This is a genomic window from Nisaea sp. (assembly GCF_039990255.1).
Classification (GTDB): Bacteria; Pseudomonadota; Alphaproteobacteria; order Thalassobaculales; family Thalassobaculaceae; genus Nisaea.
In genome coordinates, this window is record NZ_JBDXGG010000022.1 from 1 (window position 1) to 57,671 (window position 57,671).

Consider the following 57,671-nt stretch of genomic DNA (forward strand, 5'->3'; position numbering starts at 1 on the left):
TGTGTCAGAGGGAAGCCAAGCATTTGGCCTCTGTCACGGCCGAGGAGCAAGCCGCCTATTTCAAATATCTTGAAGACAACAACGCGGGTAACAGCGAGTACGCGGCGCGGCGATATTTCTTCGAAAAGCCGACTGCGGACACGGCGATCTTTGACATCGAGGAATACACGGGCGGGTTTGTTCAGGACCTCTTCAGCGACAACGCCGAAAAGCAATTCAGCGACGTTGATCAATTCATGGAGTTGCAGCACAAAGCCTTTGACGAAAGGAAAGCGGCTTACGAGTCAGAGGGAATGACCATCATCGAGCCGGGTCACGATTGGTACATGATCGAACACAAATACCGGGCGGCGGACGAGGGCGAGGAGCCTACGACTGTCATGATGAAATTCCAGTCTGGCCGCGTGACGATCAAGGCGGGCTTGGTCAAGGTCTCGCGTGGTAGTGACTCAAGCACGGTTTCTGGGCCAAAGCCGCGATATACAGCAGCACAGCGTCAACACGCCGCCGAGTTACGGACCATCGCCGTTCAGCAGAATCTCATTTCCAATCGGCGGAAGGTGCTGGAAGTCGCGGTGCTGCAATGCATGACCGGGTTTCAGAACCAAGTCTCCCTTGCGCCGTCTCCCCGTCTCCAAGATCACTATGGCAGCGATATGCTGAACAGCATCGAGGAGATCGCCGCCGCGTTCCTGACCAAGTTCCGCGATGCCGGTTTGTCTGCCTTGCGCTCGTCCTACTATCCGGAAGAGGGAGAGATTACAGAACCTATCCCGGCGCTGTTCAAACTCTCAGGCGACAGGGCTACGGTCTTCAAGGTTATTCGGTCGCTCACAGACGAGGAGCTGGAAGGGCTTCACTCTCTGCTCGTTACAGTGACGTTCCACCAGTCCGGGGACGGGATCAAGACCGAGGAAGACGAGCAAAACCTTGTCGCCATCGATGTTAACGCGGACGTGCGCGACAGCTTCCTGCCCGATGAGACATTCCTGAAACGGTATAAGTCCGACCGATTGAAGGAAATCGCCGTCGAGTGTGGCGCTGCACTGAGCATCGAGTCAGTCGCCAAGTCCAAGAAGGGCGATCTGGTGAAACTGCTCACTGGATGGTTCCGGGCGGTGCCTTCAGACACACCAGCCGAGCGGGCCGACATGGCAACGAAATGGATGGACCCAATCATGGCTTTTCCAGCCATCGATCCGGACGCTGTTGAAGAATCGAGCGACGATGAAGAAGCCCAATTTCTGGAAGCCGCTGAATAGTAATTCCTATCCAAACCGGGTGCGTTGATCCGGCGCCATAACCGACAGACGGCGGCTCCCTTCGGGGGGCCGCTTTTGTTGTTACAGACGCTCTCCCGCAGCCCCGTCTTACGCGATTGAGGCTTTCATTTTTTGTCTTTCATGGACGGGGAGCGGATTACAGAAAGTGCTCAATCAGACCCGGATTCATGCACATCTGCATGTCCTGGAACACGGGCGGTTCTCGCTTCGCTCGTCGCGACCGTCCCCCTGGTCCGGACGCGTAATCCGCAATCGCAAGCGCTCGCGGACAAACTACCCTTGAGCGAGTTAGTGTTTGCGTCTCCCCCACGCACAAACTCCTGACATGACATATGCTGAACAGAAGGCCCGCGCGCCGCTTCAGCTCACTATGCGGTGCTGAAATCGAAGTCATCCACTCTGATTTTTGCCGTTCTGAGTGATCTCCAATAATTATTGAAGATCGACCGGAAAATTATTGGAGATTATCGAAGATTATTGGAAATTATTGAAGATTCTCGATGTTATGAGAAATTATCGGAGATTATGGGAAAGTTTTGATGGTTCCCTGTCATAATTATTCGAGATTATTGAAGATTATCGAAGTTGCCCGCAAATCTCCAATTATCTCTTGTCCCGTTGGCAGGATAGGTCAGGTGGGCCTACTCGAATAATCGAGTAGCACCTCCTGACGCCGCCGAGGGCGGTACCTGCCCTTATTCGCATGGCAAGCCATGCTCAACGGGGAATCATTTTACTGTTGGAATCGCGACGCTTGGCTACCGTTCAATTCGCGGTCGCTCCTAGCGCCAACCCACCCGTTTCGATTGATTTAGGTTTCCTCGCAGTGTTCACTGCTCATAAGTGGAGGGGCGGGACATGTCGGATGTCGGCCGTAAGATCATCGACCGCATTGAAGCGCGGCGGATAGCCGCAGCGGCGCGCGCTGCTGAATTAGCGGCCATGCCGAATAAGCATTCCCAATTGTCTCGGACGTTGGGGAGGGTCCATCAAGGGATCGTTCGGTTCGAGCCTTACGGCATCATTCTCGCCGCCGTTGGCCTCATCCTCACCTTCGGGACCATCGTCCTCGATCTTGAGGACCGACAGTCGGAACGGATTTTCAAGGGCTGGGAAATCCTCGCGCTCGATCACCCGACCGTCCAAAACAGCTCCGCGAAACGTCAGGCACTGGAGTTCTTGAACCGCAAGTTCGATGGGCGGTTCTGCAGCGATAGCCTCGTTCCGCCGATCATCAGGTTTCTTAATGGCAACGCGAGCCGGCGTTGTCTGATACCTGCCAAAGCAAAAGAAGCATTCCCGCGCCTGGTTGCTGAGGGAACCCAGTTGCATCTCCTGAACTTGCCTGGAGGGAATCTTCTATACGCTATACTAAAAGAGGCGGACCTGTGGCGTGCCAACCTGTCGGGTGCCAACCTGCGCTGGGTTATCGGCCTAACCCAAGCCCAATTGGGGTCAGCTTGTGGGGTGCCGTCTCGCTTACCGCAAGGGCTAACGCCGCCAGATCCTTGTCCAGAACCCGCTCCCCTGTGAAACTATTGGAGGCCGAGCGTACTTGGTCTTACTAGAGCATTTTCCGATCATTCCAGGTCATATCCGGCAGCAGCGAAGTAGTTGATGCATTCGGCGGGGGTGAACAGATCGATACCAGTGCCGATGGCGTCCCAGAGGTCTTCCTTGGTTCGTGCGGCGGTTTTCTTGAGGAAGCTCTTGAGCTTCGAGAAGGCCATTTCGATGGGGTTGAAGTCGGGGCTGTAGGGCGGCAGAAAGCGCAACCCGGCTCCCGCTGCCTCGATAGCCGCGCGCACGGCTGCCGGCTTGTGAGCGGGCAGGTTGTCCATGATGACGATGTCGCCCGGTGTGAGCGTCGGCACCAGGACCTGTTCGACATAGGCGAGGAAGGCAGGGCCGTTCATGGCTCCGTCCAAGACCATCGGTGCCGTCATGCCTTCCAGTCTGAGGGCGCCGACGAAGGTTGTGGTCTTCCAGTGGCCATGAGGTATGGGAGCCCGGCAACGCTGGCCGCGCGGCGCCCGACCTCGCAGCCGGGCCATCTTGGTGCTGGCTCCGTTCGCCTTCGATCTCGAACCGATGGCGCCTCGGAGGCTCACCATCGATGAACACCAGGCGCGCCGGATCGAGATCCGGTTGAAGCTCGAACCAGACCTGACGTCGCCGCAGCACGTCAGGCCGTTGCTGTTCGCTTGCGTGTGCGGTTTTTTTTGAATGTCCGGCCATGACGGTCCAGAAGACGCCACACCGTGCTCTGGGCAACCCGAAGCTCATGGACCTCTTCCAGGTGCTCGGCAATCTCCAAGAGAGTGATGTCCGGTGTCTCGTCGATCAGGGCCAAGACCTCATCGGCATGCGCTTCCATGCGATGCGAGCGATTGTCACCACCTTGGCGGCCAGGATCGACATGCCCTTGTTGGAACCATTGATCGACCCACCGGATCGCGGTCGAGGCAGAAACGCCAAAACGCTTGGCCGCCGAGCGACGTGTCATGCCGCCCTCCACGGCGGAAACCAAACGCTGGCGCAGATCTTTCGATAAGACTTGCGGCATAGAGGCTGGCCTCCTTCTCCAGCCTCTATGTTGAATCAGAATTCAAACCCTATGGGAATCCCATTACGATTCAAATCGATCAGAAAATGCTCTAACACTGTCAGTCCAGCCGTGTTCTCTTCTAGCTGGCATTTTACCACTCCAAGTCCCTTTCGGAGTGCAGAGACCGAGTGGGGTTCAACTCCGGACCTGTCTCCGGTCGCACCGACCAAGTGTTTTTCTCGAACGTCTCACCGTTGCGCCCAAGCACCTTCGTTGCACCGGTTCGCTCGATCCGCACCAACGCGCCAGGCGCGGGGTTTGCCTCGCCTATGGCACGTTCAAGATCCACGCCCCATATGGTGTGAGGTTGACCGCCTGGCTTCTCAAGAGTGACGTAGTAGCTTTTCGGTTTCGTCGGATCGTTCTTAAATGGTGCGTGCCCGTGCTCGATAAGTCGCACAAGCGCGGTTGCCGTTGGCACTTTCGCACTCTCGTCAACGCTCGCTCTGCGTGGCTTGTTCCGGCTTGGCGCTGATGGTGCTCGCTCGATCAGCTTGCCCTTTTCAACCTTGTGAACTTTCCAGCTATTTCGTTCGACCTCTTCCCCCGTGTCCGGAAGCGTTACCGTCTTGGTGCCTTGGTGCTCGATCTCGATCTTATCGCCAATCTCAGCGCCGGACGCCTCTAACGCTTGCTCAAAGTCTACGCCCCACACTTTGAACATCCGACCGGAAGCGCTCTCCATCTCTATGAAGAAGGATTCGCGCGGCTTTTTAGCAGTCCCTTTTTTCCCGTCCGCCTCGGTCTCCCCGGCCTGGTCGCTATAATGGGCTTTGCCATAGCTCCGCAAGACGCTCGCTCTTTTCCAATCCGCGTCCAGGTCTTCGACAACACGTATCTGATCGTCATCGGGTTTGAGCGTGAAAAAGGGAGAGTGACGATGTATGCTGTCATTCTTGAAGAAATTTGTGCCCAGTATTGTGCCCATATGTTCGATTTTTTAAAAAATATATCAATTAAATCAATTAATTGTTTGATTTTGCGTCAGGCTCATAACCTGAAGGTCGTAGGTTCAAATCCTACCCCCGCAACCAATATCAACGCCGCCAACTTATTGAGTTGGCGGCGTTTTGATTCACCCGTCTTCATTGTTGCGAAACGCTCGGGTACCACATGGGTATCATTAGGAATCAAACTCAAGCCAAGATCATAACTGAACCCACACCCGATTGCGGTGATTGGTGAGGCACGCAAAAGACCTCATTCCTTTTCAAATCCCTGACTATCGAACTTCGGCTTTCGACCGTTCTCCGTCACGGTTCGAACGACACTATCTGTCGCGCCATGGGGAATCTCCGCCTCTATTTCTAAGGTCACACGGACCGTTGCGCCCATGAGTCCGGAAATGTGGGAAATGACCTCGTCCGCGATGCGGCTAGCGTCCTGCCCCACGCGCGCTCCATCCAGCGTGGCTGAGCGATGGAAACGCTTTGGCGGTCCGCGGCACCGGCACGGGCAAACCTGCATCCGGGGTGGCGCCCGCGGGCGCTTAGTCAACAACGGCGGCCTCGTAAACAAGCTCGAGGCTGAGGCGCGCGCGGTCAGGCAGGGCAAGCTGGCCGACTACCTGTGCCGGCTTGACTTCGTCGTCCTCGACGAGCTCGGCTATCAGCCCTTGGCCCAGAGCCGGCGGCCAGTTCCTGTTCCACCTCGTCAGCCGGCTCTACGAGCAGACCTCGGTGATCGTGACCACCAACCTCGCCGTCGGCGAATGGCTGAGCGTGTTCGGCGACGCCAAGATGACGACCGCGCTGCTCAACTGCCTCACTCATTAGTGCGACATCTTCGAGACCGGCAACGACAGTTGGCGCTTCAAGACCCGGGCGTGACTCCCGGCCGATCGCGCGCCGGGATGTCGGGCCCTCCGCCGACAGCTCCGGGCCCGACATCCCAGAACTCACCTTCCGCCCCAGCAAGGGGGCCAAGATTGGATACCGATCAGGTGTCAGGATTCGGCGCCGATTGACTCGCCAGCATTGCGGCCGCCAACTGCCTTACCTATTCGGACGTGACATCTGGCTGGAATGACGCCACAGCAGAGTCTTGGATGGGTTTTCGCCGAAGACATCACGATATTGGGCGGCAAAGTGCCCGCTACTGGTGAAGCCCAGCGACAGCGCAACATCCTTGACCGACGCCAGGGGGCACCGGGATCGAGAAACCTGTTGCGGGCCGTTGTAACCCTGTGGGCGCGAACAAACGTCATTGGCGATGTGCCAGACCTCGTCGAAACAGCGGTTGAGCCAAGTTGGCCCGATGCCACTGGCTTTGCACCCGGTGCGCGGAACGCCCTAACCCCAATCGAAGTCTCGGCGCCGCGTATGACGCGAAGTGCATATAGTTTTGCCGGGATTAGGGGCGTCCTATGGATCAGATACAGCAGGAGCAGGTCGGCGACGTCGGAGATAAAATCCGTCTCCAGCGTGTCGCCGGGCGTGAATTGAACTGGCCCGAATGGCGTATTGTACGATGCCGCGATCAGCTCGGCCAACCGGTTGTGAAATCGTGCCCCGCGAACAGGACCCGGCGCGAGGCAGCCGTCTTCGAACTCGATCTCGTCGTCGGGCAGACCGGCGAGTGCGGTGCAGGCCGCTCGCAGTCGCGACTTCCTCAGACCAATGCCGATGTTGTCACGTTCGGCGATACTGGTGGCGTAGCCATTGGGGCCGCCCGAAAGGAAAATGTCGTACGGCTCGGCGAATAGCCCATTGAATATGTAATCACCGCGCCAACTCACGGGCACAATAAATACCAACCACTCTGGGTCGGGAAGGACGCGGCTGGAAAATCTGGGGCCAGTTTCAGTCTGGACAAAACAAATTCGCGGCCGTAGATGCGCAAGGATTCGAAAATCGTCCGACCGCACTCAAGTTGTGCGGTTTCTGGCTCAAGGATCGGCAGGCCGCTGACATAGTTGCTGTAACGCAGATGGCTCTGTGCCTGCAACTCAGGGAATTGCTTGATCCGTGGCATAACGGCGCCAATTGTCTCTTCGAAAAATTACCAAAGGTAGAAATTATAATATAAATTTGCAAAACAAAGTGGTTTTACCCAATTTACTCTGGGTAAGCTGGTTTCATTACTGTTCTCAGCCCAGCCAGAGAGGTTTACGGCGACATGCGGTATCTCCTTCCCGTTCTTTTGTTTCTTGTCAGCTCCACGGTCGTACTGGCCAACGACATCGTTATCACGGGCGGCCGGGTCATCGACCCGGAGACGGGGCTCGACGCCATCCGAAACGTCGCCATTGACGGTGACAAGATCGTGGCCATCAGCGAATTTCCTTTGGAGGGCGATGTGGTGATCGATGCCAGCGGTCATGTGGTATCGCCCGGTTTTATCGACCTTCACGCGCATGGCCAGAATATCGGCGATTACCGGATGCAAGTGATTCAGGGCGTCACCACATCGCTGGAGCTTGAGTCCGGCGTTCTGCCCATCGGCGACTGGTACGCCGGTCAGGCGCAGAAAAACCCGCCGGTCAACTACGGCGCCTCGGCGGGCTGGACATACAGCCGGATCGCGACCTTTTCCGAGACCGATCCGCTCGCGACTGCGGCCTATTTTCAGGATGCACCGATCTGCAATGACTGGAAAATGGATAGTGCCAACGCGGATCAATCCGAAAATATCCTGTCCCTGCTGGAATAAGGCCTGAAGGAAGGGGCGATTGGCATCGGAGTCAACGCCAGCTATGCGCCGGGCCATGGGCAGAAAGAATATTTCGCCCTTGCTGAGTTGGCCATCGAATACGACGTTCCGACCTTCACACATGTGCGGTACGCCAGCATCACCGAGCCGCAAAGCTCGTTCGAGGCAGTCAAGGAACTGATCGGCAACGCCTCGATCACCGGCGCGCATATGCATATCTGCCACATCAATTCGACCTCGCTGTCGGATATTCATGCCACACTGGCGCTGGTGGAAGACGCGCAAGCCAAAGGCATCCGGGTCACGGCCGAGGCTTATCCTTTTGGCGCCGCCAACACGGTGGTCGGCGCGGCCATGTTCAGTGGCCCTGACTGGCGCGACCGGATGTCCTCGACGGCCAATAACTTTCAGCTTGGCGCGGACAGGATGACCGAAGACGAACTGGCAGACTATCAGGCGAACAATCCCGGGACCTTTATCACCTGGCATTTCTTGGATGAGAATAAGACCGAGGATCTGGCCCTGTTGGACGCGTCGGTGACCCATCCTTCCGTGCTGATCGCCTCGGATTCAGTGTTCTGGTCCTATTTCGACGAAGATGGCAACGTCAAAACCTATGAGGGTGATGAATGGCCGTTGCCGGAAAAAGCCTTCAGCCATCCGCGTTCAACCGCGACGTATTCAAAAATTCTTCGGTCTTATGTGCGCGAACGCGGGCTTCTTTCGCTCAATGAAGCGATCCGCAAGATGACGCTGATGCCGGCGCAGACAATCGAAGACAGCGTACCGCAGATGCGCAACAAGGGCCGAATTCAGGTGGGGATGGATGCCGATATTGTCATCTTCGATCCCGCCACGATTGCTAATTTGGCCACCTTCGCCAATGCACACCAACCGACTGTTGGTGTGCAGACCGTTCTGGTGAACGGCGGCTTCTCTGTACGTGACGGCGAACTGGTTCTGGATGCGCCTCACGGTCGCCAAATCCGCAATTCTGCAGCAGACTGAGCCGAATACATTGGTTCAAATCCAATAGCAGGGAGAGTTACAATAATGACCAAAGACTTGCATTAGGAAGACTACACATTGGAGTAAAAAAAACCGAACCGCCGTGAATTTATTGAAATAGCCGGAGTTGCAACGGCTGCCGCGGCGATATCTTCAACTGCTTGGGCGCCGACCTCAGGGAGCGATTTCGATCTGGTCATCCTAGGGGGCCGCGTGATGGACCCCGAAACCTCGTTTGACACGGTTGCGAATGTCGGTGTCCGAGATGGCCGTATCGTCGCCATCACCACTGAGGTCATCACGGGCGGAGAAACCATCGAAGCTGCGGACCATGTCGTCACGGCCGGTTTCATTGACACCTATTACCACTGGCCGCGCCCAATGGGAAACAAGCTGGCGCTCCGAGATGGCCGGACATCGTTGATGGATCTCGAGATGGGCACACTTGGGACCTATATGGACCAGTGGTATGCTGAACAAGAAGGTAACAACCAGACGAACTACGGAGCAGCTGTTGCTCATGAGTTTGTGCTTGCACTGGTCCTTGATGGCATCACCACACGTGACACTCCCGAGGCCCCGAACCATCGAAATTCAGGAAAGACCGGTTGGTCAAGCACACGCCCGGATATCGAAACGGGCAACGAAATTCTGCGCGTGCTGGATGCCGGCCTAACCGCAGGCGGCGTGGGGATAGGGTCCACGCTGGGCTATATGCGCGACGGGGGCTCGACCCGCGAGGCGTTCGAGATCCAAGAAACTCGCCGGCCTTTATGGCCGCCAGAGTGCATTCCGTTTCCGCTATACGCCGGGTACCGACACCATGGAGGCCAACGGCATTCAGGAATTGCTGGCGAATGCGGCAGCCCTTGGTGCGCCCGGCAATAGCGTGCCATTTCAATAACCCCGGTTATAACCTCGTGCACGAACTGCTGACCCTGATGCGTGCTCAAGGCATGAATGTTTGGGGTGAGCGTTATCCTTACGCCGCTGGTTCCACCGCATTGAATGCCGTGTTCCTGGAAGCCGAAGTTTGGGTGAACCAACTTGGCTACAAACATGAAGAAACAATCCAGGATGCGCTGACCGGTGAATGGTATACGGAGGAAACCCGCGCCGAGATGCTCAAGACAGAGCCGGCTCGGCTCGTGCAGGTCTACAAGATGCCTGAATCCGCGATTGTGGACTGCCGGATGTCGCCATGGCCTCGGACACGATGCCCATCATCGCGGAGGGTATTTCTTGGGATACCTCCTTCGAGGATCTGCCCAACACCCACCCGCGCGGTGCGGGCTCCTTCGCAAGAGCGCTGCGCATGTGGCGTGAGAACGGGATCACGTTGATGCAGAGTATTTCGCAGCTCAACTATAACTCCGCCCGTCCACTTGGCGAAATGGGGCTGAAGGCAATGCAGGAGCGTGACCGGATGCAGGAAGGCATGGTGGCCGACATTACGATCTTTAACCCCGCGACGGTGACCGATACGGCGACCTACGTGCAGGGTGCGCTGCCATCCGAAGGCATTCCTTACGTAATCGTCAACGGCACCATTGTGGTCAAGGAGGCCGAAGTCCTCAAGGATGTGAATCCCGGACAACCGATCTGTTATGAGCCGACCGAAAGCCGGAGGGAACCACTCTCAGTCGAATCCTGGATCAACACTTCTATGCTGTGCCGCAGGACTTCGGTGGTGGCGTGCCGGGAACGCAACCGCACTACAAGGACGTCGTAAGCTGCTGCGATTGAGGTTGAACTGGCATTGGACGGCCCTCTAAGGCCGTCCGATCAGCCAAGCTGTCGAGCAATGAAATTCACTAAACTATCGGAGATTGCTCAGTGGTCAGAATCAGGCTTTTAACGACGACACTTAATTGTGGGGACGTTGCGCCAAAGAGCATATCCCGACGCGGCTTCATGGCGAAGGTTAACTGGCGCGGGATCTCCGATTCAAAAGGGGAGAGTCCCTTGATGATATCCTCGATACTCCGAACCGCCCTTGTGGCGAGCGCACTGGCGGCGACGGTGCAAATCGCTCACGCGCAAAGCGATCCGCTTCTCGATGCTGACGGCACGCGCTCGGTCTCCAACGAGCTGGACAATCCGGGACAGATCGATGATCCGGAGGAACTCGATGAGGCGCAGGACACGCCCGGGGCTCTCTCGGCTGACGACCTGAGTTCAGAACTGGCGAACCCGTCGCCGCTCGCAAAGCAGTCGTTTGACACCGCCTATACCGCTTTCGACGGCAAGCTGCCTGGTGCCGGTAACGAGTACTCGGTCGCGACCGTCTTTTAGCCGATCTTTCCGTTCCCGCCGAGCGATGACGGGACGCTCAACTTCTTTGCGCGTCCTGGCATACCCCTGATATGGCGGTCGCCGGCAGGCAACGCCACCGCAGGCGGCTTTGACGGGGTGGCGGGCGTCGGCGACATCGGGTTTGACGCCGCCATCGGCAAGTCGTTCGACAGTGGTCTCATCCTTGTCGGCGGCGTTCAGGGCACACTGCCGACGGCGACGGACGGCCGGTTGACTGGGGGACAGTTTCGGCTCGGCCCCGAGGCACTCGCCGCGTTTCTCGACCCCGCGACCGGGTACGTCGCCTTCTTCCCGCAGCATCAGTGGAACGTCGCCGGATGGCGCGATGGGCGGCACTCGGCATCGGTGTTCGAGTTCAACGCCGGCGCTTTTCTGCCGGATGCCTTTACCATCTTCACCAACCCCAAGATCCGGTACGACTGGGTCGACGAGCAATGGACCGTGCCGCTCAATCTCGGCGTGCGAAAGGTTGTCAAGATCGGTGACCTGCCGATACAGGTGCAGTTGAAAGCAGACTATTTCGTCGAGCAGGATGACGCCTTCGGCGAGGACTGGGCGGTCACACTCAACTTCACGCCGATCGTCCCTAACTTCATTTACAACGCGCTGTTTGGCGATTGATGCGGAGCGATGACGGTGCGCCCAGGGCATGGGCGCCTATATCTACATCGAAGCCGCCCCGCAACGAGCAAGGATTACTAAATGACGACAAGAACGTATCTCGGACACCACCCTTATCGTTGGCCTGATGGCTGCGTCGGCAAGCTTTGCGCAGGGCTATGACCTCGTCATCAAGGGTGGCAGGGTCATGGATCCCGAGACGATGTTTGACGATGTTGGGATCTCGGATGGCCGCATCGTTGCAATCAGCAAGGCTCCGCTGGAAGGCGAAGAGACCATAGATGCCAAGGGTCTCGTTGTGGCCCCCGGCTTCATCGACACGCACTATCACCCGGTGGATGAGTTCGCGACCATGATGGCGCTGCGCGATGGTGTCACCACCGGCATGGATCTGGAGTTTAGGGCGTTTAATGTCGGCGGTTGGTACGAAGTAAAGGCCGAGACCGGCTGGCAGGTCAGCTATGGGACGACGACTGGCCAGATCATGTTAACGTAATTAATACAGCCGCTTACGGACGTGCTCCGCAAGCGGCTTTCTGCTTTTTCAAGAGGAAGAAAAAGGCTCTGTGCTCAGGTCGCGTAAATTGGATTTGATAATTAGCTGGGATCTGGAGCGCTGATTTGTTTGCAATCAGCCCTTGTCATCCAGGTTGCCCTGACAACGTTACGTGAACCTGTAACCATCAACGCACTGAATGTATTCGGTCGAGTTGAGCCACGGGTTGCAATTATTCCATTCTTGATTTCGCACCGGGTGGTGATATGCCGCGTCCGATCCAGTACCTAACGCCCGGCAGCGTATCCCTGCATACCGCGGGCGTTTGCGGCGGCCCTTAATATGCCGTGATCTTTCGCTGCCGCAGTCAGCCGCCCCTCACTCCAGTCGGCACCAACCTGTACTTTATGGCCTTGCTCCGTGAGGGTATCAATTGTCGCGACATCGAAGCGACTCTCCATGACCAGTTTCCCCGGTGAGCGCCCGCGTGGCCAGAATGAGCCGGGGAAATGCTCCGAATGGAACGCTGGGGTGTCGATCGCTTCCTGCAAGTTCATGCCGTGTTCAACATGGTGCAGGAAGAGTAGCAGTGACCACTGGTCCTGCTGGTCTCCACCGGGGGTGCCCCAGACCATATACGGCTCGCCGTCGCGCATCGCGAGCGAGGGTGAGAGCGTCGTGCGCGGGCGCTTGCCCGGCTCCAGAGAGGTCGCCGCATCGCCGTCAAGCCAGAACATCTGGCCGCGCACGCTCATGCAGAAGCCCAGTTCCGGAACCACCGGCGCACTCTGCAGCCAACCCCCGGATGGGGTCGCGGAAATCATATTGCCGTCACGGTCGATGACGTCGATATGGACTGTGTCGCCTCGCGCCTCGCCCATGGGGGTGACTGTTGGCTCGCCAAGACTCCAGTAGTGGCCGATGTCACCCGGGTCGCCGTCGGCCGCAAGTGCCGCAGCGATATTCGGGTTGCGGCCCATTGGGCTTCCCGGACGCAGATCGAGAGAGGCTATGTCACTAATCAGCCCGCGCCGTTCCTCGGCATATGCCTTGGAGAGCAGCATGTCGGCGGGGACGTCCGTAAAATTGGGATCCCCGTACCAGGCTTCCCGGTCAGCGTAGGCGAGTTTCGCCGCTTCGACCACGGTGTGGACGAACTCGGGGCCGACGGCATCCATGTCGGACAGACCCATATCACGAAGCAGGGCAAGTTGCTGAAGCAGCACGGGGCCCTGGCTCCAAAACCCGCACTTGCAGACGGTGTAGCGACCGTAGTCGAGCGTAACCGGGTCCTCGTAATGCGCGTGCCAATTGGCAAGATCGTCGCCGGTCATCAGCCCTCTGTGGGCGCGTCCTGAGGAATCGAGCAGGATTTCCTTGCGATAAAAACGGTCGATCGCGTCGGCGACCCAGCCTTTGTACCAAGCTTCCCGTGCGGCCTCGATCTGACGCAACCGATCGCTTGAGGCGGCCTCGGCATCATTCAGGATACGGCGGTAGGTCGCGGCAAGTGTGTGGTTGGTCATCCACTCACCGACCTCAGGTGGCTTGCCACTTTTCAGGTAAACATCGGCCGATGTTTTCCAATGATCCCGGAAAAGCGGGGCGACCCGGCTAGAAAACTCGGCGATTTTCGGCAGCACAGGGACGCCTGATTCCGCGTAGTCGATCGCGTAGGAAAGAACATCCCGCAACGACATGGTGCCGTAGTCAGAGAGCAATTTGAGCCAGCCATCGAACGCGCCTGGCACGACTGCTGGCAGCAGACCGCTGCCCGGTATCAGGTCGAGGCCAAGGGCGGTGAAAGCATCAATTGTCGCCCCAGCCGGCGCAGTGCCCTGAGCACAAAGTACGCGCGGGCGGCCATCTTTGTTGGCGAAGAACACTGCCGGAAGCTCTCCACCGGGCCCATTCAGGTGCGGCTCGGCCACTTGCAGGGTGAAACCAGCGGCGATCGCGGCGTCAAAAGCGTTTCCACCCTTTTCAAGCGTTGCCATGCCCGCCGCCGAAGCAAGCCAGTGGGTGGTTGTTACCATGCCGAATTTGCCCTGAAGTTCCGGGCGGGTCGTGAAGGCTAGCTTTGCCATACAGCAATGCTCCGATAGGTCAATTCACAGGGGACCGCCGCGCGGCCGCTGCACGCCAGCCACTCCAGGCCACAAGTGCCACTATAAGGGCCAACGACACCATTTCTATGCGGACGTCCCAATACAGGAGCCCTAGCGCGGTGATGGCGAGGGTGATCCGCTCAATCACCGAAATGCGTTGGAAGATGCGGCCCTCCAGCGCGCAATTCAGGGCGCCGGTCGCAATGATCGCTTGGGATACAGCCAGCATCTGGGCACTCAGCCCTTCACCGAGACCGAGGATCTCCGGCTCGAACAGAAACAGAAACGGTATTAGGAAGCCCGGCAGGGCGAGGCGCACAGCGTTGAAAGATGTTCCCCAGAAACTCGCCTTTGCGATGTTTGCGCCGACCAGTGCCGCGACCGCGACGGGAGGCGTCACCGCCGACAGGTTGGCGAAATAAAACACGAACATATGAGCCGCAAGCAACGGCACTCCCGTTTCGACCAGGGCTGGCGCGCCAAACAGAGCGACGATGAAGTAGGCGGCCGAAGTCGGCAGACCAAGGCCGAAGACGAGGCACGACGCAGCGACAATGATCGACAGTACGAACAACGAGCCATCAGAGAGATCAAGCATGGCGAAGGACAGCTTCTGAGCAAAGCCAGTGACCGTAAGCAGCTCGATCAGGACGCCGATCACAGCGATCACGGTTGCCACCATTGCACCGGCTCGGGCGCCCTCAACCAGGCCGTTGACCACCCGGCCGAGGGCAATGCGGAAAGCATCGAGTGAGAACCGGCCGCGCGTTAAAGTGACCAGCACGTCAAGACCAAGTAGAAGCAGCACGGCGATCAAGGCTGAATTTCCTGCAGGAATGCCGCTCATCAGCAGCCATACGAGCACTGCGATCGAGACCGCCAAATGCCACTGGCCGCGCGCGGCGGTTGCCAGGCTTGGTCCGCCGTCGAGCACGTCAGAGTCGCGGGCGTCGAGGTTCAAACTGACAGCCCGAAGTTGCACCGAAAACATCAGGTAGGCGTAAAAAATCAGCGCCGGCGCTATCGCGGCGACCATGATCGAGTTGTAGGACAGCCCGGTCATACCAACGATCAGGAAAGCCGCAAGGCCCATAACAGGAGGCATCAGTTGGCCGCCGGTTGAGGAAACCGCCTCGACGGCACCGGCAAACTCACCCTTGAAGCCGTAACGCTTCATGAGCGGAATGGTCAGCGCACCTGTCGACGCGACATTGGCGACGGTAGAACCGGAGACGGTTCCCATCAAACCACTGGAAACCACCGCGACCAGAGCTGGGCCGGCACGCGACCTGCGGCCGACGGTGAAACCGAGCTGAACGATGAAGTCGATCGCCCCTGTCGCCTTCAGCACACCGCCGAACAACATGAACATGAAAATCGTGCCGGCAGAGAGGCTCGTGAGGCTGCCCAGCAGGCCCTGAAAGTAGGGGATCGACGTATAACCGAGCAGACGTTTCGGAGCGATTCCTCCGTGGAAGAATATATCCCCCGGCATTAAGTAGCCCCAAAGCCCATAAGCGATCCCGATAACCGCCAGTGCCGGGATCGTCCAGCCCCATTGAAAGCCGGATAGGATCAAGGCCGTCATCAACAGAAGGATGGCAACAACTATGTCTGGGCCGCTTGGCAGGAAGCTACGGACCTGAGTGAGAGCCTCATACTCCACATGGATATACGCCATAAGGGCGACGGTGAGCGCCGTCAGCGCCCAGAACGCAATCCGTCGCAGCCTTTGCTCGGCACCACTTTGCTCGATCAGCGCGAGAAAACCGATGACGATCGCGAAGCCAAGGTGGAAGTTCCGGAACTGGCCGGACGGCAGCGCGAAGGTCGCTAACTGCATTACATGAATGCCGAGCATGACAAGCGCTGCCACGAGCAAGAGGCCCGTGGCCCTGCGGGACCGCGTGTCGGCTGCACCGGCGATGTCTGCGAACCGCCGATGCTTCTGGTGTGATTGTGTCAAAGGAGTCCCGTCAGGGTCGGTTTCAGCCGTGTATTTTGAGATTATCGTCCCAAACGCCCAGTTCCTTGAAGTATTTCGCCGCACCGGCATTGACCGGATAAGCTGGCATCAAGAATTCCATGGCGAATTCCGGCGTGATATCCTTGAGTTTAACGCCACCGCGCTTGCGCACGAACTCGGCGTTTTCGTAGATCGCCTTGGTCACTGCGTAACCGACATCCTCGGAGATATCCGGGCTTGCGGCCAAAACGCCGCCGAACGACACCATTCGGGTAGGCTCCTTAAGGCTAGCCCACGTGTCCGGCGACACCATTGCGCTCTTCACACCCGGATTCATCTCGGCAGCCTTGGCGACGAGCGCCTCGCTGATAGGAAGGATCTTGAGCGCATGAGTGGTTTCCAGACGTTGCATCACGCCCGACGGATTGCCTGCAGTCAGTAGCGACGGAATGCAGTCGACCGCACCTGAGGCCAGTGCATCGTAGCTTTCGCTCCAGGAGCCATAGGTCCAATCGACCTTGTCCTTGATGCCTGCCGCTTCAAACAGCGTGTTCCAGAGTCCGGTGGTTGCGCCGCCTGCGGTGGCGGGCATCACGCGCTTGCCGACCAGATCTTCCAGCGTTTCGATGCCAGAATCAGCGCGCACCATCGGCGTGCACTGCCAGACGGTGTAGGAGAACATCTGGACCGCCTTGACCGGGTTGCCCTCGTAGCGGCCGAGACCGTTGATCGCAGGATACCAGTCGGTAGTCGTTGACTGACCGAAATCGAGAGTTCCCTCGCCGATCAGCGCCATGTTCTCTGCTCCACCCGCGGTTGACAGCGAGGAGTGGCGACCGTCGGAGAACTTCGATGCCGCGGCGGACAGCACGGTAATGATCTGATAGCCAGTTGAGCCTAGGCTGGAAGATCCCCACTGGTAGATCTTGCTGGCGGCGTGCGCGTTACTGCCGAGAAGCGGTGTCATGGCCGCGACACTTGCCGCGCCGCCAATTCCCTGAAGAAGTGTTCTTCGAGTTAGAATGGACATGAAAACCCCCTGTGAACTGCGTGTCGCGGATTGGCGACAGCGAAGCAGCGTAGATTGCGCAAAAGAACGGGGCAACCCCGCAGGGCCCCGTATTCGATCCAGTAGGGAATGAATGGGTTTGCATTATGGGGATTTGTTCGTTTACAGGACTCGACCAAAGTCATCCCGATTGGATCAGGCAAAAGACGGATGAGGATGCCGGGATATCAGAGCGGGCTGTAACGGCGCATGTTCGCGGCATCGTTTCCGGTGAATTAAAAAGACTTCAGCGATGCTCGACGACGCTGTTTTTAAACCGTTCTTCAAGATCGTCTTTCGAACTCGGATTCCTATGCTCTCTTTCGCATAGGCCCCTTCTGGCCCCATGCGCAACGACGACATATCCATTGCCCACCCATACCAAAAGTGGACATACCAACCGGATTGCTACTGGCCGATGCTTCAGGCTCCGGTGAAAGGAAAACGCCCGTTCTGTAAAGGTCGCATCGAGCTCTAGAGGGCAACGTTATTAACGCCTTAGACGCTAACGCGCTAAGGTCTTTTATGCATCTGGAAGCATGACAAAAGTAGATGCGGCCAGAGGAGCTCTTGATCATAGACTAACGCAGTTTTTCGTCGATCCAAGCTTCACCAATAACTGCCGAGAACAACAGTGCCTCAGAGACACCGACCTCCGACCGGTGTGTGTGCAGCGCATCGTTGACCAGCTGATGGACACGTTCAGCCTGGACCCTCAGCAGGCCTTTCAGAATTGGTGGCATTCCTCGAATATGACGCCGGATCTCTCTTGCATCGATTTCAATGACGGTCGTGTCGACAAGGGCTCGGGTGGTCACAATGAACGGTTTGTCTGTGATGATCGCAGTGTCGCCTATAAGAGCGCCTCTCTTGAAACAAACCTGTTCACCGTCATGGATTAAAGATTTGTCACCTTCTGCGTCAATAAAGGCTCCGAGGGTTCCTTCGAGTACCACATAGCCGTAGAAGCTCTCGGCACCTCGGCGCGTCAAGAGCGCGCCCGCAGTTATGCGGAGTGGCCGTTTCACGTAGCTTTCACGAGGCATTTCGCACCTCCCAGGTTTCCAAAAAAGGGCAGGTTTCAACCCTTGGGCGCATCGTCGGTAAGTTGACGCAAACGGTCCAGCTAAATCAGCTTGCGTACAGGTGACATCTGCGTCCACCACGTCATCAGCTTGACCGCGTGGTATTGTCGCCGAGCTGTCGTCTGGTTTTTCGCAGAGAGCTACCCAGCTGCTGACTTTGTAGCTCCAGGATAAATCGTGTGCCGTGGCTTCCCAATGAGCGTCCAGACACAATTTTCATCCATGAAAACGGGACAGCGTCTCATCAATTAGAATAATTCCAAAAATTTGAATCATCCCTCTTGCACTTAGGCGGATTTGAGTCATTTTAGAATGATTATAATTCGCGCTAACGGACTCAGCCCGTCAGCGATTTCTCGGACCAAGATGGGAGGGTCTACGATGAACGAGATGAACAAATGCCCGGTGATGCATGGTGGTAACACCGAGGCGAAGATGTCTCCGACCGAGTGGTGGCCGAAGGCGCTCAACCTGGACATCCTCCATCAGCACGACACCAAGTCCAACCCGCTCGGCGAGGACTTCAATTATCGCGAAGAATTGAAGAAACTCGATATCGCGGCGCTGAAGAAAGATATGCACGCGCTGATGACCGAGAGCCAGGACTGGTGGCCGGCCGACTGGGGTCACTATGGCGGCCTTATGATCCGTCTCGCATGGCACTCCGCCGGATCCTACCGTCTGGCCGACGGCCGCGGCGGCGCCGGTACCGGCAACATCCGTTTCGCTCCGCTGAACTCCTGGCCGGACAATGCGAGCCTGGACAAGGCGCGCCGTCTGTTGTGGCCGATCAAGAAGAAGTACGGCAACAAGGTCAGCTGGGGCGATCTCTATATTCTCGCCGGGACCATTGCCTATGAATCGATGGGCCTGAAGACCTTCGGCTTCGGTTTCGGTCGTGAGGATATCTGGCATCCCGAAAAGGACGTCTACTGGGGTGCCGAGAAGGAATGGCTGGCTCCCAGCGATACCCGTTACGGCAGCGTCGAAAACCCGGCGACGATGGAAAACCCGCTGGCCGCCGTGCAGATGGGGCTGATCTACGTGAACCCGGAAGGGGTTAACGGCAATCCTGATCCGCTGAAGACCGCCGGCCAGGTCCGTGAGACCTTCGCCCGCATGGCGATGAACGACGAGGAAACCGTCGCACTCACCGTCGGCGGCCACACCGTCGGAAAGGCACACGGCGCCGGTGATGCCGGTGCTCTCGGTGTGGAACCGGAAGCAGCCGATATCGAGGAGCAGGGCATGGGCTGGACCAACCCTGCCGGTACCGCAGAGGCCAATATGGCCATCACCAGCGGTATCGAGGGTGCCTGGACAGCCAATCCGACCAAGTGGGACAACGGTTACCTGCATCTGCTGCTGAACTACGAGTGGAAGCTGACGAAGAGCCCGGCCGGTGCCAACCAGTGGGAGCCGATCGACATCAAGGAAGAGGACATGCCGGTCGACGCGTCCGACCCGTCGGTGCGCAAGATGCCGATGATGACCGACGCCGACATGGCGATGAAGATGGATCCAGAATATCGGAAGATTTCCGAGAAGTTCTTCAATGACTTCGACTATTTCTCCGATTGCTTCGCCCGCGCCTGGTTCAAGCTGACCCACCGCGACATGGGCCCGAAAGCCCGCTATTTCGGCCCGGACGTACCGTCAGAAGAACTGATCTGGATGGATCCGGTTCCGGAAGGATCGAAGAGCTACGACGTGGATGCGGTTAAGGCGAAGATTGCCGCAAGCGGCCTCTCCATGGGCGAGATGGTCTCCACTGCATGGGATAGTGCCCGGACCTATCGGGGCTCCGACATGCGTGGCGGCACCGATGGTGCCCGTATCCGCCTGGCGCCCCAGAAGGATTGGGACGGCAATGAGCCGAAGCGCCTTGAGAAAGTTCTCTCGGTGCTGGAGCCAATTGCGAAGGAAGCCGGCGCCAGCCTCGCCGACGTCATCGTGCTTGCCGGTAATATCGGTGTGGAGCAGGCGATCACAGCTGCCGGTTTCAACGTTCCGGTGCCGTTTGCGCCGGGCCGAGGTGACGCGACCACCGAGATGACGGATGCCGATTCCTTCGACATGATGGAGCCGCTCGCTGATGGGTTCCGCAACTGGCAGAAGCAGGACTATGTGGTGAGCCCGGAAGAGATCATGCTCGACCGTGCACAGCTCATGGGCCTGACCGCGCCTGAGGTGACCTGTCTCGTCGGCGGTATGCGGATGTTGGATTCCAACCACGGCGGCACCAAGCATGGCGTGTTCACCGACAAGGAAGGTGCGCTGACGACCGACTTCTTTGTCAACCTGTGTGACATGACTAACAAGTGGGTCCCGACGGGCAAAAGCTCCTATGAGATCCAGGACCGGAAGACCGGTGCGGTGAAGTGGACGGCGACCCGCATGGACCTCGTGTTCGGCTCCAACTCGATCCTTCGTGCCTATGCGGAGGTCTATGCCCAGGACGACAACAAGGAGAAGTTTGTTAAGGACTTTGTCGCCGCCTGGACCAAGGTCATGAATGCAGGCCGGTTTGATATAGCCTGAGCCTGCGTTTCCTTAAAAACTGATACCAGCCCCGCAGCAGATAATGCTGCGGGGCTTTGTTTTTCGATTATCCGTCTGGTTGGGGTGTCTCCGGTGGCTATGTTGCGCTTTCCCTTGCGAGTTATTCTGGAGTTATTTTCGTGAAATTGGGGTGAAATATTCCCGATTTATTAAGAATGTATTGCGCCGCAAAATATCAGCGGGCAGGCTTCGCGACGTTTTGCACCAGGGGTGCTTTGTCTTGCGCGAAGTGGAGAGTGAATAATGAAGTTTCGAATTAGGGCGTTTGTCGCCGCCTTTATCGCCATCGTAGGGATCGCGGGCGTTGTCGCTCCGTCCTACGCCCAAGACATGAAGTTCTGGCGGATCGGTACCGGTGGCGCCGGCGGCACCTACTATCCGATTGGTGGCCTGATCGCGAACGCGATTTCGAACCCGCCTGGCTCGCGTCCGTGTGACAAGGGCGGAAGCTGCGGCGTTCCGGGCTTGGTCGCCATTGCGGTTTCGACCAATGCGTCCGTTGCCAATGTGAACGCCATTGACGCTGGCCAGCTTGATGCCGGTCTAGCTGGCGCACAGAGCGTGACCCAGGGCTATAACGGCGAAGGCAAGTTCGTCGGCGCTAAAAAAAGCAACATCCGGATGATCGCTAATCTCTATCCGGAAGACATGCATCTGGTTCTGCCGAAAGGCACAAAGCTGGGTAGCCTCAAGGATTTGGCTGGTAAGAAAGTCGGAGTCGCGGCGGCCGGTTCGGGAACCCAGGTTTCCGTGCGGATGATCCTCAAGCACTACGACATCAAAGCCGACGAGCTTGAACTGAATTTGGGTCAGAGCACCCAGCGCCTGGCCGATGGTCAGATCGATGCATTCTTCTATGCAGGCGGCACCCCGTTCGCGGCGCTGATCCAGCTTGGCTCGACCAAGGGTTTTGAGCTCTACACCTTCTCCGAAGCGGAGCGCAAAGAGATCAACTCGATCATTCCGTACTATGTCGAGTCCCTGATCCCGGCCGGTACCTACCAGAACATCACTTACGATGTTCCGACTGTTGCCGTCAGCGGTCAGCTGATCACCGGTGCCAATCAGCCGGAAGATCTGGTTTATGAAATCACCAAGGCTCTGTGGAACAAGAACACCCGCAAGCTGCTCGACAAGGGCCATGCCAAGGGCAAGCAGATCGTTCTTGAAACCGCTCTGAAGGGCGTCCTGATCCCGGTACATCCGGGTGCGGAGAAGTTCTACAAGGAAGTCGGTCTTATCAAGTAAGACCCGATGGCGGAGACAGGCGAAGATCGCCTGTCTCCGCTTTTCTTTTTGCCATTTTTAACATCATTGAAAGTCCGGACAGAGCATGGCTGAGTTCGACGTCAAAGCTGCCGAAGAGCTTGAACGCAAATATGATTCCGGTCTGCAGACGCGGACACAGACGCCACTCATGGAGTGGTTCATTTACCTTTTTTCAATTTTTTTCGCGGGATATCACTATCTCACAGCGGGCCTTGGCACGCCTATCGACTACTGGCACATGGGTTTCCACATGTCCGGTGTCATCCTGCTGGTTTTCATCTGCTACCCGATCATCAAATCCCAGAACCTGATGACCGTTCAGCCGTCGGCTTGGTGGCGGCCCGGCACGGTGCCACTCTGGGACTGGCTTTTCATCATCGTCGGCATCGCCTGCTCGCTCTATATCGGGGTCACCTGGTACGGCATGGATGTCGAGATTTTCGGCATGCATTTGCATCTGGTCGAACAGGTCATGCGTCAGGGAGACCCGGCGAATATCGATATTGTCTTCGGTACAGCACTGATTGTCGTGCTGCTTGAGGCTGTCCGACGCACGCTCGGCATGGTCGTGCCAATCATTATCGGCATTTTTACCGCCTATGCCATCTTCGGTCCCTACATGCCGCTGCAGATCTTGATGCATCCCGGTATTTCCTGGCCCCAGTTCATCAACAATATGTATTTCCCGGCCGAAGGCATCTTCGGCGTGACCTTGTGGATCGTGTCGACGGTCGTCTTCCATTTCGTGCTGTTCGGCGTGCTTGCACAGCGCATGGGGCTCGGTCAGTTCTTCGTGGATATCGCCGCTGTGATGGCAGGCCGTTATACAGGTGGGCTCGCCAAGGTCAGCGTGGTCTCATCGGCTTTCTTCGGAACCATCTCCGGCTCTTCAATCGCTAACACCGTGTCGACCGGCTCTCTGACGATTCCGAACATGAAGCGGATGGGCTATCCGGGTCATCTTGCCGGCGGTGTCGAAGCGGCTTCCAGTGCCGGTGGTCAGATCACGCCGCCGATCATGGGGGCCGCGGCCTTCGTCATGGCCGAGTTCCTCGAGGTCCCATATACGACCGTGGTCGTGGCGGCGATCGTCCCGGCGATGATGCATTATATTGGCGTGCTTTCGATCGTGCACTTCCAGGCCAAGCGGCTTGGTCTCAAGGGTATGCCGGCCGAGGAAATTCCGAACCTGTTCAGAGTCCTTAGTCGAGGCTGGCCGACAGTGCTGCCGCTGGCGGTTCTGATCTATGTCCTGTTCAGCGGCTATTCGCCGAATATGGCCGCCTTCTGGGGAATAACAACAGCTCTTACCGTCGGTCTTCTCAATCCAATGCATCGGATTGGCTTCCGGGATATTTTCGATGCGGCGGCCCTGGGCGTCAAATATGCGCTTGCGGTGGGTGCCGTCTGCGCCGCCATCGGGATCATCGTCGGTGTCGTCAACTCCACTGGCCTCGGCTTCCGGCTCGGCTTCATGGTGGCGAACAGCGCCCGTGAGATCGCCGAGGGTTTGTTGCCCCTGATCGACTGGTTCCCGCTGGCGACGTTCACCGAGGACGGTGTGACCCTGTTGATCTCGCTTATTCTGATCGCGGTGACCTGTATTCTGATGGGGGCGGGCCTGCCGACGACGGCGCTCTACATCATGCTTGCTACTGTTGCCCAGCCGGCGCTTGGCAATCTCGGTGTGCCGCCGCTCGCGTCGCATCTGTTCGTGCTCTATTACGGCGTTATTTCCGAGATCACGCCGCCGGTCTGTGCCTCGGCTTACGCGGCTGCCGGTATTGCGGGCGCTAACCCGTTCCGGACCGGCGTTTCGGCCTTCACCCTTGGCATTGCAAAGCTGCTGGTTCCGATGGTGTTCGTCTACTCACCGGCAATGCTGATCGTGATCGACACGCATTTCACCCTGGAAGCATTTCTGGTGACCTCAATCACCTGCGCCGTGGGTGTCTTCATGCTTGCAACCTCCGTTGCAGCTTACTTCCTTGCCCCGATGCCCGGGATCGCTCGCGCGGCCATGGCACTGGGGGGAATCCTCCTGGTAGCGCCGGGAGAGAGCAGCGATTTCTATGCTGCCGCCTTTGCCGCACCGGTTCTGTTGCAACAGATCATTGCGATGAGGCGGAACAAAGCGGCGGAGTTGCAGCAAGCGGAAGCCTGACCCAGTTCACTCCGACAGCTAAATCCGATACCTAACAAAGAAGGCCCCGGCGCGAATGCACCGGGGCTTTTTCATATGCTGGCAAGCGCGCACCGTGGAAGCCGCGTGGTCATGCGGGTAAGCTGGCGGACAATTAAAAGGGGAGGATGCGATGACCGGGAAATCACGGGTGGGGTTTGTAGGTGCCGGATTGATGGGCCACGGCATGGCAAAAAATCTGATCGAGAAGGGCTTTCCCCTGACGATCATGGGCAACAGGAACCGGGAGCCGATCGATCATCTGGTGTCGATCGGCGCAAGGGAAGTTTCCAGCGCACGCGCCGTCGCCGAAGCGTCGGATCTGGTCTTTCTGTGCCTGCCGAATTCCGAGATCGTGAGGTCGGTCGTCCTTGGTGCGGAGGGACTCCTTGAAGGCGCTCATGACGGTTTGATTATTGCCGACTCCTCGACAGCCGATCCGGGTGAGACAAAGCGGATCGGGGCCGCCCTCCGGGAGCAGGGCGTCTCCATGCTGGATACACCTCTGACGATGACGCCGAAGGAGGCGGAGAGCGGCGCCCTGAATGTGCTGGTGGGCGGTGCGGACGAAGATCTTGAAAAAGCACGTCCCGCCATCGAGAGTTTCGCGAAGAACATCTTTCATGTCGGTCCGCTCGGGGCGGCTCACAGCCTGAAGCTGATCAATAACTTTATGTCCATGAGCATGGTCGCGCTCTTCTCGGAAGCTGTCACCACGGCGCGCAAGGCCGATGTCAGCATCGCCGGGCTGCATGAGGTGATCTCCGCCGGCGCACTCAATAACGGGCTCTTCCAGAAAGTCATGGACTGGCCGTTGAAACAGGATCCGAGTGGGCTTCAGTTTGCCATCGAGAATGCTCTGAAGGATGTCACATACTACAACCGTGTTGCGGCGGAGTGTGGCGGCACAGCGCCGATCGGGGCGACTGTCCAGCAGATCTATGCTCTGGCCAATGCGCAGGGCGAGGGAAAGACCCACGTGCCCAAGCTGATGGATGTCATGGCAAAGCTGAACGGCCTCTGAAATAGCGACCAGGTTACCGTCATTTCAGGAGCTGTGCGTTTGGCTGATCAGCCAATCTAGAAGCAGCTGTGCCGCGCGGGAGGGCGGGCGGCTGTCGGGCCAGAGGGTAAAAGGATTGCTTGCCCTCGACCGACGACACGAGGGGCACTGTCCTCAAGTCCAGTGCGTCGACCATACCCAGGCAGGCGCTCGTGGTTGGTTCAACCTGGCTGGGCCCCGAGGATTTTTCGCCGCCGAGGATCTTGCGCTGTATGGTAGGGTTCTCGCCGATCAGGCACCGACGTTCGCCGCCGGGGCGACTAGCGTTTTAGCGGTATATGCGACGACCGGAGCAATGAGGGGAGGGGCATGAGCCAACAGGACGAAACGGTATCCTTCACCCAGATGAAAGATGGCACCAAGGCCGATTACGCGCTTCTGCACGAGCGGGAAAAGCCTTATCTCGCAATGACAGCGGACCGGGTGCTGGACGAGTTACGGCGGCATGGCGAGGCAACGTTGCCGGGTTACCGGATTACGCGTCTTGAACATGGGCTGCAATCCGCCACACGGGCCGAGGCCGAGGGGGCCGATATCGACTGGATCGTTGGTGCGCTGCTGCATGACATCGGGGATGGGCTCGCGCCGCAGAACCATGACCGGTTCTCCGCCGAGGTGATCCGACCTTTCGTGCGTTGGGAGGTCGCCTGGACCGTGGAGCATCATGGGATCTTCCAGATGCTCTATTATGCACATCACTACAACTGGGACCGTAACGCCCGCGACCGCTTCCGGGATCATCCCTGTTTCGAGACCTGCGCGGCCTTCTGCGAGCGCTGGGACCAAGCCTCGTTCGACCCGAATTATGAGTCGCGGCCGCTGGGGCATTTCGAGCCTATGGTCCGGCAAGTCTTCGCTCGTAAGGCGTATGATCCGGCCATCCTCCGCGAAGGTGAGGCCATCGGGCTCTAGGGCTGACGCCTGCAATCTTTCATAGGCTTGTAGTTTCTGCGGCGTCCCAACACATTCGCCCTGCTTATGTGCAGCCTTTTTTTGCTTGTGCTGAGCCTCGCGCGGCTCTCGGAACCCGTCACTCCTGGGGAATTCGCACAACCGCGTGACTGCGTTATTTTCGCCTGGAATCATTGATTAATCGGCCATTCCTATCGGTTATCAAGTGAAAACCAGCAATGGAGATGGTGCCTCTGATGCCGCAAATTGTTCGTGAGTTTGGCTGGAGCATCTTGCTTTGGTACGCAGGTGCAACCGTTATTGCCGCGGCGGGCCGTCTTCTGCACTGGTTTCTCATGTCATGAAATAGAAGCCGAGCGCATGCTTTCGGTATAGACATACCTCAAAAAGTCGCCATAAAGTACGCGGGCTTTCAAGGTAATAATCTGTATTTAGGATGCTTAGGGGAACGGCATTGCGGCCCAACGAAGATCTTTTACCGCTGCATAGCTGGCGGGAAACTGATTTCGTGGATGATATCCCGGAGACGGCTATGGCCGCGCTCAGGCTCTATTATGAGCTTGCAAGGACTGATAATCGTGAAGCCGTTCTGACAGCCATCGCTTCTCAGCCATCACTCTCCGGTCCTTGTCATGTGCTCTTCCAGCTCATGGATAGTCGGGTTGAGGTAATCGAATGCGGGTCACAGGTAACCGCAGAAGTTGCCGAGATTATTGTCAGGATCATTGAAAGCGATATCACGCGCTCGGAAGATGGCGCGCGACGATATACGGTCAGCGCCGGCTCTTTGTGCGATGTCACGATCCTGCCGCTTTTCCAGAATGCAGGGATCTGTCTGGCGGTGGTAGTGTGATCACAGACGGTATGCGCCTTGATGTCATCAAAGGAGAGGATCCAGCCGCTGTCGTTACGTATGACAAACTGGATTTTCGCCTCGGAGTTGACAACCAGCTGGCGGAAGTCTTTACCCTTACGTCACGCGCTGGAAATCGGAGAGCACCCAGCATATCCGGCATCTCATTCAATGAAATTGCACGCCGTGCGCCGGATGTGTTGCCTTACATCCATATTCTGAATGTTTCTGATGAGCCTGCGACGTTCGAGTTTGAGAGGTTCGGCTTCGGTACGACTGTAACGGGCGGGTTTCAGCCGAGATACTTCGGTGAAACAGTGCCGCTCTTTGGCCCAAAACTCTGGTCTAGTCTCGCCAGCCTCTATGCCGACGCAGCCTTCCGAAGCCGTGTTTCTCTATCCGAGGTTCATGCGCGCTCTGTTGGTCAATGGTACGCTTACCGCCGCTTGATCATGCCCCTGTCCACAAATGGCCGAGAAGTCGACCAAGTTCTTTGTGCCGTGGTTCATAAGACAGTCGAGTTCCAAGGCTTGTTGCCGGGCGATTTCCTCGGCGTTGATGTCGATAAAATAGATTCGGTCAGCCTTTCCGGTAAGACGGAAGTCACCTGACAGGCCAAGCCATTCGCGCTCGAAGCCATATACACCCGCGCCGAAGCCTTTGTCATGAAGGCCGGATAGGATAATGCCGCAGTGCCGGTCAACGCCCCAATGAATCACCGAGAGTGCGCGAACGAGGCGGGGTAGAGATTGAGAAAGTCCGGTCTTGCGGGCTTTCGGGTGGACCCATAGCCCGCCTGCGTGACCGATCTTGCCGGACAAATCCATCTTGATCGCGTGTCTCGTGCAAGGTTCGGCAAACATTCCGGTTTCCTTCACGAAGCCGACAAAGTCGTCGGTCTCGATGATCCGGTCACAGATGATTGCGATAGTTTCTGCATTCTTGTTTGATACTCGTAACCAAAATGCGTCACTTGGCAGGTAGTCAGCTTTGTCGGGGTCGAACATGCTCGAGACGGCCGTCGTGGCGGGCGCACCTAACATTATCCGTTTCCATTCGGTCATGTCGCTCTCGATCGAGATGCGGTATCCGGATCGGACAATAAGGGTCATCATTTCACGGTAGAATGAACGCGCAGTTTCGATATGGGCTTGCATGTCTGTTCTCCTTATCTGGCAAGAGAACAATAGTATGCGCTATACGACGTCTTCGAGTGTCTGGAAATGATTGATTTATACTATCGGAGAGTTGCTCATTATTGTGCGCTTATTCAGCTTCGGTAACCTTCCGGAGTATATAAATGGTTGCCGGCCTCAAGCGTTACTACCCCGAATAGAGTTTCCTCAGCCCCAGAGATTACAATTTGGAGCCATCATTTCGTTTCGGACTGAAATGGAAAAAAGTGGTGACCCCGACAGGATTCGAACCTGTGACCTACAGATTAGGAATCTGTCGCTCTATCCTGCTGAGCTACGGGGCCGCCTAGGCGAACGTGATACAGGAGAGTGCAGCTATTGCCAATGGGGTGTCGGAGGGTAAGTGTACAGAAACGATGCAGGAGATGATTGGTCAGGCGGTCAGGGAACGGTCATCGTTATCCGAGACATCCTGCAACGGTCCTTCCGTGACGAGGCAGCTGATATAATTGACCTTTTCGCGGAACAGGTTCGATAGCCATTCTTCAGCCACCTTGCGAGCCGCAGTCAGGCGATGGCCGCCATCTACCAGTACGAAGCTGTCGTCGAGATAGAAGATGCGGAGTGGGTCGCTTGAGGCGTAGCCGTGATCCCTGATTGCGCGGACTAGCTTCCAGAACCGTTCATTTTCCCGGTCCATGCCGCGGTCGTCATTGATCAGATGAAGTTTCTGAATCTGGTCAAGCGTCAGATCCACCTCGGCAAAGCCCTGGTGGCGTATCTGTTTCCTGATCGATTTCTTCACTTTACCCTTGATGACCATGTCGGCCGCCTCACACCTTTCCCCTATGGGTTATAACTCAATGAGTTAGTAAATATGTTCGAACGAAATCAATTTCCAGAAAATAATGCGCACTCATTGCGCATTATTTTCCCCGGATGAGAAAATTCGCTCGTGCGCTTCTATCTACACTGCTGATAAATTGACATATTTTAGCTTAGTGCACCTAAGGGTCTGGGATAACGAATCAAATAATTTTCCGCTTTGAATTTCCTCTGCTGGTTCTGTTGTTGAGCTTTATATGCAGGATCGCGTTCAAGGGTCACGTCAGAGGCGTTTGGTAATTCGACCTTGGCTGCCGAATACGTGCGAACGATGGCGGCGAAAGGAGAGGCCGGAAATCGCATGAAGATAATTTTCCGAAGATTGTGTGGGCTTTATGCAGAATGTGCATGAGGGCCAACCGAAGATCATTTCGTCATGGTCTGCACGAAGATTCATTGTTCGAATGAAGGTTCGAATGCGTCAGGAGCAGCGGGCTGCTGTTTCTGGGGCTTGTCCCTCGACGTAACGTGAAGCGTTGCACCACCTTGAGAGAAGGTCCTGGATCGGAGAGACTTGTCTTTGAAAAGACAAAAGGTCTGCAAATACACAGGGAAGGACGCTCCATGGCTGAAGCTGGCAGGAATTTGGAGAAGGAAAGGGCTGTGGCCCGTCACCTGCTTGAGGAGCATGCGGGCCGTCTCCGATACGAAACGCTGTCCGGCGAATTGGCGCTCTCCGACATTGCTGAGGCCTACAGGGCCCAGGAAGCATTTGTCTCCATGTACCAGGAACGGAGCGGCGCGAGCATTGCTGGATACAAAATCGCGCTGACATCTGCTGCCATGCAGGCCTTTGTGGGTGTTGACCACCCTTTGCTCGGCGCGATCTTCGACCAAACTGTGGTTCCGTCGCCCGCGGAAATTTCTCTGGCTGAATTTCAGCATGTCGGGATCGAGTTCGAATTGGCTCTTCGGCTGGGTCGTACGGTCCCTGCCGGAACATACGATGCGGATTCCATTGCGCCGTTCGTAGATGCTGTGTTTCCTGCGTTCGAGCTCATCGAGGACCGCAACGCGGTTTATGAGAATTTCGATGCGAAAACTCTGGTCGCAGACAATGCCTGGTCTGGCGGTGTCGTATTGGGGGCACCGATCATGGACTGGCGTGGTTTTGATCTGACCGCCACGCCGACGCGTCTCGACGCGAACGGGGAGATAGAGAGTGCTGTAACCGGCGCGGCGCTGGGCAATCCGTTGACCGCTCTTGCCTGGGCAGCAAACGAGCTCTCCACTCAGGGGCGGGCATTGGAGGCCGGAATGATCGTAATGACAGGATCGACTCTCAAAACCCGTTTTCCCGGTTTGGGCGAACAGTTTCTATACGAAGTCGAAGGGATCGGGTCGGTACAGATGTCTACCGTTCCGTGACCTCCAAGAGCGGGCCGAACCGTCGTCAGATGATGATCGGCGGTGTTCTTGCGACAGCACTCGGCGGCTGCGCTGGAGGTTTCCCGCAGTCGGACCAGCCGTTTGTACCGGGTCCGGTGCGGCCGCTGGAGGTGTGGCGGGCGCATGTGCCGGGCGGGCGCAGACTGGTGGACCATCGCCTCTGGGACAGGTTTCTCTCCAAATATAGGAGGTTGAGGTCGGACCACGTCCCGATGCTTCCTTATGGTGAGATCCCGACTGCGGAATGGGAGTTGCTCGATACGTATCTGAGCACATTGGCCGCGACGCCTGTCAGCATGCTCGACAGGCCGGAGCAATATGCCTTCTGGCTCAATCTGCACAATGCTCTCGTGGTGCGCCTGATTGCCCGCGCCTATCTCGTGCTGTCGGTGCGTGACATCGATTTCGGCAATGGAACGCCATGGGACAGGCCGATCGTCGAGGTCGAGGGGCGGCCTCTCAGCCTCTCTGATATCCGCAATGGTATCCTGCGCGCTTATTGGCGCGACGGTCGTGTGCATTATGGGCTTTGTTACGGTGCGGTCGGGTCTCCGGGCCTTTTGGCGCAAGGTTTTAGCGGTGGGAATGTCGACAGGCTGTTGGACGAACAGGCGCTCGATTTCGTCAATCACCCACGCGGTGTCTGGGCCGACGGGAGGACCGCAACTCTCTCGAGCCTCTATGAATGGTACGCGGAAGATTTTGGCGGCTCGCGCGGGGCAATACTGTCGCACCTGCGTCTTTATGCATTGCCGGGTCTGCGGCGGATGATGGCGGACGGTGTCGCTATAAACTATGCCTATGACTGGTCATTGAACGATGCGACGGGCAGTTTGGGTTAGAGTAGGTTTCCGCATTTCTGCTATGCTTTCTTTACCGCTCGGGTCTTTATTCGGTGCCGTGACCGGCCTACGCTGCGGTATGAAAAGGGGACGCAATCGATGAAACAAATCCTTCTCCCGTTCGGGGCCGATAATGCCGACGTGACGCCGGTTTCCGCCGCAACGCGCTTTGCGAGCCGGTTTGACGGTAATGTCACGGCCTTGTTCTATCCGCGCCTGCCGGATCCGGTGATTGTCGATCCTATGAGCGGCGGTGTGGTGTCTTACGAAGGCATTGACGAGGAGGTTGCCGCTCAGCGGGAGCAGGCCGAAGCGCAGTTCCTTGCGGTGAAGAAAGGGCTGTCTGCCGATCTTGGAGGGCGGGTTTCCGTCGAGTTGCAGCGCCTGTCGAACTGGCGCCAGATTGGCGAGGAATCACGCATTTTCGATCTAACCGTGGTGGCGCGGGCAACCCGCAGCCCGCACTGGCAGACCCTTTTCGAGATGGCCCTGTTCGAAGGCGGGCGCCCGGTCATGCTAACGCCGGAAGGCTGGGATAAGGCGTTTGGCGATACAGTTGTGGTCGCCTGGAACCGGAGTACTGAAACAGCGCGTCTGATCGGGCAAAGCCTGCCGATACTGTGCTCTGCCAAGGCCGTTCATATTGTTGAGCTAGAAGGTTGGTACGCCTCGGGCCCGGATGGCAAGGCTTTGCAGAACTATCTCGCCGGCCACGGTATCAAGGCCGAGCAGCACAAGAGCGAGGCGCCGAATGGACCAGGCGCAAAGATGGTCGAGATTTCGCGCGATCTTGGCGCCGATCTGATGCTTAAGGGGGCCTACACACAGAGTCGGCTCACGCAGCTGATTTTTGGCGGTGCAACCCGCCAGATCCTCGATCAGGCCGATATTCCGGTGATCTTCGCTCACTGACGCAGAGAAGCATTTTTGGCGCTATCCGGCACTGACTGTCTGACATGGTGTTAGACGTTCAGGCCGGCGTCTTTATGGACTTCTGGCGTTTCCCGAATTGTGATAATATTAGTGTGCTTATATTGAATGACGCCTTTTTGGGGAAGGCTGCTATGGGAATGCGTGTCCGCGAGGATTATCGGGGGATCACCGGTCCGGAGAAGTCCGCCATTCTGCTGATGTCACTCGGCGAGGATCAAGCTGCAAGACTGTTTGCGCTGCTTGATGACGAGGAAATCAAGGAAGTCTCCCAGGTCATGGCGGGGCTGGGTACGGTGAGTTCCAACATCGTCGAACGCCTTTTTGTCGAATTCGCGGAGCAGATTTCCTCGACCGGCTCTCTCGTTGGCTCGATGGACTCGACGGAGCGCTTGCTCAACAAAGTGCTTGGCGGTGACCGCGTCAACGACATCATGGAGGAAATCCGCGGTCCGGCCGGCCGCACCATGTGGGACAAGCTCGCCAACGTGAACGAGCAGGTTCTGGCGAATTTCCTGAAGAACGAGTATCCACAGACCGTCGCTGTAATTCTCGGTAAGATCGGCCAGGCACATTCCGGTAAGGTGCTGTCGATCCTGCCGGAAAACTTTGCCATGGAAGTCGTCATGCGGATGCTCCGCATGGAAGCGGTGAACAAGGAAGTCGAGAAAGACGTGGAGCGCGTGCTACGCACCGAGTTCATGTCGAACCTGGCGCGTACCAACCGGCGTGACAGCCATGAGATGATGGCCGAGATATTCAATAATCTCGACCGGGCAACCGAGTCCCGCTTCCTTTCTGCGCTGGAAGAACGGAACAAGGACAGTGCGGAGAAGATCCGCAGCCTGATGTTTACTTTCGAGGATTTGACGCGGATCGACCCGGCGGGCGTGCAGACGCTGCTCCGTTCGGTCGACAAGGACAAGCTCACCATCGCACTGAAGGGTGCTTCGGATGAGTTGAAAGACCTGTTTTTCTCCAACATGTCCGAACGTGCGGCCAAGTTGTTGCGTGAGGACATGCAGTCGCTGGGTCCGATGCGTCTTAAGGACGTGGAGGATGCCCAGACCGACATGGTGACGGCTGCGAAGGACCTTTCTGATCGCGGTGAGCTGGTGATCGGCGGCTCTGGCGGTGACGATCAGCTGGTTTACTGATTCTGCACGTTGTACGCTAAATTCCATGGCGTTCGACTTTGACTATTTTTGCGACCTTTTGCTTGCCCGGCGCGCTGAGCTGAAAGCGGTGATGAAGGCAGCAACGGGAGATGCTGATCCGGTCGAACTCGACCAGAGCCGGGTTGGGCGCCTCTCTCGTATGGACGCATTGCAGGGACAGGCGATGGCCAAGGAAACGGAACGTCGTCGCGGGCTGGAACTGCAACGCATCGCTTCGGCCCTGGCTCGGATCGAAGACGACGATTTCGGCTACTGCGTTACCTGTGGTGAGGAAATCCCGCTGAAGCGGCTGGAGCTCGATCCTGCTGTCACCACTTGCATCGCCTGTGCCCGAAGATGATTCGGCTTGCAGGGCATCTCCGTGTTCACAATCCGCTACGGCTTATGGCTTTGCGCCGACGGAGCTGACGGCACCCAGTTGACGTTGAAGGCTCGGCAGCGCAGCATGGGCGCTCTTCTTTTTACCCGGACGGAAATTATGGTAAAGATCGAAACGGTCGAGGCGCTGCGCGAAATCTATCGGCCTGCGGCAGGGCGTGCGGTCGAGAAGGAACTCAGCGCGCTCGACCCGCATTGCAAGCGTTTCATCGAACTGTCTCCGTTCCTGTTATTAGCGACTCATAACGCGGATGGTGTTGTAGACATCACGCCGCGAGGAGACGGCCCGGGCTTTGTCGCCGTTCCGGACAGCAACACGGTTATGATTCCTGATCGACCAGGAAACAACCGTCTCGATTCACTTACGAACATCCTCTCGAATCCGACATGCTCCGTGATTTTCCTGATACCGGGTGTGGACGAGACCCTACGTATTCGGGGCACCGCAGAGATTCGTGACGATGCCGACTTGCTCGCCGGATTCGAAGTAAAGAAACGGCTTCCGGCGACGGTGCTGACGATCAAGGTCGATCTAGCCTTCCTGCATTGCGCCAAGGCTCTGATGCGTTCCCGGCTCTGGGACCCGGAGGCGCAGATTGAACGCTCGACGCTGCCGACCCTCGGCAAGATGATCATGGATCAGCTCGGAATGAAGGACGATGGCGAGAGCCAGGAAGAGATGGTCGAGCGTTACAAGGAAGTGCTTTACTAGACGCTGGATCAACCGTCATTCCGACGCAGGTCGGAATCCATGGAAGATGTGCCCGGCTCTATAATCAGTGGACCCCGACCTTCGTCGGGGTGACGTTTGTGTGCGGGTGGTGGCGGTTCTAGCCTGCGACACCTTCCAGCACCGATTTTTCCATCTGAAACAAACGCGCCAACTCGTCCATCATGGCGCGGACTCGGGGCAGGGTGCGCAGGTCGCGGTGAACCAGCATCCATTGGTCGGCGATCACGTCATCCAAAATCGGCGTGGCGCGGACCAGGTTCGGGTCCGCATCTCCGATAAAGCATGGCAGCACAGTGACACCGGCACCGGCACTTACCGCGAGATGAAGGCTGTTCCCGTTATTGGCCCGCACCACCGGGCTGCGGTTGCCAAGCATCTGCCGCAGCCAGGCCTGCCCTGGCATGTAGTGATGTTCCTCATCGAATCCGATCCAGGGCAAATAGGCGAGGGAGCCGTTAAGCGGGTCTGTATCTGTGCCGCCAGTCACCTGACCGACAAGCTGTGGCGTGCCATAGACGGCATAGTGGAATCGGCCGATCCGCCGAGTGACTAGGTCCGCCGCATCCGGCACAACCTCACGGATGGAAATGTCCGCTTCCCGCCGGGAGAGGTTAGCCATCAGATGGGTGACATGCAGCTCGATTTCGATTTCCGGTAGCCGGTCGCGCAACTGGGCGAGATGCTGGGTCAAAAAGTGCATCATGTGTTCGCCGACAGAAATTCGTACCGTGCCGCGCGCCGTATCTGAAAGGCCGAGGCTTCGCCGTTCGATAGCCTGCGCGGCATCGTCCATGGCCTGTACGTCGGCCATCAATTGTTCAGCGGCCGGTGTCAGCACATAGCCATCCGGCAAGCGGTCGAACAGGCGGGCGCCGATGGCGTCTTCCAGCGACTTCACGCGCCGGGCCACCGTGGGGTGGCTGACATTGAGCGCCTTCGCGGCTGCCGTCAGGCTCCGTTCGCGTGCAAGGGTCAGAAACACCCGGTAATCGTCCCAGTCGGTCAGCATGGCGCTACCTTAGTGCGAATGGCTCTCAAAGTGGCGGTACAAAATTGTTCACTGCGATGCAAAATTTGTCCAATTCGGGAATATTATCTTTCGGATAGTCTGATCTGGATTGGAATTTGTCGAGCGCTCGACCAGGGGCTCTCTCCCGGGTCTCTCCGAAGGGAATACACCATGCATTTCGAAACCAGACTGTGGCAGTTCACCGAAGGGGTGCGCGGCCGTATCTCATGGGCGATCCTGATCGGCCTGCTCGGTGTCAGTCTCGGCGTCGCCCGGCTTGGGCTTTTGGGGTGGCTGATCGGCCGGATATTTTCCGGCGACACTCTGGAGGATCTCTGGCCCTCGATCGCCGGTATTGCCCTGGTGATGATCGCCCGTGGCTGGGTTGAGCAATGGCGCAACATGGTGGCGCACGAGACGGCAGCCAAGGTGCAGGTCAGCCTGCGCCGGAAGGTCTATGACAAGCTGGCGAGCCTTGGTCCTGCATATGTTGGCCGGGAACGCTCCGGTGCCATCACACTGGCTCTGACAGACGCTGTAGACCGGCTGGAGGTCTATTTCGGCCAGTATCTGCCGCAGCTTGCTGTCTCCCTGTTAGCCCCATTGCTCATCTTTGCCTTCGTTGCCTGGATCGACTTGCCGGTTGCACTGGTCATGCTGGTGTTTGCGTTGCTGGCGGTGTTCGCGCCGGCGCTCTGGCACAGCTCGAATGAGCGCAGTGCCCGCCGGCGGCAGGAGGCCTACTCATCTTTCGCCGCCGAGTTCCTCGATTCTCTCCAAGGCCTCGCCACCCTGAAGGCTTTCGGCCAGAGCAAGGCACGCGGCGATACGCTGGAAGTGAAGGCGCGGGAAGTGTTTCGGAGCACCATGTGGGTGTTGAGCGGCAACGTGCTGGCCCGTGGCATCACAGACAGCGCCATTGCCTGCGGTGCAGCTTTGGCGCTCGGCCTCGGTGCCTATCGGGTGACAGAAGGACAGCTTGAGCTGACGTCGCTGCTGGTCATCATGATGCTCGGCGTCGAGGTGTTCCGGCCGATGCGCGAGCTGCGCAATGTGCTGCATGAAGGCATGGTCGGGCTGTCCGCCGCCAAGGGCATCTACCGGGTGCTGGACGGCGAGCCTGACGTGGTAGATGCGATTGCGTCTGGCACGGCACCGCTTGAGGCCTCGATTACCTTCGAAGATGTCGGCTTCCATTATCCGGGCGCGCCGCGCACCGTGCATCAGGGGCTCAGTTTCGCGGTGAAGCCGGGCGAGCGGATCGGCCTAGTCGGTCCAAGCGGTTGTGGCAAAAGCTCTGTCGTTCGCCTGCTTTTGCGCTTCTTCGATCCGACTGAAGGCCGGATTATGCTTGGCGGCAAGTCGCTCGACGCGCTGCCCTTCGAGCAGATCCGCTCGATGATCTCGGTAGTGAACCAGGATACCTTCCTGTTCCACGGTACGGTGGAGGAAAACATCCGCATGGGTCGGCCCGACGCGGATCACGCCTCCGTGGTTTCCGCCGCTCAAGCTGCCAATATCCATGACTTTATCGAAGGCCTTCCCGAAGGCTACGGCACGGTGATTGGCGAGCGCGGTATCAAGCTTTCCGGTGGCCAGCGTCAGCGTATGGCGATTGCGCGGGCGTTGCTGCGTGATACGCCGATCCTGATCCTCGACGAAGCTCTGTCGGCCGTGGATGCCGAGAATGAGGCTGTTATTCAGGATGCCCTCAATCGGCTGATGAAGGGCCGGACCACGCTGGTTCTGGCGCACCGTCTTTCCAGCGTCATCGATTGCGACCGCATTCTGGTACTGAACAAGGGCAAGGTGGCTGAGGAAGGCCCGCATGGTGCGCTGATGAAGGCGGGCGGGCTCTATGCCGGGCTGATGGCAGAGCAGGCCCGCGAGGCGGAGGCCGCTGAAGCGGCGGAGCCGGTGGTGCGGGACGCGGCGGTGAAACCGGCGGCGGAAAGTCTTGCCGACGTTCCCGGCGGCGCCATGCAGGCGCCGACCGAGGGCATCATCAAGGCGGAAGGCCTGAGCTGGACCGAGGTTGTCACCGAACTGATGAAGGTCATCATGCCGTGGAAGGGCAAGCTCGTGCTCACCTTCCTCTTCGGTGTGCTCAGGGTACTCGGCTTTATCGGCGTCGGCGTGCTGAGTGCTTTCGTCGTACTCGCCCTGAAGAATGGCACGGATTTCACGCCCTATCTCTGGGGGCTGGCGGTGGTGGCGCCGCTTTCCGGTGTGCTGCATTGGCTGGAGTCCTGGCTTGCCCATGACATGGCCTTCCGGCTGCTGGCCGAAATGCGGATCGATACCTTCCGCAAGCTGGACGCGCTGGCTCCGGCCTATCTGGTCCGGCGTCGCACCGGGGACCTGATGACGCTGGTGACTCACGATATCGAACTGGTGGAGTATTTCTTCGCCCACACGGTAGCACCGGCCTTCGTCGCCATTCTGGTTCCAGCCGGTGTGCTGGTCTGGCTCGGCATGGAAAACCCGGTCCTGGCCCTGACCCTGCTACCGTTCCTTGTTGCGGTTGGCCTCAGCCCGTTCCTGATGCGGGGGCGGGTCGACACCCTGGGCTCGGAAGCCCGCGAGGCGTCCGGTGAGCTTGGTGCTTTCGCGGTTGATAGCGTACAGGGGCTCGGCGAGATCGTGGCCTTCCAGCAAGAGGCATCGCGCGGTGACAAGCTGGATGCGCTGGGTCAGCGCCATATCGATCTGCGCCTGCCGTTCTTCCGGGAGCTGACGGCTCAGCAAAGCCTGCTGGAGGCTCTGACCGGTCTCGGCGGCCTTGCGGTGGTCGTCACCGGCGCCTGGCTGACAGCGTCCGGCGCGATTGCGGTGGGCGTGCTGCCGCTGCTCACTATCCTTGCCATGGCCGCCTTTCTGCCGGTCTCCGAGATCGCGCAGATCGGCAGACAGCTTGCCGATACGTTGGGCTCGACCCGGCGCGTCTATGCCCTCGGTAACGAGCCCGTGCCGGTGATGGACGGCCCCGGCGCTCCGGCCCGTTCCGGCGCGGTCTCAATCACGCTGGAAGATGTCGACTTCCGTTACCCGGGGCAGAGCCGCCGGGCCATCAGGGATTTCAGCCTGATGATCCCGGCGGGCAAGACGGTGGCGCTGGTCGGCACTTCCGGCGCGGGCAAGACGACGCTCGCCCAGATGCTGATGCGCTTCTGGGATCCGGACAGCGGCCGGGTGCTGATGGATGGCACGGACCTGAAGGACTACAAGCTGGACGATCTGCGCGGTCGGATCGCACTGGTGGCGCAGGATACCTACCTCTTCAACGACACGCTCCGCGCCAACATCATGCTGGCCCGGCCTGACGCCAGCGAAGCGGATCTGGAGGCGGCGGTACGCCATGCCTCGCTCGGCGATCTGGTGGAGATGCTGTCGGACGGACTGGATACCAAGGTCGGCGAACGCGGCACCAGCCTCTCCGGCGGTCAGCGCCAGCGTGTCGCCATCGCCCGGGCTTTCCTGAAGGACGCGCCGGTGCTGATCCTGGATGAGGCGACCTCGCATCTTGACGCGGTGAACGAGCGGGCGGTTCGCGAGGCTCTCGACCGATTGCAGAGCGATCGCACCACCATCGTTATCGCGCACAGGCTCTCGACCATCCGCAGCGCGGATATGATCGCGGTATTGAGCGAAGGTACGCTGGTCGAAACAGGCAGCCATGAGGGACTGGTGGCGAAAGGCGGACTCTACGCCCAGCTCGTCTCTCACCAGCTCGCCTCTGCGGTGGCGGCAGAGTAGAAAAATAGAGAAGACGTTTTTCCCGGACCCCGATCCGGGACCTTTCGAAGAAGCTTTACGGCTTCAAGGTCCCGGATCAAGTCCGGGAAAACGTATCTTTGTCTATACTTATTCCAGCGTTTCCAGCAGCCGGACCCACATTTTCGCGCGGGGTTCGAGGGAAGAGAAATAGATCTTCTCGTCCAGCGTATGGGCGCCTTCGCCGTCGGCACCGAGGCCGTCGAGGGTCGGCACGCCGAGGGCCGCGGTGAAGTTGCCATCGCTGCCGCCGCCGGTTGTTTCGGTGGCTTCAAGCTCGAACCCGGCTTCGGCCGCGCAGGCCTTGGCATGCTCGAACAGCTTCATGCTGGCATCGGTCGCCTCCATTGGTGGGCGGTTCATGCCACCGGTGACCTCTACGGTAACGTCCGGATTCTGGGCTTTCAGGCCGAGAATCTTGGCTGTCATTTCTTCGCCGTCCGCCTTGGTCAGCACCCGGAGATCGATTTCAGCGACCACATCGCGTGCGACGACATTGACGGCGGTGCCGCCGCTGATCAGGCCGACATTGGTTGTCACCCCGCGCTCGAGATCCACCAGCGCATCAATGGCCTTGATCTGGTTGGCCAACTCGCTGATCGCACTGCGGCCGTCCTCATATCTGGCACCGGCATGGGCAGGGCGGCCGGTGATGGTCATCGTGAATCGGCCGACGCCCTTGCGTGCGACCACGACCTTGCCGCCGTCCCGGGCCGGCTCGGTGACCAGCACATACTTTGCCTTACGGGCCTCTTCCTCGATGAATGCCTGGGAGATTGGGCTGCCGACCTCTTCCTCGGAAACATAGAGGAACGTGATCGGCAAGGCGGTCTTGCGGCCGAGGCGCTGCAGGTGGCGGTAAGCGTAGTAGGGCAGGTAGGCGCCCGCCTTCATGTCATAGATGCCGGGGCCATATACCTCGTCGCCCTCGCGACGGATCTTCAGTGCGCCGTCCTTAACTCCGATCGGATGCACCGTGTCGATGTGGCAGAGCACGAGGATGCCTTTTTCGCCCGCCGCATTCTCGGTTCGGGCCCGGATTATGTCTCCGTAACCGTCCCGTCCCGGTGTCCGTTCAATGGAGAGACCGAGGCCGTCATAGAGCCCCTGAACCTTGTCGGCGACCTTGTTGACCGCATCCTTGTCCGTGGTCGGGCTTTCCGCCTCGACCCAGTCAAGAATGCCTTCGAGGATTTCTTCAGGCTCGATCTTTGGAGTGTTCGAATGCTGAGCGGAGTCCGGGCTCATCTGGGCGTGGCCTTTCGCTGTTGGTCTGGTCGTGGTCAGTCTGCTTTGAGCATAGTGCCCTCCGGCGGGAGGCGCCGGAATGTGACGGGTTCCTTGAACCCTCTTATAACGCGGCGATCCTGCTCCAGCCATTTCGATTTGAGAATTTCCGCCACCGCTGGATCACCCGCGATGGCCTCGCTGATGATGATCTCGCCCGGTCCTGCCTCACCCTGCAGGCGGGCCGCCATGTTGACGGTGCCGCCGAAGTAGTCGAACCGACCGTTCAGGGTGACGGCGATGCAGGGCCCGGAATGCAGGCCGAGTTTCAGGCCTATGGGGTTGTCTGGATGTTCCAGGTTGAACTCAAGAACATGCTCACGGATCGCAAGCGCGGCCTGAATGCCGGATTCCGGTTCGGTGAAGCTGGCCATGACTGCGTCGCCAATAGTTTTCACCACCCCGCCCTCATGCTCGCGCACAATGCTGGACAGGAACTCGAAATGCTCGCGCACAAGCCCATATGCGGGGGCATCGCCGATTTTCTCATAAAGCGCTGTAGAGCCGCTGAGATCGGTGAACATCAGGGTGATATGGGCGATGCCGACCTCGTCGCCACCGCGCAGTACATCCTCGGCAAACAGATGCCGGAACGCCTGAAGGCTGGTCACCCGGTGAGCTGTGAGAGCATCTTCGGCCCATTCCCGTGACTCGACGATAAATACCCTGGGGCGTTGGCAGCGGTTCTTCAGCGTAACCGCACCGGCAGCCACTCCTTCCGCTTCAGCTTCGATTTCCGTTTCATCGACCGCAATCGCCGGGAAGTTGCCACCCGAGAAGTCCAGAATTCGTTCCGGCCCTGGTTCCAGTGTTCGTATTCGGTAAGAACCTGGCGCGAGCACGGTCTCGACGCTCTCGCTGCCGTGAGGTGCGACCCTTATCTGCAGGCGGACATGGGGCGTCGACATCGGGCCAAAGAGACAAAATTCACCGTGCTCGACTTTGCGGATACTGGCCGCCGGCTGGAAAGTCAGCTCTACATTGCGGGCGAAATCCCTGTCGTAGCTGATATTGCAGGAGGGGCAATGTGCGCCCTGCGGCAGTGCGTCGAGGCTGGATGTCGTCAGTTTGGCTCCCTTGCAGCGGGGGCACAGCAGGTCCCAGCGGCTTTCGAGCAGACCATCCTTCACAGCCTGCAGGCACAGCTCGATAACATGCCGTTCGTTCTCTTCCCATTGCCGGGCCAGGCGCAGTGGGCGGATATGCATAAGGTCGACTTCATGTGCCGAAAGCAGCCAGTCTGTGAACCTGCGTCCGAGGCCATGGCTGTAACGGGAAGCGTCGAGTCGAGCGAGCGCGCTCTCAAGCCGCTGGCTATGTGCGTCGTCCAGCTCCACGGGCTCTGTCGGATAGGGTGCTTCGATCTGTTCCTGTACCCATTCTTCGACCCGGACGGCGGTCTGTTCGAAGTCGCGGTCCATCATCGGGAAGATTACCCTGTGGGCGAGGATTCGGCCGATCAGGTTCCGGGGCTCAACATCGATTTGGTAATGCACGATACATCCGGCCCCGTCGGGAACGTCCTCGAAACGAACATGGACGTTGAGCTGTTTCAGCGGGCCCTTAAGAAAGAAGCGGCGGTGCCGGAACCAGTTGCCGGTGGACCATTCCTGCGGGATGTCTTCCCAATGCAAGGTAAGCGGACCGATTTTGGCGGTTGCGTAGAACCGGACGCTGCCATCCGGCTGTGGCTCTTCGCGGATATCATGTTTCGGCAAGCCGATGGATTCGTTGTAGCGCGCCGTATCTGCCAGCGCCTCCCAGACCCTGGCACGCGAGGCTACAAGGTGGTGAACGAACTCGCGCGACAGTATTGCGCTCACGAAGCTTTGCCCCGGCCGGATTTTTGGGAGGCCAGAAACTCCTCACCAAGCGGGACATAGAACGCCGCCGCGAAACCCGCCAGTTCACGGGCCGGGATATTGAAAGGCGGTTTGACGCCGCCTCGGAAATGGGTGCGTACAAGGTGCTGCCAGGTCTCGATCCGGGGTTTGCCTTCGCGGTCGCAGACATGGTCGAACCAGCGCTTGCCAACCGCGACATGGGTAATCTCGTCATCGAAGATAATCTGCAGAATGGCCGAACTTGCCTCGTCCCCCACCTCGCGCATTTTGGTGATCATTGCTGGCGTAACGTCGAGGCCGCGTGCCTCCAACACCAGCGGTACGATGGAAAGCCGGGCCAGCAGGTCATGTGCGGTTTCCGTCGCTGCGCCCCAGAGCCCGTCATGGGCGTTCAATGCACCATAGTGGGAGCCAAGCTCTTCCAGCCGGTCGGCGATCAGTAGGAAATGCTTTGACTCGTCGTCGGCAACCTTCATCCAATCGGTATAGAACTCGCTCGGCAGATCGTGGCCGGTATAGCGGGCGATGATGTCCCAGGACAGGTCGATGGCATTCAGCTCGATATGAGCCAGCGCGTGCAGCAGGGCAATCCGTCCGGCGGGGGCGTTCGTGATCTTGCGCTTTGGCACTTCGCGCGGCGGCCGGAGGGCCGGCAATGCCGGGCGTGCGGGGCGGTCCGGCGGCGTCGCAGTGCCGATATCGCTGATGGTTCCGTTTTTCCATGCCGCGACCGCAGCGCGACCGAGCGTCGCTTTCTGACGGGTATCACCGGTCTCAAGCACGGCGACGGCAGCTTCGGCCAAAGACTGGAAATCATTCACGCGGGACATGCCGGTCCGGTCACTTTCAAAATCCGTTTGAGAACTTGTACGCGCGCCATACCTGTTTGGTCCACTTTTCGCGGCGTTGCAGAAAGGCGGCGCAGCGGCCTATAACCGGATCCTAATTGTGGAGCGATAACCATGTCGACGAACACCCTGTTTTCAGAACGTGGCGATAAAGCGGACCTTGAGGAAGGTTCGACCTTGCAGCCGAAATTCGATGCGGACGGCCTGATCCCCTGCATCACTCAGCACGCGGAGACCGGTGAGGTTCTGATGTTCGCCTTCATGAACAGCGAAACGCTGACGAAAACGCTGGAGCTGGGTGAAGCTGTTTACTGGAGCCGGTCCCGGTCCGAGATCTGGCACAAGGGTGCGACAAGCGGACATATACAGAAGGTGGTCGAGCTCCGGGTCGATTGTGATCAGGACGTGGTTCTATTGCGTGTGATCGCCGGACCAGCCTGCCATGTCGGTTATGATAGCTGCTTCTACCGCGCAGCCTCGATTGAGGACGGCAAAGCGGTCCTCCGCGTGGTGAAAGATGGCAAGGCCTATGATCCTGCTGCCGTCTATGGAGATAAGCATTAGGCCGATGTCGGAGATCGAAATTGTCCTGCCTGCGATAGAGTCCGCCGATACGGTTATCGAGACCGAAGTGGGACAGTATCGCGTCGCCGGGCTGCACATTCCGGAGAAACGCGTGATGGCGGATCCGGCGCTGCTGCGCGATCTCGTCAAGGCTGCCCGCACGGCGGCGTCGAACGCGCATGTGCCCTATTCGCATTTCCATGTCGGGGCAGCCGTCATCATGGCGGATGATCCTGCGGGGAACGTCATCACTGGCGCGAATATAGAGAACGCCTCCTACGGCGCCACGATCTGTGGTGAGCGTAACGCGCTGCATGCCGCCGCCGCGAAAGGCTTTCGCCGTATCAAGTTCCTCGCCCTCTCCACGGCAGATAGCCTCGACGGCCCGCTCCCGGACCGCTCTCCCTGCGGCATTTGTCGGCAGGTGATGCGAGAATTCATCGATCGGGACGAGGCGCAGGACGCGGCCCTGATCATGATGGATACGGGCGATGCGGATTTTACCGCCGACATTCTCGATATCGACCGGCTGCTACCTTACGGATTCCGGCTTTAGGCTCATGCGGCCGCGATCACTTCGATCTCGATGAGCCAGTCCGGCTCGAGTGTTTCCACCACGATTGCCGTGGTCGGAATGCGCCGTCCGCCAAGGGCGGAGAGCCGGGCGTCGCGATTGACTTCCGCATAGCTGCCGTCCCGCATGTAGCTGGTCAGGCGCACGATGTTGTCGACCCCCATTTCGGCTTCATCCAGGATCCGGCGGAGATTTTCCCAGACCAGAACAAGCTGTTCTTCAACAGTGGTCGGGGCTTTGTGGTCGGGTGCAAGCCCCATGGTTCCGGCGACGAACAGGAGCTTGTCGAAACCGGTGAGCAGAATGCCGTGTGCGTAATCCTCTGCCGGATAGATCCCGGTGGATGGATTTATCAGTGATGATTTCATTTTTAGCTCTCCTTTGATCTATGTTCGCTAAAGCAGAAGATTATTCGGCTAAAGAGAGGTTTCATCGAATGAAGGCGGAAAAAGAAATTCTTCAAAAGAATAGTATTCGGTTCACCGACCTGGACGCATTCGACAGAAAGATCTTAAGCGCGCTGACCGAGGATGCACGGCAGACCTATGCCGATATTGGCAAGAGCGCTGGGTTGTCGGCGCCTGCTGTCTTCGAACGTGTAAAGCGTCTTCGTTCGCAAGGCGTTATTGCCGGAACCTCGGCGCGGCTTGACGGTGCGGCCGTGGGAAAGCCCTTCCTCGCCTTCGTGCATGTCGACGCGGATGGCTGGGGAAAAAGCCAGCGCATGCTCCGGTTGCGTGCTTTTCCGGAGGTTGAGGAGATGCATTCGGTAGCGGGAGATACGTGCGTTATCCTCAAGGTGCGGACGGCAAGCGCGCAGGCCATGGAGGAATTCTTATCCCAGCTCTATGTACTGCCGGGCGTCCGGGGGACACGGAGCTTTGTTGTGCTGTCGACCTATCTTGAACGTCCTGTGCAGGCCGATGTCACCGAGACATGGCCGGACATTCCGATGCCGCCGGAATAACCGGCCCGGTGCGGGGTGACCCGGGCCGCCTCGTTCAAGCGGGAATGAATCCGTGATGCGCTTGAAAACGCGCTAATTCGTCTTGTGTCGGGGCGTGGCCGCAAAAGGTTTTCACATAGGCCGGAATCCGCTCCATCCTCAGCGCAAGCGCCTCTTCCACCTGCATTGAAATATAGCCGATCTGGACGAGGTAGATTGTGCGGGCGCGGACATCCGCTTCGCCCGGATCAAAGGCGAAACGCTCAAAGATCGATCTGATCGCTGCCAGCCTGATCTCGTCAGCCGCCGCGACGCGCGCCATAATCGTACTGGATTGATGGGCCCATCCCCGAATGGCAAAATCGAAACGGGGCTCGAACTGGTCATCGTCGAGGAAAACACCCGTCACATTCAGCATCGCCTCCGCGACAGTCCCTGCATATGCATTGCACGCAGAGACAATACCGCCGGTATTTTTCGCCTCCCATTGTTCAAGAAGGGCCGCGAGGATCGCCGAGCGATCCTTGAAAAACCAATAGAAACTTGTGCGTGACAATTCCAGCTGGTTGGCCAACGGCTGTATTTTTACCGCATCAATGCCGTTTTCGAGGAAGGCTGCTTTCGCTGCGTCAAGCCAGATCTCTCGAGAGCCGCGCCAGCCTGAGGTTTTCCGCTCGTTATCTGCAGATGTTTCTGTGTCCATGCTGGCGAGTTTAGCGGCAGGGGCGCCGTGGCACCAGAGAAATGGACATCAATGAACTTAAACTTGACATATATGAACATTTTGTAAAATCATTTGGAAACGCAGGAGGTCCGCATGTCCGTTGATCCGCTTTTCCAGCCTTACACTCTGAAGCATCTGACGCTGAAAAACCGGCTGATGATTACCTCTCATGAGCCGGCTTACCCTGAGGACGGGATGCCGAAGGAGCGGTACCGCGCGTATCATGTGGAGCGTGCAAAGGCTGGCGTGGCGCTGACGATGACCGCTGGCTCGGCTTCCGTCTCGCGTGACAGCCCGCCGGTCTTCAACAACATCCTGGCGTGGAAGGACGAGGTTGTCGGCTGGATGCGCGCGTTGACGGACGAATGTCATGATCATGACTGTGCGGTGATGATCCAGTTGACACATCTTGGCCGCCGTACCCGCTGGGACAAGGCCGATTGGCTGCCTGTTGTCTCTGCCAGTCATGAGCGCGAACCTTCGCACAAGGCCTTTCCGAAGAAGGCCGAGGACTGGGACATCGCGCGGATCATTGAGGACTATGCGGACGCCGCCGAGCGGATGAAAGAGGCAGGACTGGACGGGATCGAGATCCAGTCCTACGGGCATTTGATGGATCAGTTCTGGTCACCGTTGACGAACGACCTTGACGGTCCCTACGGCGGCAGTCTCGACAACCGTCTGCGCTTCACCTTCGATACGCTCCGGGCCATCCGCAAGAAGGTCGGTGACGATTTCATCGTCGGCATCCGCTATACGGGCGACGAATGCTTGCCCGGCGGTCTGAACAAGGACGAGGGGATGGAAATCTCGCGCCGTCTGAAGGATAGCGGGATGGTGGACTTCCTCAATGTTGTGAGGGGCCATATTGATACCGACGCGGGCCTCACGGACCTGATCCCTGTGCAGGGCATGAAGAGTGCGGCGCATCTTGATTTCGCAGGCGAAATTCGCGCCGAGACAAACTTTCCGACCTTCCATGCTGCAAAGATCCAGGATGTCGCGACGGCGCGCCACGCGATCGCCAGCGGCAAGCTCGACATGGTCGGCATGACCCGCGCTCATATGGCCGACCCTCATATCGTTGCCAAGATCCTGCGTGGCGAGGAAGAGCGCATCCGCCCCTGTGTCGGAGCGAATTACTGCCTCGACCGGATTTATCAGGGCGGCATGGCGCTTTGCCTGCATAACCCGTCCACCGGACGGGAGCTGGAACAGCCGCATGAAATTCCGGAGGCGGAAGAAGCCCGCCGCATTGTCGTAATCGGAGCCGGTCCCGCCGGACTTGAAGCCGCGCGCGTCGCAGCGGAGAGAGGCCATCAGGTGATCGTGCATGAAGCGGCGAACGATCCGGGCGGGCAGGTCCGCCTTACGGCCCTCACGCCACGACGGCAGGAAATGATCTCTCTGATCGACTGGCGCTTCCAGGAATGCACCCGGATGGGGGTGACTTTTCATTTCAACAGCTTTGCCGATGAAGAGATGGTTCGTGCCGAGAGCCCGGATGTGGTGATCGTCGCGACCGGAGGTCTGCCGCATACGGAAGTTCTGGGTGAGGGCAACGAGCTCGTGGTCTCTGCTTGGGATATCCTGTCCGGCGATGTTCAGCCTGGTTTGAACGTTCTTGTCTATGATGATGCCGGTGACTATGCCGGGCTCCAGGCAGCCGAAAAAATTGCCGGGGCCGGGGCAAAGATCGAGATCATGACGCGTGACAGGAGCTTTGCATCCGAGGTTATGGCGATGTCTCTGACACCGTCGATGCGTGAACTTCAGAAGCGGGATGTAACATTCACCGTGACCTGGCGTTTGGATGCCGTCCGGCGCGAGGGCAATAGTCTGCTCGCCACGGTCGGTAGCGATTATGGCGGCGTCATGCGGGAACGTCAGGTCGATCAGGTTGTCGTCAATCACGGTACCCGTCCGCTGGATGACATTTACTTCGAGCTCCGCCCGGGTTCCAGCAATCTGGGTGAGGTGGATCATGAAGCATTCATCGATGGGCGACCGCAGGAGGTTGTTCGCAATGCAGAGGGCGACTATCAGCTCTTCCGCATAGGTGATGCCATCGCGGCCAGGAATACCCATGCAGCGATCTACGATGCTTTGCGTTTGGTGACGGCGCTGTAAGACTGTTTTGCCGGTCTCTCTTACTGGAATAGGCCGAGTAAAGTCTGCGGGCGTTGGTTGGCAAGACTCAGGGTCTGTACGGCGAGTTGTTCCTGAACCTGGAAACTCGTCAGGCGTGCACTATCCCGGGCGAGATCTGCATCGACAATGTTACCTAGACCTTCCTCCACCGCGTCGCGCTGACTTTCCAGAAATTCGGTCTGCAGTTCGAGCGCACGCATATCGGCCCCCAGCTCACCGAGAGCCTCGCCGATATTGACCATTTCCGTTTCCCACTCCGCCAGGGCGTCGAGGGCGTTTGCCGACGTGCTGACATCTTCATTGTTGAGAACGGCGTAGCTTACATCCAGGTGATGGCCTCGGACGGTCAGGGTGCCACCATTGATATTCGAGAGAACGTTGACGTTGTTCGGAGTGCCTATCGCGAGGTTGAAGGCAATCGCCTGCTCGACAATGACGTTCTGACCGTTGAAAGACGAGTTTTCCAGGATTTGGCGGAACTGCGCGATTAATTCTTCATAATCGTTCTGAAGAATTTGCTGCTGCTGGGCTGTATTGGCCGGATTAGCAGCTTCGGTGATTTTCTTGCGGATGTCCGCCATCAGGTCCGAGACGGCTGTTGCGCCGGCTATACCCACTTTGGCGATTCCTTTGGCGTTATTCAGCCCCTTGATGACAGCATCTATTGCTCTGATCTCGGTCCTGACACCTTGTGCAATAGCGAAGTTCGATGCGTCCGCGACTGCTCCTGTCACACGCAAACCTGTCGATACACGGTTCTGAACCATGCTGAGGGAGCGTTGGATCGCCCCAAAATTTCTGAGAGCGGTCATGCTCGAAGGGTTGGTCAATATCGAGGTCATTCTGACCACGCTTTCGCAATTTCGAAGTCTGAATAATGGTTAATACATCAAATTATATATAAATGCAATAAGGGTTACGAGTGTATGTAATTCTACTCAGACGATATGCATCCGACGTGGCGTCGAAGAGATCAATATATTCAAAATAAAAAGTTATTCTTTGCCTCGCATCCATTTCGGGAAATAACGGATGCGAGGCTGACTGAAATCAGATTGGTTAACAGAAGACCGAAATCAAGCTTGGGCTATACTCCCTTTGCAGCCTCAAGCACCGCTTCCGCGTGTCCGGGGACTTTCACCTTGCGCCAGACATGACGCACGACGCCATTTCCATCGATCAGAAATGTCGCCCGCTCGATCCCCATGTACTTCTTGCCGTACATGTTTTTCTCGACCCAGACGCCAAAGCGCTCGCACACGTCGCTTTCCTCGTCCGAAGCAAGCATGAAGGGCAAGTCGTACTTGGTTTTGAACTTGTCATGCTTTGCGACAGGATCTTTGGATACTCCAATGATCTCGGCATCGATACCAGAGAAGTCGGGCATCGCATCGCGGAAGGCACAGGCTTCTTTGGTGCAGCCGGGCGTATCGTCTTTCGGGTAGAAATAGAGCACCACTTTCTTGCCCTTGAGATCCTTTAGCGAGACGCTGCCGCCGCCATCCGTCGCCATGTTGAAATCAGGTGCTTTTTCGCCGACATCGACCATTCGAGAAACTCCAGAGCAGGAAAGTTACAAGGTTAACGACCTATTTGGCGCAGAGCGTCCGGTCGTCAAGGCGGGGCGCCATATCATGGGCTGAAGATCAGCATCAGGAAGGCGAGGAACAGAACCAGATGCACCGCCCCCTGCAGCACGCTGGTACGGATGCCGCCGAATGTCAGGCTGCTCATGACCAAGGTCAGAAGGAGCATGACCATGGAGGTCTCGTCGAGGCCGAGGGTAATCGGTTGTGAGATAACAAGACTGATGGCGAGTGCAGCTGGTACGGTCAGGCCGATTGTAGAGAGTGCGGCGCCGAGTAAGAGATTGACCGAGCGCTGTAGCCGGTTGGCCCGCGCCGCCCTAAGAGCGGCAAGGCCTTCAGGCATCAGGACCAGGAGCGCGATGATCACACCGCCGATGGCGGGAGGTGCGGCGGCTTCGACGATCCCGAAATCGACAATCTTGGCCAGTCTTTCTGCCAAGAGAATGATGGGGGCTAAAGTCAGGATCAGGAACCCCGCGTGGAACCACGCGGTCGGCTTCCGTTCCAGAACCTGGTCGGGGTGGAACGCATCCGCTGCTGCTTCCCCGTCACCGGGAGCTTCCGGTTCCTCGAAGAATGTACGGTGCCGGGTGGTCTGGATGCCGAGGAAAACAGCGTAGAGCAGGACGGTAATGCAGGCGAAAAAAGCAGCCTGAAACGGATCGAAGGTCGGGTTCGGCGTTGATGTTGTGAAGTTCGGCAGGACCAGCGCAAAAACCGCAAGGGGCAGTAGGACGGCGATGAAGGCGCGAGCCCCGGGCAAATTGTAATCCTGTTGCCCGTGGCGCAAGCCTCCGAGCAGCAAAGATGCGCCTGCCAGCCCGTTCAGTACTAACATGAGCACCGCGAACATGGTGTCGCGGGCAAGCGTCGGTGCAGCTTCTCCCGTCAGCATAACAGCGGCGATCAGAGCAACTTCGATGCCGACCACGGCCAGGGTGAGGACCAGTGTGCCATAGGGTTCACCCAAGGCTTCCGCCAGCCGGTCCGCATGACGAACGACGCCGAATGCTCCCCATAGCATGGCGCCGAACAGCCAGGCAAACATAAGACCGGCCATGACAGGATCCCGTAGATCACCGATCAGGTGATCCGCGCCGAGCTCGAAGGCTGCAAACGTGGAGGCTCCAACCAAGAGAGGCAGAACATATTTCAGGAAATGTTTAAAAATGCGCGATGCTCTTTTGGGCGCAGTGGCGGGCACTGAGGCACTCCGTAAGCTAAGGAGGTGAAACGACCTCTTTAGATAGCAGGTCGGTGGTCATATTTCGAAACGTAGATCTGCCGCCGGATCAGGTTTTGTCCTGCTTAAGGATCAGATCAATGAAAGGTGCGGAAAATTTCTCCAGTTTTGCCTCGCCAACCCCATGGACCGCCGAGAAGCTTTCCTTGCAGGTCGGGCGCTTGGCGGCCATGTCGGCGAGGCTGCGGTCAGTGAAGACCACATAGGCAGGCACGTTGCCTTCCCGGGCGATTTCCGAGCGGAGCTGTTTCAGGGCCTTGAAGAGTTTCAGCTCCTGGCTGTTCATTGTCTCAGTCGGAACACTGGTGGAGCGTGCCGTCTTGCCCTGTCGTTCGCGGCGCAGGCTGTCCCGGCGGTAGCGGAACGGAAGTTCGCCGCGCAGCAAGGTGCGGCCTTTGTCGCTGACTGAGAGACCGCCAAAGCCCTGAATGTCGAGAGTGAGGAACCCGTTGGCGACGAGCTGGCGGATCAGGGATTGCCAGTCCTTTGCGTTATGCGCGGTTCCGGCTCCATAGGTCTCGACACTCTCATGGCCGAACTTGCGGATACGCTCCGTATTGCCGCCGCGCAGTACGTCGACGATATGCACCGTGCCGAAGCGCTCACCCGTGGCCTGAATGGTTTTCAACGCCAGTACAGCTTCGCCGCTGCCGTCGACCAGATCCATCGGCTCCAGGCAGGCATCGCAATTGCCGCAGGGCTCGGACTCTTCCCCGAAATAGCGCAGCAGGGACTGCCGCCGGCATTCTGCTGCCTCACAATAGGCGATCAGCGCGTCCAGCCGCTTATGCTCGCGCCGCCGCCGATCGCCGTCGTCATGCTCCTGGTCAATGAACATCCGGCGCATGCGGATATCGTCGAGGCCGTAGAGCATCAGAGCCCGTGCGGGTGCACCGTCACGTCCGGCGCGGCCGAATTCCTGGTAATAGGCCTCGACGCTGCCCGGCATGTCCGTGTGCAGCACGAAGCGCACATCCGGTTTGTCGATCCCCATACCAAAGGCGATGGTGGCAACCATGATGACCGCGCTTTCGGACATGAAGACGTCCTGATTGCGGTCACGCTCTTCTTTCGCCAGTCCGGCATGGTAGGGCAGGGCATTGAAGCCTTTCTCCCGCAGGAAGGCGGCGGTCTCTTCCGTTTTTTTGCGCGATAGGCAGTAGATCACGCCGCTTTCGCCTTCATGCAAACCAAGGAAATCCAGCACTTGGCGCTTCCAGTCGGAACGGAGCGTCACGTCGAGCCGGATATTCGGCCGGTCGAAGCCATGCACGAACATCTCCGCATCGCTGCGGAACAGCTTCTCGGCGATATCGAGGCGGGTTACCTGATCGGCGGTGGCGGTGAAGGCGGCAATCGGCACGTTCGGAAAGATGTCCCGCAGCCGGGCGAGATCGTCATATTCCGGCCGGAAGGAGGCGCCCCATTGCGAGATGCAGTGGGCCTCGTCAACCACGAGGAAGGAGAGCTGCAGCTTGCCGATAGCGGCCAGCATGCGGTCCGTCATCAATCGTTCTGGGGAGAGATAGAGCAAATCGACCTCTCCAGCCGCGACACGGCGCCAGATATCGACATTCTCCGCCCGGTCTTTCGCCGAGTTAATGGTCTCGGCCCGCACGCCCGCCAGTTTCAGGGCGGCGACCTGATCCTGCATCAGTGCAACGAGTGGAGAGACGACGACAGTCAATCCGCCGCGGACCAGCGCAGGGAGCTGAAAGCAGAGTGACTTTCCGGAGCCGGTGGGCATCACCGCGAGCGCATTGCGGCCACTCAGAATTGCGTCGACGACGGCTTCCTGGCCCGGTCGAAAACCGTCGAACCCGAATATCCCCTTCAGAACGCGGTATTTCTCGCTCTCAGGATCCGGGCGAACGGCATGCATCATCGGGAAAAAAGTCCAAGTCTGGTGGGCGCGCGCATCTATCGCGTCAAGATATTGTGATCTTGGTACAGGAGGACGGAGAGGCCCGCAACCATGTCCAGGCTCATTCCTGTGCTTCTGGATCGGGGCAAGGGAGTGCCGCTGCCGGGGCGTCGATCAGGTTAGCGAAAGCCTCACGGACATCGGCGCCACGCTTTTCGATGATGCGGTCCAGATCCTCGAAAGTCTCGACTCGGGCAATTCTGGCCAGCCGCGCCTTGAGAGCTTCGGGAGCGGATTGGGGATCGAAATTCTCATCCACGGTGAGGCGTAACACCCACTGAATTGCTCGCCACAGCCGTGTCGTCGCCGACAGATGGTCGGCCAGCCCGGTGTCCATCAGACCCTTTTCAGCCAGCTGGTCGAATACATCCGCCGTATTACCGGAGATCAAGTCTGGATGATCGCCGCAATGCTTCAGCAACAGGTATTGCGCCATGAATTCCAGATCCACCAGGCCGCCCCGCCAGTGCTTGATCTGCCAATGGGAGGTGCTGGGATGTTCCTTCGCGATTCGCTCTCGCATTGCCGAGACATCGCGAAGCAGCCTGTCCGGATCTCGCGGCGCGCCGAGCATTTCCCTGAAGAATCTGGTGAGTTTGTCCGCGAAGGTTGGCGATGCGGCGATGACCCGGGCCTTGGTCATTGCCATCCGCTCCCACGTCCATGCGTCAGCTCGATGGTATTTCTCGAAGCCCTCGTAGCTTGGCACCATCGTGCCCTTATTTCCGTTCGGGCGGAGTCGTGTATCGACGTCAAAGAGACCGCCTTCTGCTGTTTGCGCAGTCAGGGCGGCGATCAGTCGCTGGCCTAACCGGTTGAAGTACGTGCTGGCAGCCAGCGGTTTTTCCCCATCCGACTCGACATCGAAAGGGGCGTCGTACAGGAACACCAGATCGAGGTCGGAGCTGGCGGAAAGTTCCCGGGCGCCAAGTTTGCCGTATGCGATGACCGCAAGAGCGGGAAGCGGACAGTCCGGAATTCTGCCGTGCTGCTTCGCGAACTCGGCTTCGACCCGCGGCAGTAGTGCGGAAATGCCGGCATCCACGATATCTGACAGGCAGGTAGCGGCGCGCGAGGCCGGGACGCGGCCCTGCATGACCTGAATGCCGACCAGGAAGCGCTGGTCGTTGATCCAGCGCCTAGAGATATCGAGAACGTCCTCGTAATAGGTTGCTCTTTCCAGGTCCCTCTCAAGTTCCGACGCAAGGCTGGCCTTGTCGCCCAGACGGTCAGAGGGATCATGGGTCAAGACGCCCTCGAAGAGGGAGGGGTGTTGACCGAGCTGACGGGCGAGCGAAGGCGCCATGCCCATGATATCGGCCAGCATCTCCAGTAGGGGCGGGTTGGCTTGAAACAGGGAGAAAAGCTGGACGCCGGCGGGCAGGCCTTCCAGGAAACGGTCGAACCGCCTGAACGCCTCGTCCGGCTCCGGCGCCTGGCCGAACGAGGACAGGAGAGCCGGGGCGATTTCCGTCAAAATTTGCCGGGAGCGCTCGCTGCGCGTCGCACGATAGCGGCCGTGATGCCAAGCGCGGATTCTGGTGACAACGAAATCCGGATCGCCGAAGCCCATATCTGCCAGTGTTTTCAAAGTCTCCGGGTCGTTATCGACGCCGGTGAAGACGAGGCTACCTTCGATCTCGTTCCCGGAGGAGAGTGGTGCGCTTTCCTCGAACAGATTGCCGTAATGATGCGCGACGGTGGAGAGCTGATGGATCAGTTCCCGTCGGAACCGGTCTGTATCGGCGATACCGAGAAAGCCTGCGATCTGCGCGAGGCCTTCGGCTGTTTCGGGCAGGGAATGGGTCTGCGCGTCGTTCACCATCTGTAGACGGTGCTCGACCGTGCGCAGGAAGCGGTAGGCATCCATCATGGCCTTTGCGACGTCCGGTTTCACCCTGTCGAGCTGGACGAGCGCTTCCATACCGTCGTTGGTCTTCATGCCGCGCAGCCGGGCATCCCGGCCACCCCAGATCAACTGCTGGGTCTGCACGAAGAACTCGATTTCGCGGATGCCGCCGCGACCGAGTTTTACATTGTGACCCTCGACTTTGATTTTCGTGCCGCCCTTGTGGGCTGCGATCTGACGTTTGATCGAGTGGATGTCTTCGATGGCCGCGAAATCCAGATGCTTGCGCCAGATGAACGGGCGTATCCGGGTGAGAAACTCTACAGCCGCTTTTCTGTCCGATCCGATGGCACGTGCCTTGATCAGCGCAGCGCGCTCCCAATTCTGGCCCTGGCTTTCGTAGTAGATCTCGGCGGCGGCGGTGGATACGGCGAGCGGCATGGCACTCGCATCCGGGCGCAGCCTCAGGTCCGTCCGGAAAACATACCCGTCGGCTGTTCGCTCTTCGAGCATCCGGACCACCAGCCGTGTCATGGTCACGAAATGCTTCTGCAGTTCTTCGACATCCCGGTATTGCGGGACTTCGTTGTCATAGAAAACGATCAGATCGATGTCGCTGGAATAGTTCAGTTCGCGTGCGCCGAGCTTGCCCATGCCGAGGCAGATCAGGCCGGAGCCGTCGAGAATGTCTTCGCTGCCGGCGGTGGGAAGTTTGCCGTTGCTTGTTTGCAGATGCAGGGCGTGTCGCCAGGAGATGGAGATGGCAATGTCGGCCAGGTCGCTCAGAGCACCCGTAACCTGCTCAAGCGTCCAGACCCGGGTAATGTCGGCTATGGCCGTGGTCAGCGAATAGTGCCGTTTCAACACACGCAGAGCGGTCATCAGGTCGGCCGTACTCAGGGTGGCAGGATCGAGGGCGGCGGCTTCTTCCTTCAGGCGTGCTTCGGTCGCGTCCGGACCTTCTTCGAGAAGGGCGGCGGCGAATCCGATGTCCCTGATCATTAGCCGGGTCAGATAGGGGCTGTTTGCAAAGAGCCCTTGCAACAGGCGCCCACCGTTCCGATGTTCGGCTATGAAGCATGCTCTGTCGGTGAGGGCCTGGTCTGAAAGCAGACCGGGCTGTTCCTGCCAGCGCTCGAGGCCGACACGGGCCGCCTCGGCATCCGTTATTTCCGGGAAATGCTCTATTTGGTCCAGAAACACCGACGCCCCCGGTATTGGTTAAACTTGGTGAAGGGTGCGCACGGTCAGGACGGACGTCAACCGGACAGGCCTCCGGATCACCTCGTGTCACCACGATTTATAGTCATTATCGTCTTTAACGTCGCCAGTCGGCATACCCTATGATAAGCGGAACAATCCTGAGCCAAGAGTGCCCCGCGTGCTGATAAGAACCACCAAGATCGCCCTTGAAGTCGCAGCTGCGATCTTTGCCGGTATTCTCGTGCTCGCGGCCCTGGTTTTTTGGCGAGCCAGCACGCAGCCGGTCTCACTCGAATTTTTGAAGCATCGGGTTGCCGAAGCCCTTATCCCTGCTGAACGCGGCACAGCGTCGTTCGGTGCGCTCAGTATGGAATGGCGTGGCTGGAGCCGGTTGTTCGAGGTTCGGGTGACCAGCTTGCGCCTCAACAATCAGTCCGGCGGTCTCATCTTGTTTGCCCCGTCCGCGGATATCGCGTTGGCGGGGCCGCAGCTTCTGCTCGGCGAGATTGCGCCAGTCCATATTGCCATTGATCAGCCTGTCCTTAATCTGGAGCGGCGGTTCGATGGGTCCTATGCGCTCTATGGTGCAACGCCATCCGGCGGCGACGTGGATGTGGACGCCGGTAACCTTTTGTCTGTGCTGCAGGAGCCCCCAAAGAGCGAAAAGCAAGGACTGGCTGGTCTTGAGCGACTTGAAAGGTTCTCCCTGAGACGCGCCACCGTGCGCGTGAGAGACGACGCCGGACAATTCGGTAACATCAGAATGTCTGGTTTTGACGGCACGTTTGCGCGTGAGCGCAACGGCTGGCGCGTTGAAGCGCGGGCGGATCTCTCGGTAGGCGGCGACAGTGTCGAAATTCGGGGAGACGGCAATTACTTTTACAGAAGCCGCACGCTTGACGGTTCGGTTCTGTTTCAGGGACTGGCGCCAGACCTTGTTCTTTCCCGCCTTCCGGAACTTCCTGTCGATTTCTCTGTGTCGAGCAGGCTCAGCGGCAGCATCGCTTTTGCACTGGAGGACTTCCGCGCGCTGGAAAGCATCGATGTAATCGCGACCGCCACGAACGGTGCGATTTCTGTTGGCTCCGTCCTATCGGCTCCTCTTCCCTACGACAGCCTGCGCTTTCAAATCGGCTATGATGGCCGCGAAGATTCTGTGGCACTGCGCAATTTCGTCCTAGAGAGGGGCGAGATGGTTGCCATGCTGCAGGGATCTCTCACGGACCTGTCCAACCCTGCGCTGGAGCTTTCGACGAAGATCTCCGGCCTGCCGGTGGACAACATCAAGGATTACTGGCCCCCGGAGCTCTTTGAAATAGCACGTGGCTGGACCACGCAAAATCTGCAGGAAGGAACTATCACAGAGATCAAGGCCCAGGTGACAGGGCATATGGATGTCGGCATGGAAACCCGATTCAGGGACGTCGCCGTCAAAGGCGATCTGGCATTCCAGGATGTCACGGTGCATTATCTGCCACCGCTTCCGCCGGCACTTAAGGTTGGCGGCACGATGAGCTTCACGGAGAAGCGCCTCGATGTGGCTGTAACAACAGGGCACCTCGACGGGGTCACGCTGAAACGAGCAGATGTCTCGCTCACCGGCATTCACACAGTCAGCGATGATTTCGCGATGATAGATG

49 protein-coding genes, 1 tRNA gene and 2 pseudogenes (1 of these 52 running past the window's edge) are annotated in these 57,671 nt (G+C 58.3%); 30 read left to right on the forward strand and 22 right to left on the reverse strand.

What is annotated here, in order from left to right:
• Together ABJ076_RS19350 and ABJ076_RS19355 are read left to right on the forward strand one after the other, a co-directional pair.
• A partial coding sequence (locus ABJ076_RS19350; protein WP_348202644.1) for a hypothetical protein occupies window positions 1–1,262 on the forward strand: 1,262 nt, incomplete at its 5' end.
• Between the two features lie 879 nt (window positions 1,263–2,141).
• Window positions 2,142–2,816 carry a pentapeptide repeat-containing protein gene (locus ABJ076_RS19355; protein ID WP_348190563.1) on the forward strand — a complete coding sequence of 225 codons (675 nt, stop codon included), beginning with the start codon at window positions 2,142–2,144 and terminating at the stop codon, window positions 2,814–2,816.
• A 47-nt stretch (window positions 2,817–2,863) separates the two neighbouring features.
• On the opposite strand, the pseudogene ABJ076_RS19360 reads toward ABJ076_RS19355, so the two are convergent.
• A pseudogene (locus ABJ076_RS19360) lies at window positions 2,864–3,849 on the reverse strand (IS630 family transposase).
• A 133-nt stretch (window positions 3,850–3,982) separates the two neighbouring features.
• Window positions 3,983–4,681 (reverse strand): hypothetical protein, encoded by a 699-nt coding sequence (locus tag ABJ076_RS19365; protein WP_348190566.1) that lies wholly within the window; start codon window positions 4,679–4,681, stop codon window positions 3,983–3,985.
• Here ABJ076_RS19365 and ABJ076_RS19370 point away from each other — a divergent pair.
• Window positions 4,658–5,044, forward strand: a complete 387-nt coding sequence (locus ABJ076_RS19370; RefSeq protein WP_348190568.1) for a hypothetical protein — start codon at window positions 4,658–4,660, stop codon at window positions 5,042–5,044. The genes ABJ076_RS19365 and ABJ076_RS19370 overlap by 24 nt on opposite strands.
• 47 nt (window positions 5,045–5,091) lie before the next feature.
• Here the strand turns inward: ABJ076_RS19370 and ABJ076_RS19375 are convergent, their stop codons facing one another.
• Complete coding sequence (locus ABJ076_RS19375; RefSeq protein WP_348190571.1) at window positions 5,092–5,283, reverse strand: hypothetical protein; 192 nt, start codon at window positions 5,281–5,283, stop codon at window positions 5,092–5,094.
• 115 nt (window positions 5,284–5,398) lie between these two features.
• Between ABJ076_RS19375 and ABJ076_RS19380 the strand changes: the two are divergent.
• Together ABJ076_RS19380 and ABJ076_RS19385 are read left to right on the forward strand one after the other, a co-directional pair.
• A pseudogene (locus ABJ076_RS19380) lies at window positions 5,399–5,663 on the forward strand (ATP-binding protein); the annotation flags it as partial.
• Between the two features lie 593 nt (window positions 5,664–6,256).
• Window positions 6,257–6,595, forward strand: coding sequence for a hypothetical protein (locus ABJ076_RS19385; RefSeq protein ID WP_348190574.1), 339 nt, complete (start codon window positions 6,257–6,259; stop codon window positions 6,593–6,595).
• A 29-nt stretch (window positions 6,596–6,624) separates the two neighbouring features.
• Here the strand turns inward: ABJ076_RS19385 and ABJ076_RS19390 are convergent, their stop codons facing one another.
• On the reverse strand, window positions 6,625–6,864 hold the full coding sequence (locus ABJ076_RS19390) for a hypothetical protein (RefSeq protein WP_348190577.1): 240 nt from the start codon (window positions 6,862–6,864) through the stop codon (window positions 6,625–6,627).
• Window positions 6,865–7,008: 144 nt separating this feature from the next.
• On the opposite strand from ABJ076_RS19390, the gene ABJ076_RS19395 reads away from it, so the two are divergent.
• The 7 genes from ABJ076_RS19395 (at window position 7,009) to ABJ076_RS19425 (ending at window position 11,983) form a co-directional block, all read left to right on the forward strand.
• Window positions 7,009–7,542 carry an amidohydrolase family protein gene (locus ABJ076_RS19395; RefSeq protein ID WP_348190579.1) on the forward strand — a complete coding sequence of 178 codons (534 nt, stop codon included), beginning with the start codon at window positions 7,009–7,011 and terminating at the stop codon, window positions 7,540–7,542.
• Between the two features lie 3 nt (window positions 7,543–7,545).
• Entirely contained in the window at window positions 7,546–8,550 is a 1,005-nt protein-coding gene (locus tag ABJ076_RS19400; protein WP_348190681.1) for an amidohydrolase family protein, read from the forward strand.
• Window positions 8,551–8,766: 216 nt separating this feature from the next.
• Window positions 8,767–9,438: a hypothetical protein gene (locus ABJ076_RS19405; RefSeq protein WP_348190582.1), complete on the forward strand. Its 672-nt coding sequence runs from the start codon at window positions 8,767–8,769 to the stop codon at window positions 9,436–9,438.
• A gap of 313 nt (window positions 9,439–9,751) precedes the next feature.
• A complete protein-coding gene (locus tag ABJ076_RS19410) occupies window positions 9,752–10,282 on the forward strand; it encodes a hypothetical protein (protein WP_348190585.1) in 531 nt (176 codons plus the stop codon).
• Between the two features lie 236 nt (window positions 10,283–10,518).
• The gene (locus tag ABJ076_RS19415) at window positions 10,519–10,845 is read left to right on the forward strand and encodes a hypothetical protein (protein WP_348190588.1); all 327 of its coding nucleotides are present in this window, start codon (window positions 10,519–10,521) and stop codon (window positions 10,843–10,845) included.
• Window positions 10,846–10,962: 117 nt separating this feature from the next.
• Window positions 10,963–11,487, forward strand: a complete 525-nt coding sequence (locus ABJ076_RS19420; protein WP_348190590.1) for a hypothetical protein — start codon at window positions 10,963–10,965, stop codon at window positions 11,485–11,487.
• Window positions 11,488–11,614: 127 nt separating this feature from the next.
• Window positions 11,615–11,983 carry an amidohydrolase family protein gene (locus ABJ076_RS19425; protein WP_348190593.1) on the forward strand — a complete coding sequence of 123 codons (369 nt, stop codon included), beginning with the start codon at window positions 11,615–11,617 and terminating at the stop codon, window positions 11,981–11,983.
• Between the two features lie 287 nt (window positions 11,984–12,270).
• Here the strand turns inward: ABJ076_RS19425 and ABJ076_RS19430 are convergent, their stop codons facing one another.
• The 4 genes from ABJ076_RS19430 to ABJ076_RS19445 form a co-directional block, all read right to left on the reverse strand.
• Complete coding sequence (locus ABJ076_RS19430) at window positions 12,271–14,070, reverse strand: gamma-glutamyltransferase family protein (RefSeq protein ID WP_348190595.1); 1,800 nt, start codon at window positions 14,068–14,070, stop codon at window positions 12,271–12,273.
• Window positions 14,071–14,089: 19 nt separating this feature from the next.
• Complete coding sequence (locus ABJ076_RS19435; protein WP_348190598.1) at window positions 14,090–16,057, reverse strand: TRAP transporter fused permease subunit; 1,968 nt, start codon at window positions 16,055–16,057, stop codon at window positions 14,090–14,092.
• 22 nt (window positions 16,058–16,079) lie between these two features.
• The gene (locus ABJ076_RS19440; protein WP_348190601.1) at window positions 16,080–17,087 is read right to left on the reverse strand and encodes a TAXI family TRAP transporter solute-binding subunit; all 1,008 of its coding nucleotides are present in this window, start codon (window positions 17,085–17,087) and stop codon (window positions 16,080–16,082) included.
• 599 nt (window positions 17,088–17,686) lie between these two features.
• Entirely contained in the window at window positions 17,687–18,151 is a 465-nt protein-coding gene (locus ABJ076_RS19445) for a cyclic nucleotide-binding domain-containing protein (protein WP_348190604.1), read from the reverse strand.
• 429 nt (window positions 18,152–18,580) lie between these two features.
• Here ABJ076_RS19445 and katG point away from each other — a divergent pair, with 429 nt between their 5' ends.
• The 6 genes from katG to ABJ076_RS19475 all read left to right on the forward strand — a co-directional run bounded on the left by katG (window position 18,581) and on the right by ABJ076_RS19475 (window position 27,031).
• A complete protein-coding gene (gene katG, locus ABJ076_RS19450; RefSeq protein ID WP_348190684.1) occupies window positions 18,581–20,731 on the forward strand; it encodes a catalase/peroxidase HPI in 2,151 nt (716 codons plus the stop codon).
• A gap of 264 nt (window positions 20,732–20,995) precedes the next feature.
• Window positions 20,996–22,000: a TAXI family TRAP transporter solute-binding subunit gene (locus tag ABJ076_RS19455; protein WP_348190606.1), complete on the forward strand. Its 1,005-nt coding sequence runs from the start codon at window positions 20,996–20,998 to the stop codon at window positions 21,998–22,000.
• Between the two features lie 85 nt (window positions 22,001–22,085).
• Window positions 22,086–24,185 carry a TRAP transporter permease gene (locus tag ABJ076_RS19460; protein ID WP_348190609.1) on the forward strand — a complete coding sequence of 700 codons (2,100 nt, stop codon included), beginning with the start codon at window positions 22,086–22,088 and terminating at the stop codon, window positions 24,183–24,185.
• A 151-nt stretch (window positions 24,186–24,336) separates the two neighbouring features.
• Window positions 24,337–25,227, forward strand: coding sequence for an NAD(P)-dependent oxidoreductase (locus ABJ076_RS19465; protein ID WP_348190611.1), 891 nt, complete (start codon window positions 24,337–24,339; stop codon window positions 25,225–25,227).
• Window positions 25,228–25,575: 348 nt separating this feature from the next.
• A complete protein-coding gene (locus tag ABJ076_RS19470; protein ID WP_348190614.1) occupies window positions 25,576–26,178 on the forward strand; it encodes an HD domain-containing protein in 603 nt (200 codons plus the stop codon).
• Between the two features lie 508 nt (window positions 26,179–26,686).
• A complete protein-coding gene (locus ABJ076_RS19475; protein ID WP_348190617.1) occupies window positions 26,687–27,031 on the forward strand; it encodes a hypothetical protein in 345 nt (114 codons plus the stop codon).
• 395 nt (window positions 27,032–27,426) lie between these two features.
• Here ABJ076_RS19475 and ABJ076_RS19480 read toward each other — a convergent pair whose 3' ends face one another.
• The 3 genes from ABJ076_RS19480 to ABJ076_RS19490 all read right to left on the reverse strand — a co-directional run bounded on the left by ABJ076_RS19480 (window position 27,427) and on the right by ABJ076_RS19490 (window position 28,990).
• Window positions 27,427–28,188, reverse strand: a complete 762-nt coding sequence (locus tag ABJ076_RS19480) for a hypothetical protein (RefSeq protein WP_348202645.1) — start codon at window positions 28,186–28,188, stop codon at window positions 27,427–27,429.
• Window positions 28,189–28,434: 246 nt separating this feature from the next.
• Window positions 28,435–28,511: transfer RNA gene (locus ABJ076_RS19485), tRNA-Arg, on the reverse strand.
• An 89-nt stretch (window positions 28,512–28,600) separates the two neighbouring features.
• The gene (locus tag ABJ076_RS19490; RefSeq protein ID WP_348190623.1) at window positions 28,601–28,990 is read right to left on the reverse strand and encodes a ParB N-terminal domain-containing protein; all 390 of its coding nucleotides are present in this window, start codon (window positions 28,988–28,990) and stop codon (window positions 28,601–28,603) included.
• A gap of 626 nt (window positions 28,991–29,616) precedes the next feature.
• Between ABJ076_RS19490 and ABJ076_RS19495 the strand changes: the two genes are divergently transcribed.
• The 6 genes from ABJ076_RS19495 (at window position 29,617) to ABJ076_RS19520 (ending at window position 34,481) form a co-directional block, all read left to right on the forward strand.
• Window positions 29,617–30,420, forward strand: coding sequence for a fumarylacetoacetate hydrolase family protein (locus ABJ076_RS19495; RefSeq protein ID WP_348190626.1), 804 nt, complete (start codon window positions 29,617–29,619; stop codon window positions 30,418–30,420).
• Window positions 30,417–31,283: a DUF547 domain-containing protein gene (locus ABJ076_RS19500; protein ID WP_348190629.1), complete on the forward strand. Its 867-nt coding sequence runs from the start codon at window positions 30,417–30,419 to the stop codon at window positions 31,281–31,283. The genes ABJ076_RS19495 and ABJ076_RS19500 overlap by 4 nt, the downstream gene beginning before the upstream one ends.
• A 99-nt stretch (window positions 31,284–31,382) precedes the next feature.
• Complete coding sequence (locus tag ABJ076_RS19505) at window positions 31,383–32,195, forward strand: universal stress protein (RefSeq protein ID WP_348190632.1); 813 nt, start codon at window positions 31,383–31,385, stop codon at window positions 32,193–32,195.
• Window positions 32,196–32,347: 152 nt separating this feature from the next.
• Window positions 32,348–33,370 (forward strand): flagellar motor switch protein FliG, encoded by a 1,023-nt coding sequence (gene fliG / locus ABJ076_RS19510; RefSeq protein WP_348190635.1) that lies wholly within the window; start codon window positions 32,348–32,350, stop codon window positions 33,368–33,370.
• A 25-nt stretch (window positions 33,371–33,395) separates the two neighbouring features.
• Window positions 33,396–33,731: a TraR/DksA family transcriptional regulator gene (locus tag ABJ076_RS19515; protein WP_348190638.1), complete on the forward strand. Its 336-nt coding sequence runs from the start codon at window positions 33,396–33,398 to the stop codon at window positions 33,729–33,731.
• A gap of 6 nt (window positions 33,732–33,737) precedes the next feature.
• Window positions 33,738–34,481: a pyridoxamine 5'-phosphate oxidase family protein gene (locus ABJ076_RS19520; protein ID WP_348190641.1), complete on the forward strand. Its 744-nt coding sequence runs from the start codon at window positions 33,738–33,740 to the stop codon at window positions 34,479–34,481.
• A 118-nt stretch (window positions 34,482–34,599) separates the two neighbouring features.
• On the opposite strand, the gene ABJ076_RS19525 is transcribed toward ABJ076_RS19520, so the two are convergent.
• Complete coding sequence (locus tag ABJ076_RS19525) at window positions 34,600–35,511, reverse strand: LysR family transcriptional regulator (protein WP_348190643.1); 912 nt, start codon at window positions 35,509–35,511, stop codon at window positions 34,600–34,602.
• Window positions 35,512–35,682: 171 nt separating this feature from the next.
• Between ABJ076_RS19525 and ABJ076_RS19530 the strand changes: the two genes are divergently transcribed.
• Entirely contained in the window at window positions 35,683–39,267 is a 3,585-nt protein-coding gene (locus ABJ076_RS19530) for an ABC transporter ATP-binding protein (protein ID WP_348190645.1), read from the forward strand.
• A gap of 108 nt (window positions 39,268–39,375) precedes the next feature.
• Here ABJ076_RS19530 and ABJ076_RS19535 read toward each other — a convergent pair whose 3' ends face one another.
• Genes ABJ076_RS19535 through ABJ076_RS19545 form a run of 3 tightly spaced genes read right to left on the reverse strand, consistent with a single transcriptional unit; the run spans window position 39,376 to window position 43,246 of the window.
• Window positions 39,376–40,533: a M20 family metallopeptidase gene (locus ABJ076_RS19535; RefSeq protein WP_348190648.1), complete on the reverse strand. Its 1,158-nt coding sequence runs from the start codon at window positions 40,531–40,533 to the stop codon at window positions 39,376–39,378.
• A 35-nt stretch (window positions 40,534–40,568) separates the two neighbouring features.
• A complete protein-coding gene (locus ABJ076_RS19540) occupies window positions 40,569–42,395 on the reverse strand; it encodes an adenylate/guanylate cyclase domain-containing protein (RefSeq protein ID WP_348190651.1) in 1,827 nt (608 codons plus the stop codon).
• Window positions 42,392–43,246, reverse strand: coding sequence for a ferritin-like domain-containing protein (locus ABJ076_RS19545; RefSeq protein ID WP_348190654.1), 855 nt, complete (start codon window positions 43,244–43,246; stop codon window positions 42,392–42,394). The genes ABJ076_RS19540 and ABJ076_RS19545 overlap by 4 nt, the downstream gene beginning before the upstream one ends.
• Before the next feature lie 132 nt (window positions 43,247–43,378).
• Here ABJ076_RS19545 and hisI point away from each other — a divergent pair, with 132 nt between their 5' ends.
• Both hisI and ABJ076_RS19555 read left to right on the forward strand, forming a co-directional pair.
• Window positions 43,379–43,828, forward strand: coding sequence for a phosphoribosyl-AMP cyclohydrolase (gene hisI, locus ABJ076_RS19550; RefSeq protein ID WP_348190657.1), 450 nt, complete (start codon window positions 43,379–43,381; stop codon window positions 43,826–43,828).
• A 4-nt stretch (window positions 43,829–43,832) separates the two neighbouring features.
• On the forward strand, window positions 43,833–44,384 hold the full coding sequence (locus ABJ076_RS19555; RefSeq protein WP_348190659.1) for a cytidine deaminase: 552 nt from the start codon (window positions 43,833–43,835) through the stop codon (window positions 44,382–44,384).
• Window positions 44,385–44,386: 2 nt separating this feature from the next.
• Here ABJ076_RS19555 and ABJ076_RS19560 read toward each other — a convergent pair whose 3' ends face one another.
• Window positions 44,387–44,770: a RidA family protein gene (locus tag ABJ076_RS19560; RefSeq protein WP_348190662.1), complete on the reverse strand. Its 384-nt coding sequence runs from the start codon at window positions 44,768–44,770 to the stop codon at window positions 44,387–44,389.
• A 68-nt stretch (window positions 44,771–44,838) separates the two neighbouring features.
• Here ABJ076_RS19560 and ABJ076_RS19565 point away from each other — a divergent pair, with 68 nt between their 5' ends.
• Window positions 44,839–45,369, forward strand: coding sequence for an Lrp/AsnC family transcriptional regulator (locus ABJ076_RS19565; RefSeq protein WP_348190664.1), 531 nt, complete (start codon window positions 44,839–44,841; stop codon window positions 45,367–45,369).
• 34 nt (window positions 45,370–45,403) lie between these two features.
• Here the strand turns inward: ABJ076_RS19565 and ABJ076_RS19570 are convergent, their stop codons facing one another.
• A complete protein-coding gene (locus ABJ076_RS19570; RefSeq protein WP_348190667.1) occupies window positions 45,404–46,051 on the reverse strand; it encodes a TetR/AcrR family transcriptional regulator in 648 nt (215 codons plus the stop codon).
• A 114-nt stretch (window positions 46,052–46,165) separates the two neighbouring features.
• On the opposite strand from ABJ076_RS19570, the gene ABJ076_RS19575 reads away from it, so the two are divergent.
• Window positions 46,166–48,202, forward strand: coding sequence for an NADH:flavin oxidoreductase (locus tag ABJ076_RS19575; RefSeq protein WP_348190670.1), 2,037 nt, complete (start codon window positions 46,166–46,168; stop codon window positions 48,200–48,202).
• Window positions 48,203–48,222: 20 nt separating this feature from the next.
• Here ABJ076_RS19575 and ABJ076_RS19580 read toward each other — a convergent pair whose 3' ends face one another.
• From ABJ076_RS19580 to ABJ076_RS19600, 5 genes are all read right to left on the reverse strand, one after another.
• Entirely contained in the window at window positions 48,223–49,065 is an 843-nt protein-coding gene (locus tag ABJ076_RS19580; RefSeq protein WP_348190673.1) for a flagellin, read from the reverse strand.
• Window positions 49,066–49,310: 245 nt separating this feature from the next.
• On the reverse strand, window positions 49,311–49,772 hold the full coding sequence (bcp, locus tag ABJ076_RS19585; RefSeq protein ID WP_348190676.1) for a thioredoxin-dependent thiol peroxidase: 462 nt from the start codon (window positions 49,770–49,772) through the stop codon (window positions 49,311–49,313).
• Between the two features lie 83 nt (window positions 49,773–49,855).
• Complete coding sequence (locus ABJ076_RS19590; protein WP_348202646.1) at window positions 49,856–50,872, reverse strand: sodium-potassium/proton antiporter ChaA; 1,017 nt, start codon at window positions 50,870–50,872, stop codon at window positions 49,856–49,858.
• Window positions 50,873–51,104: 232 nt separating this feature from the next.
• Window positions 51,105–52,940, reverse strand: a complete 1,836-nt coding sequence (recQ, locus tag ABJ076_RS19595) for a DNA helicase RecQ (protein WP_348192751.1) — start codon at window positions 52,938–52,940, stop codon at window positions 51,105–51,107.
• A 100-nt stretch (window positions 52,941–53,040) separates the two neighbouring features.
• Window positions 53,041–56,031, reverse strand: a complete 2,991-nt coding sequence (locus tag ABJ076_RS19600) for a bifunctional [glutamine synthetase] adenylyltransferase/[glutamine synthetase]-adenylyl-L-tyrosine phosphorylase (RefSeq protein ID WP_348192754.1) — start codon at window positions 56,029–56,031, stop codon at window positions 53,041–53,043.
• Window positions 56,032–56,209: 178 nt separating this feature from the next.
• Here ABJ076_RS19600 and ABJ076_RS19605 point away from each other — a divergent pair, with 178 nt between their 5' ends.
• Window positions 56,210–57,671 carry the start of an AsmA-like C-terminal domain-containing protein gene (locus tag ABJ076_RS19605; RefSeq protein ID WP_348192756.1) on the forward strand. Its footprint extends 1,667 nt past the window's final position, so the window shows 1,462 of its 3,129 coding nt (coding positions 1–1,462); it begins with the start codon at window positions 56,210–56,212; its stop codon lies beyond the right edge, outside the window.

Coding starts and splice junctions, on each gene's coding strand:
- ABJ076_RS19355 (WP_348190563.1), top strand. CDS start 2,142: ATGTCGGATGTCGGCCGTAAGATCATCGACCGCATTGAAGCGCGGCGG.
- ABJ076_RS19370 (WP_348190568.1), top strand. CDS start 4,658: ATGGGCTTTGCCATAGCTCCGCAAGACGCTCGCTCTTTTCCAATCCGC.
- ABJ076_RS19385 (WP_348190574.1), top strand. CDS start 6,257: ATGGATCAGATACAGCAGGAGCAGGTCGGCGACGTCGGAGATAAAATC.
- ABJ076_RS19390 (WP_348190577.1), bottom strand. CDS start 6,864: ATGCCACGGATCAAGCAATTCCCTGAGTTGCAGGCACAGAGCCATCTG.
- ABJ076_RS19395 (WP_348190579.1), top strand. CDS start 7,009: ATGCGGTATCTCCTTCCCGTTCTTTTGTTTCTTGTCAGCTCCACGGTC.
- ABJ076_RS19405 (WP_348190582.1), top strand. CDS start 8,767: ATGGACCCCGAAACCTCGTTTGACACGGTTGCGAATGTCGGTGTCCGA.
- ABJ076_RS19410 (WP_348190585.1), top strand. CDS start 9,752: ATGGCCTCGGACACGATGCCCATCATCGCGGAGGGTATTTCTTGGGAT.
- ABJ076_RS19415 (WP_348190588.1), top strand. CDS start 10,519: ATGATATCCTCGATACTCCGAACCGCCCTTGTGGCGAGCGCACTGGCG.
- ABJ076_RS19425 (WP_348190593.1), top strand. CDS start 11,615: ATGGCTGCGTCGGCAAGCTTTGCGCAGGGCTATGACCTCGTCATCAAG.
- ABJ076_RS19430 (WP_348190595.1), bottom strand. CDS start 14,070: ATGGCAAAGCTAGCCTTCACGACCCGCCCGGAACTTCAGGGCAAATTC.
- ABJ076_RS19440 (WP_348190601.1), bottom strand. CDS start 17,087: ATGTCCATTCTAACTCGAAGAACACTTCTTCAGGGAATTGGCGGCGCG.
- ABJ076_RS19445 (WP_348190604.1), bottom strand. CDS start 18,151: ATGCCTCGTGAAAGCTACGTGAAACGGCCACTCCGCATAACTGCGGGC.
- katG (WP_348190684.1), top strand. CDS start 18,581: ATGAACAAATGCCCGGTGATGCATGGTGGTAACACCGAGGCGAAGATG.
- ABJ076_RS19455 (WP_348190606.1), top strand. CDS start 20,996: ATGAAGTTTCGAATTAGGGCGTTTGTCGCCGCCTTTATCGCCATCGTA.
- ABJ076_RS19460 (WP_348190609.1), top strand. CDS start 22,086: ATGGCTGAGTTCGACGTCAAAGCTGCCGAAGAGCTTGAACGCAAATAT.
- ABJ076_RS19465 (WP_348190611.1), top strand. CDS start 24,337: ATGACCGGGAAATCACGGGTGGGGTTTGTAGGTGCCGGATTGATGGGC.
- ABJ076_RS19470 (WP_348190614.1), top strand. CDS start 25,576: ATGAGCCAACAGGACGAAACGGTATCCTTCACCCAGATGAAAGATGGC.
- ABJ076_RS19480 (WP_348202645.1), bottom strand. CDS start 28,188: ATGCAAGCCCATATCGAAACTGCGCGTTCATTCTACCGTGAAATGATG.
- ABJ076_RS19490 (WP_348190623.1), bottom strand. CDS start 28,990: ATGGTCATCAAGGGTAAAGTGAAGAAATCGATCAGGAAACAGATACGC.
- ABJ076_RS19495 (WP_348190626.1), top strand. CDS start 29,617: ATGGCTGAAGCTGGCAGGAATTTGGAGAAGGAAAGGGCTGTGGCCCGT.
- ABJ076_RS19505 (WP_348190632.1), top strand. CDS start 31,383: ATGAAACAAATCCTTCTCCCGTTCGGGGCCGATAATGCCGACGTGACG.
- fliG (WP_348190635.1), top strand. CDS start 32,348: ATGGGAATGCGTGTCCGCGAGGATTATCGGGGGATCACCGGTCCGGAG.
- ABJ076_RS19515 (WP_348190638.1), top strand. CDS start 33,396: ATGGCGTTCGACTTTGACTATTTTTGCGACCTTTTGCTTGCCCGGCGC.
- ABJ076_RS19525 (WP_348190643.1), bottom strand. CDS start 35,511: ATGCTGACCGACTGGGACGATTACCGGGTGTTTCTGACCCTTGCACGC.
- ABJ076_RS19530 (WP_348190645.1), top strand. CDS start 35,683: ATGCATTTCGAAACCAGACTGTGGCAGTTCACCGAAGGGGTGCGCGGC.
- ABJ076_RS19535 (WP_348190648.1), bottom strand. CDS start 40,533: ATGAGCCCGGACTCCGCTCAGCATTCGAACACTCCAAAGATCGAGCCT.
- ABJ076_RS19545 (WP_348190654.1), bottom strand. CDS start 43,246: ATGTCCCGCGTGAATGATTTCCAGTCTTTGGCCGAAGCTGCCGTCGCC.
- hisI (WP_348190657.1), top strand. CDS start 43,379: ATGTCGACGAACACCCTGTTTTCAGAACGTGGCGATAAAGCGGACCTT.
- ABJ076_RS19555 (WP_348190659.1), top strand. CDS start 43,833: ATGTCGGAGATCGAAATTGTCCTGCCTGCGATAGAGTCCGCCGATACG.
- ABJ076_RS19560 (WP_348190662.1), bottom strand. CDS start 44,770: ATGAAATCATCACTGATAAATCCATCCACCGGGATCTATCCGGCAGAG.
- ABJ076_RS19565 (WP_348190664.1), top strand. CDS start 44,839: ATGAAGGCGGAAAAAGAAATTCTTCAAAAGAATAGTATTCGGTTCACC.
- ABJ076_RS19570 (WP_348190667.1), bottom strand. CDS start 46,051: ATGGACACAGAAACATCTGCAGATAACGAGCGGAAAACCTCAGGCTGG.
- ABJ076_RS19575 (WP_348190670.1), top strand. CDS start 46,166: ATGTCCGTTGATCCGCTTTTCCAGCCTTACACTCTGAAGCATCTGACG.
- ABJ076_RS19580 (WP_348190673.1), bottom strand. CDS start 49,065: ATGACCTCGATATTGACCAACCCTTCGAGCATGACCGCTCTCAGAAAT.
- bcp (WP_348190676.1), bottom strand. CDS start 49,772: ATGGTCGATGTCGGCGAAAAAGCACCTGATTTCAACATGGCGACGGAT.
- ABJ076_RS19590 (WP_348202646.1), bottom strand. CDS start 50,872: ATGGCCGGTCTTATGTTTGCCTGGCTGTTCGGCGCCATGCTATGGGGA.
- recQ (WP_348192751.1), bottom strand. CDS start 52,940: ATGATGCATGCCGTTCGCCCGGATCCTGAGAGCGAGAAATACCGCGTT.